The sequence below is a fragment of the Paenibacillus endoradicis genome (genome assembly GCF_024721975.1).
Genome location: NZ_JANQBB010000001.1, coordinates 1,211,100 through 1,268,770 on the forward strand (window position 1 = coordinate 1,211,100; position 57,671 = coordinate 1,268,770).

Genomic DNA, 57,671 nt, shown 5'->3' on the forward strand with positions numbered 1-57,671 from the left:
CGCGGTCACTGATCTTTTCTCACTTTATTCAACTAAAAAATCATCACATACTAATTCATATCAATTGATAATTCGCCTGTATTACGATTGACTAGGACGATTCGGCCGTCCACATGTTCACCACCAGGTGTATACAGCTTCAAGGTTGGTGTTGTACCGCTATTAGTCAATACTTTCAAATCATGAGGGGTAATGGAATGTCCGAACACTTCTCGTCTAATGATGACCGTGCAACCAGATCGATAATGAGAACAACCATAATCTTTGCGTCCCATAAACAACTGACCACCACAGCCTGCTCTTGGACACGGTGCAATTAACTGTAAGCCATTCGTTGCACTCGCACTTTTGTCTGTAGTAGTTATAGTAGCATTCGCAACTGCATTGACCTGACTAGCTGCAGATAAAGCCCTAGAACGAGTTGTTTTTGTAGCATCTGGTTCTTTTACTGCTGTTTTTCTAGTACGAGGTTTAGCTTCTTTTCCATCAGCCTTAACATCATCCGTTTTCTTAGTGCTTCGTGTTCGTTTCGTAGCGGTGACTTCCTGCTTCTCGAATGAAGATTTCGCTACCATTGGTTGCACTCGCACTTTATCAACGATCATCGTAGCAAACTTCTTCACATTATTCATAAATTGCTCATTCGACGCATTTCCGCGAGCGATATCATTCAATCGCTTCTCCCACATGCCGGTCATTTCAGGAGAAGTTAGCAGCTCAACACCCGCACCGCGAATCAGTTCAATTGCGATTTTACCTTTATTCGCAATCGTTATCTTCTTACCGACCATCGTAATGTAGCCTACAGTTTTCAAACGTTCGATCGTGGAAGCACGAGTCGCCGGTGTGCCGAGTCCTGAATCTTTCATCGCCTCACGCATCTCATCATCTTCGATCTGCTTCCCTGCACTCTCCATCGCCCTAAGAAGCGTTCCTTCAGTAAATGACTTCGGTGGCTTCGTAGCTTTCTCTCTAGCTGTTGCAGATTTGCACAATACATCACCATCAGCATTCAACTCGAATGGCTGATCAAGTTCAGTCACTTCATCTTGTTCATCAGCATCTGCATTAACTTTCTTCCGCTTCGTTGCTGCTTCCTGATTGTGATCACTATAGATCACTTTCCATCCAAGTTCCAGCAACTGCTTCATATTACTTTTGAACAGATGCTGTTCCACTTTTGTTAGGACGGTATGTCCGGTATACCTTGCAGGTGGAAAGAATTGTGATAGAAATCTACGAACGACAAGATCATATAGCTTTTGTTCATCTGCTGATAGTGAAGTGGCCTTACGCACCGTAGGCATGATCGCATGGTGATCCTCTACTTTTGCAGGATTACAAATCGATTTATTACCAATATGTACGAGCGAGCGATCACTTTGTTGTACCCATTGACCGTAACTTGTACTTTGCAATGCAGTGAGCGCCTTGTGCATCTCTGGTATATTTTGTTCCGTAACATAGTTAGAATTCGTACGTGGATAAGTAATTACTTTGTGCTTTTCATATAGGCTTTGGGCAATATCTAGTGTTTTCTTAGCTGAGAAATTAAGCTTACTATTCGCCTCTCGTTGCAATAATGTTAGATCGTACAATCGGTGCGGGTACTCCTTAATTTCTTTCGCTTCATAAGACTCGATAATGCCATGCTTCCCTTTAACATCTGATACAATTGCGTCAGCTTTTTCTTTCTCCGTAATCCGGTCACCTTGCCAAAGCCCTTTATAGTTCGTTTCCTCTTGTTGGAACTGTGCTTCAACATCAAAAAACGTTAACGAATCAAATTTCGCTATTTCTGCTTCACGATCATAGATTAATGCTAATACTGGTGTCTGAACTCTGCCAACAGACATCAATTCATTATGCTTTGTTGTGAACGCTCTAGTACCATTCATACCAATGAGCCAATCCGCTTCACTTCGAGCAGATGCTGCTAACGTAAGATTATAGTACTCAGATTCCGAACGTAACTCTTGAAATCCTTTGCGAATCGTTTCAGCTGTTAGATCAGAAATCCATAAGCGCTGGACAGGATGATTCAACTTCAAATAACGTTGAATGAGCGAGAAGATATATTGCCCTTCTCGCCCTGCATCACAAGCATTGACAATATGATCACAGCGTTGTGCTAGCTCTTTTATGACTTTCAATTGATCGGCAGTACGCTTATTAGCTATTAATTTGAATTGCTCAGGGATAATTGGTAAATGAGAAATATTCCATTTTTTATATCGATCATCATAAGCGTCTGGCTCTGCTAATCCAACTAAATGACCAATCGCCCAAGATATAATATACGTATCACCTTCTAAGTAACTACGCATATTTTTTGCTTTCGGCTCAATGGCAGCAGCGATATTTCGACCCATATCTGGTTTTTCGGCTATAATTAATGTCTTCATAATAACTCCTTCATGATTCATTCACTAATAATTAATGGTGTTAATCATTAATATAATTAATCATGGTAGTGAATAAGCTATTTACTCCAGTTGACCAATTCGGGTCTTCTGCATACTTACGATTAATCCAAACGATCGGATCAACATCTTTAGGGCGATCCTTACTTAAATTAACAAGAGTCCGCGCAGCAATAGCTGTAGAATCTACAATTGTCGTATTGTAATCTTCCCAACTATGAAACACATTAAAAGGATTATTAGCAATATCTGCTGCTCGATCATTGTCACGACTTACAAAGCCTTGTTCTTGACCTGTAATCGCAAACAATAGCACTGGATGGATATTGAATTGTTTAGCTGTATCCATAATAGCTGTATAGTATGGTTCATCAACTAGAATAGAATCCCGTCCATTCAAATATTGAATCAGTAACGACTCATCAAATGTTGTATATTGAAAGGGAGTTGGTAGTTCATTGTATGCTAATACTTCACTAGTCTCAATAGCACCACTTGGATTGGTTGCCACATTTGCAACTTGCTTGTCTTTCATATCCGTTGGTGAGAAATAGCTATACATACTAACTGCAACGATAAGTACAATACAAGCTAATCCATAGCGTATACTTTTTCGATGCTCGTTAATAAATTTCGTAACTTCATCCCAAAGTGACCATTTGTTTGTATCTGTTTCCGTTACTACGCCTTTTTCTGCTCTCCAATTACGAAGCAAATCCCAATCTTCGTTCGTTAACGGAGCTTGACTACAAGCGTTATCGATGTCTAATAGCGATACTGGACGTTTCTGTGGAATAACAACTTGCTCAATAAGCTTATTAGTAATCTGACGTTTCAATTCTGGATGATATGGCGGCAACTGACGCTCAATAATTTTCACAATGGCGTCAGCCACGATTTCAGCATGTTTCTCTTGGGGTAAATGTGCATATTTGTGTTTCACATAAAACCGTATGCGATCCACTGAATCAAGCGATAGAACACTACTTTGTTCCATAGACAACTTCATCCCCATTTCTCCAACAGATTTCCATATACTTTCGAGAACTAGATACGATATCCTTTATCTTAGTCCCGATTAAACACCTTGCTTTGTTATCAAAGCCTGCTTTTTGAACGACCTCTTACACAATCCTATTTTCTTACAACTTTTTCAATCAATCCTTGTATCTCATCTGATTCAATATAGTTGCGTACTTGCTCTTTTTCTGCGAAAGTCAGTTGATATTCACAATCACAACCAACATCTTGTGGAACCATTTGAGCAATAATGCCTTCATGAGAACAGATGACAAGAATATTAAAATCAATAAGATCTGTGGGAAGCGGCGCTCCCTCTAATACTACTGGAACGAGATTAATATCAACCCACTGCTGATCTCTTTTCTCAATATGTATATCAAAGCTAATAAATTTCAACTCTTCTATCTGATCTAGTCCGTACTTAATCACGTAATAATCTCCTTATTGAACACAATATAATCATATTTTATCATAAATAAGCTCTGTATGGACAAGTACTTCGCGATCACACAACATATTAATCTGATCTTGCATTTCGTAAGAGTCAGACATTCTCTTTATTGTATTGGACCATTTGAACCAATACCTCGTGAACTACACAAAAAAAAGCGAGGAAAAGTCATCCCTCGCTTTGCAATCATCATTTAAAATCATTTAACATCATTTAACATCATTTAATGTCATTAAACATTATTAAACATCTCTGAACATTATTCAAATAATTCAGGATAAAATCCCTTAGCTAACGTCTCAACTGTATACGCCATTCTGTCTCCGGGTAACACACTCTCCAAAGAGATCGTTACAAATCTCTTTTCTTTGACAGCATCTAATTGTGAAAGGACAGGATCGCTATGAATTTCGAGCAATTTCTGTTCAAGCGCAGGCACATCATAATCATGAATTAATATAACATCTGGCTGTCTTGCCAATATTTCTTCATAACTTACTGTAGACCATTGCTTATCAGTAATATCATCAAAAATGTTTTTACCACCAGCAAGTTCAATTAATAACGTCTCGAAATTTGTACCTGTAGCAGTAAACACACCATTACCACCACTATCGTATACTAGAACTTTAACTGGCTCTTGGTCGGCAACGACTTCGTTAACTTGCAACATTCTTGCTTCTTGATCTTTAATAAACGCTTCTGCAGCATCCTCAATTTCGAATATTTTTCCGATATCTCGAATTTCTTGATACATTTGATCAAGTGTAGTCGCACTATTCACATATGTGGTCATACCATACTCTTCAAGTTCACTAATATCAACCGCTTCTTCACCAAATTCCCAGTCAATACCATACACAAAGTCGGCTCCACTTGTAAGCACTGCTTCTCTAGTAGCAGGACCATACGTTAGTTCTGGGATTTCAGCATACTGCTCTTCATATGCAGGTAGCGCCCCTCTACTATGATTGTCCAGGCTGTTACCAATAATATATTGAGATAAGCCTAGAGCTATAAACAATTCTGTCGTATTAGGTCCTAGCGTTAGTACTTTTGTAGGTCTTTGAGTAATTGTTAATTCTCTCCCGTAATTATCAATGGTGAATGGCGTATACTTATCTTGTACGTCAGCGGTCTCATTTACATTTGAACCATTATTAACTTCCGACTTATTCCCTGTGCAACCTACCAATGTTCCAACTATAACGATAGAACTTAACATTAATGCAATACTTCTAAGCCTCATTCTCTTATCCCCTTTTCTCTATATACTTGCTGGCAAATATGTGATGTTAACTTTTTGGGTTAACGGATGAACGATAATATGGGTTCGAATGCCAAATACTTCACCTAATAGTTCGGTAGTTAACACTTCTTCTGGAGTTCCTGAAGTGAAGATCTCTCCATCTTTCATTACATAGATACGATCACAATACAGCGCTGCAAGATTTAAATCATGTATCGCAGAAACCACTGTTAACTTCAATCCTTTAATAAGGTCGAACATTTGCAATTGATATTGGATATCCAAATGATTCGTTGGCTCATCTAACATAAGAAAATTAGTTTGTTGCGCAAGAACTCGTGCAATAATAACACGTTGTTTCTCGCCACCGGATAAATTCAGATAATTAGTCTTTGCTAGATGACTAAGACCAACATTATGTAAAGCTTCCTCTACAATTTTTTGGTCTTCTTTCGTATCTACATCAAATAGTTTCTTATAAGGGCTTCTACCCATAGCAACAATTTCATCAACATTGAAGTCAAACGGTATCGCATGCTCTTGTCCGACTACACCAATTTTTTGTGCTATTTTTTTTGCGTTTAACATTTTATAATCGTCACCATCAAGTAATATCGTCCCTGTATCCGGCTTCAAAGCTCGATATAAATTTTTCAAAAGTGTCGATTTACCACTCCCATTGGGTCCAACGATTCCAACAAATTCGCCTTCAGCGACATGAATAGAAATATTATCTATAATAGCCTGATCACTGTAACTATAGCTTAATTGCTCAACCTGTAGTCTCATTTCATCCTCCTACAAACTCAATTCGTCAACGGATAGACACACTATAATCATTTACGACTCAAAAACATATTCTACGCTTTTGAATTTTTCTTTAATAACCAAATAAAGAATGGACCGCCGATTAGCGCAGTTAATATACCTAGAGGTAATTCACCAGGTGCAATGACGATTCTAGCAACAACATCTGTCCACACAACTAATATCCCACCAATAAACGCACTTATTGGTAGCACTTTTCTGTGATCTGAACCAACTAGTAACCGTGCAATATGCGGCACCATTAATCCGACAAACCCGATTGATCCACTAACTGCTATCGTCGTACCTGCTAATAGTGATGCCACCAATATTAATACCTTTTGCATTACACGCACATCATATCCTAAAGTACCCGCAGTTTCGTCTCCAAGTAATAACGCATTTAACGAACGATAGTTAATCATTAGAATAACGACACATACCAACATCGTTACAAATGGTAAAGTTAAATAGCCCCAACGTGCTCCTGCCAAGCTACCAGACAACCAAAACGTTGCATTATGTATACCAAGTGCATTAGGTGCACTAAGCGTAATGACATTTTTTATAGCATCCATAATCATCGCAAGTGCAACGCCCGAAAGTAATAGTTGAGTAATGTTAATTCTCCCTTTTACTCTAGAAATCGTATATACTATAATAATCGTTATGGCTGAACCAAGGAATGCACTGATCGGTAGAGCATAACTACCTAAAAATGCGAATACACCAAAAAGCATGCCAAGTGTTGCTGTTGCAGAAGCGCCTGAGGATACTCCCAATATAAAGGGATCTGCCAAATGATTTCGCACTAAAGCTTGCATTGCTACACCCGTAACGGCAAGTGAGGCACCTACAATCATCCCTAGCAGAACGCGTGGAAAACGCAATCCCCAAACGATGTTGTGCTCTAGTAATGTCCAGTTATCTGGAATAAAGTCTGTAAGATATGGCACTTTATTCATAAGAATGAGAAATACCGTTTTTGGGGCAACAGAGACCGGACCGATTCCAATTGCCAAAAATATTGATGCAAAAGCTACAATTATTAATATAATTATAATTAACCTAACATTTACAGTTTTTTTCTGTGCTCTAATACTACGATTTGAAGTAAGCTGACTTTCCGTCATTATGTAATTCCTTTCATTTTGCTTGATCTACTTAATTATTTAGAAAGAGGTAATCCTATGGACAACAACAAATTAACTCGTTTCGGTGTTTCAATGGATGAGAAATTGCTTCAAAAATTCGATGTACTTGTCGAACAGAGAAGTTATCAAAATCGTTCAGAAGCGATTCGTGATCTTGTTAGAGAAGCAATCCTGCAACAAACTTATTCTGATAATAGTGAATACGTAGCAGGAACAATACTATTATTTTATGCTCATCATCAGAATGGATTAGTCAATGAGATGATGAGTATTCAACATGACTACCATGATCAAATCTTAACGACAACTCATCTTCATATCGATCATAATAATTGTTTAGAAGTTATCGTTGTCAAGGGGTTAGCACATCAATTAAAGCAATTAAGCGATCAATTAATTGCCCTAAAGGGTGTTTTTTACGGAAAGTTAACCGTGTCACCATTAAGTTAATTCGTGTTACTGCCATGTAGATTTTATCATATCATTATGTAAATTACTACTGAAATCTCATGTACTTACTATCTAATGTATAATTATATAACCCTACATAATCGTTAATAAGTATTGTCATCATTTCAAAAACGACCCGTAATATCCTAAAGGATATTACGGGTCGTTCTTAGATATACCCACACAAAAAAACAGTAAAGAGTTATTGCACTAACTCTTTACTGTTGTATATTGATATTTTTAAGTGCAAGTTCAAAAAGCAGGCATTCATCTTCGATGCCGAAATATAATTCCTGTAATACTTCGTTATCAAAGTCTACTTTTTGTACTTCCTCTTTAAGGTAGCATTGAACTTCCCATTAGGTATTTATCTACTTCTTTGGCAACTTGACGACCTTCGTTAATCGCCCAAACGACAAGACTTTGTCCACGACGAACATCTCCTGCAGCAAATACTTTATCGATATTCGTTCTGTAATCACCATAACGAGCTTTGATATTAGAACGACTGTCTGTTGCAAGTGTTAACTCATCAATGATTGTCGCTTCAGGACCTTCAAAACCAATCGCTATTAGCGCAATATCTACTGGCCATACTTGCTCTGTTCCTTCAAGTTCTTTGTATATTTTTTTACCTGTCTCATCGATATAGCGCTCTATTTTTACAGTGTGAAGTTCTTTCAAGTTACCTTGCTCGTCTCCAACGAATTTTTTCGTAAGAACAGAGAATTGACGCGGATCTTCACCGAATCTAGCTTTTGCTTCCTCGTGTGCATAATCTAACGTATACACATTAGGGAATTGTGGCCAAGGGTTTTTCGAAGCATCACGTTGTTGTGGTGCTTTCGCTACAGTACCAAATTGGACAATAGATTCACAACCATGTCGAAGTGCAGTAGCTACACAGTCGGTACCTGTGTCACCGCCACCAATAACAACAACATTTTTTCCTTTAGCAGAAATATAGTTACCATCTTCTAGATTAGAATCTAGATAACTTTTGATTGTGCTATTCAAATATTCCATTGCAGGGTAAATCCCTTTAAGCTCAGACCCTTCAATTGTTACGCTTCTTGCTTTTGTAGCACCTAGTGCAAGAACAACCGCATCAAATTGATTCAAAAGCTCAGCAGCAGGAATGTCTTTACCAATTTCTGTGTTCGTAACGAAATGAATACCCTCGTCTTTCAATATAGTAACACGTCGATCTACAACATGTTTTTCAAGTTTCATAGTTGGGATACCATATGTTAATAAACCACCAATACGATCATCACGTTCGAATACAGTTACCGTGTGGCCAGCTTTATTCAATTGAGCTGCAGTAGCTAATCCAGCAGGACCAGAACCAACAACTGCTACCTTCTTACCAGTACGGACTTTAGGCGGTTGTGCAACAACCCAGCCTTCCTCGAAACCACGTTCAATAATCGCTTCTTCAATGGTCTTAATAGTTACTGCATCGCCGATCAAACCAACTGTACAAGAGCCTTCACAAGGAGCAGGACATACACGTCCAGTAAATTCCGGGAAGTTATTCGTTTTGTGTAAACGGTTCAAAGCTTCTTTCCACTGACCACGATATACAAGGTTGTTCCATTCCGGAATTAAGTTGTTAACCGGGCATCCAGATACGGTATTACCAATCTCTATTCCTGTATGACAATATGGTGTACCGCAATCCATGCAGCGAGCACCTTGCGTTTGTAGTTGTTGTTCTGGCATATGTTTATGAAACTCTTTCCAGTCATTCACACGTTTCAGTGGATCACGATCTGTAGGCACTTCTCTTTGATAGTCCAAAAATCCAGTTGGCATTGACATGATAGCGTTCCCCCAATATCCCAAAGCCCTTACCTTTACAACGATAATTAGTTTAGGCATGGATATATTTATTAATCCTCTAGTGAGGTAGTGTATATTAATTCGTTACACTAATGCTATCATTTTTAGCTTGTTTTTCGTAATGGACTATCACCATAATCATTTGCACTATTTGTATGAATTTACATAAACAAAGAACTAACCTTTATTTGCACTATTTCACACGATTATAAGTGTAAATTGTAAAATCATAGTCGTTTTTCTCATCTTTCAGTACAGTTTCGGTATGAATCAGTTCAAATTCGTTCTCATCAAAGCATGGGAAAAATGCATCTGCATTTGTAATTTCTACATCAACTTTAGTAATATACATCGTATCTATATATGGCATAAAGAGTTTATAAATTTCTGCTCCTCCAGTAATCATCAATTCTTCATTCCCGTATTTTTCAATCGTTTCTTCTACAGAGTGAACAATCTCACAACCTTCAATGACAAGCCCCTGCTGTCTTGATAGTACAATATTTGTACGATTGGGCAGCGGCTTGCCCAAAGATTCAAACGTTTTACGACCCATTAACACTGGTTTATGTAAAGTTGTTCTCTTAAAATGAGCAAGTTCTGCTGGTAAATGCCATAACATTTTATTATTTAACCCAATTGCATTATTCTGACTTGTAGCAACAATTAAACTTAAAGACATATTATTCTCTCCTCATGTATCAGCTATTTCTTATATATTATACGACATCTGATGGAACTCTGCCTATTATGCATCTACAGTGATCACAATCGTATTACGGAATGGTTTCTATTCAAAAAACCATCATTAATCGCTACGTATGACCCGTCGCATAATGATGGCTTTCTATAGTTGTATATATTTCTCTAATTAATCTTAAATAAGCTTTAGTTCCACTACACCGCTACAGGTGCTTTAATTGTAGGGTGTGGATCGTAACCGACAACTTGCATATCGGATAATTCAAAATCAAAGATTGACTGTTTGTCTTTATTCAATTGCAAAGTTGGTAAAGCTCTTGGTTCACGAGAAAGTTGAGTCTCGATTTGATCCAGATGATTCACATAGATATGAGCATCACCTAATGTATGAATAAAGTCACCCACCTCAAGACCACATTCATGGGCAATTAGATGAGTTAGAAGCGCATAGCTAGCGATATTGAACGGAATTCCTAGGAAAATATCAGCACTACGCTGATATAATTGACAACTTAACTTACCATTTGATACATAGAATTGAAACATCGTATGACAAGGTGGCAAAGCCATTGTTGGAACATCTTCAGGATTCCAAGCAGAAATAATTAATCTTCTAGAATCGGGGTTTGTTTTGATCGTTGCAATAATGTCGGATAACTGATCAATCACATCACCTAGTGTAGTTTTCCACTCACGCCATTGCTTACCATATACATTTCCAAGATCGCCGTATTTCTCAGCAAACTGATCATCTTCTAGTACTTGTTGTTTGAAATAAGTTAACTGTTCCTCGTATTGTGCCGCAAACTGCTCGTCCGCTAGCGCACGATGGGCAAAGTTGGTCATATCAGGTCCAGTATACTCATCGGATTCAATCCAACGTTTGAACGCCCATTCATTCCATATATTATTGTTATTTTCTAATAAATAACGAATATTGCTATCACCTTTAATAAACCATAGTAGTTCACTCGCAACAAGCTTGAAAGGAACGCGCTTCGTCGTTAGCAATGGAAAGCCTTCACTTAATGGGAATCTCATCTGATAACCAAATAAAGATATCGTTCCAGTGCCCGTACGATCTTCTTTCTTCTCGCCCTTTTCTAATACATCTTTTAATAGCTGCAAATAAGCTTGCTCGCTAGATACCATTCCACTCACTCCTAAAACTTTTCATTAACTTACATAATAACTTCATAGAAATGATAAGTCACATTATAAGCATTCGCCAAACTTTTTATTAACCTCTGAATCTTATTTCATTTCAATGAAAAGACGTATTCTTATTATTATAACATTATAGGAATACCATCCTCAAACTAAATTTGTTATTCATGTGTAATTTCATTATCCTTATTTTCACGTATCAGAAACTTATAATAGATAGCTTTTTTTCTTTAGTATACAGTTACCCTTTAAGTTTACAAATGTACATATATGAATGTTATAACAGTATAAAAAGAGCCGGCATATTATATGCCAACTCAAGTGTTCGTTTTTTTCCATATACTACTAATTTATTTATCCATTTTTACTTCAGAAATTATATAGCGTCCATATATGCTAACAACTTTCCAATTGAATTATTGACATTATTCTATATAACCCAATCAAAAATAAGCTCCTGTTTAAATTCCTGTGGTGCACGGCCTCGTATAATAAGCTCAGGATTTTTCACTGTAACTCTTGCTCCCTCAGGTACTGATTTGGAAATAAAAACATTACTTCCAATGACAACACCCTTCTCTATTACCGTATCCCCACCTAATATAGAAGCGCCAGAGTAAACTGTAACATCATCTTGTAAGGTTGGATGTCGCTTCACACCATGTAAAGCTTGCCCGCCTCTTGTAGATAACGCTCCCAAAGTAACGCCGTGATAAATTTTCACACGATTTCCGATAACTGTTGTTTCTCCAATGACAACACCAGTTCCATGATCGATAAAAAAGGAATGTCCAATTTGAGCCGCAGCATGAATGTCTATTCCTGTTACACTATGTGCATACTCTACCATCATTCTAGGAATTAATGGTACAGCTAATTTATGTAGTTCATGCGCCATACGATATATACCAACAGCAAATAAACCAGGATAAGAAAAAATAATCTCGCTTGTATTGCTAGCCGAAGGATCTCCCTCAAAGGTTGCTTGGATATCTGTAGTCATAATTTGCCTAATCTGAGGAACTCGACTTAAAAATTGTGTAATGATATGCTCTGTCTTATCTGCAATGGAATCAAGTAGCGCAGGATCGTCATGTCCATTCGCAAAACGGAGTACTTTACTTATCTGATCATATAGTTTCTCATGCATCTGAATGAGCAAATCACCGATATGATATTCTAACGTAGTATCCTGAATATTTTGCCGGCCAAAATAACCAGGAAATAGTAGTTCTCTCATTAACCCAATAACTTCAATAATTCGGTTACGATTGGGCAGCAACGAGGGATCAATTGCTGCATTAATGGGATGATCACGATAGCTCGCTGCAATATTGGCTACTAATTGATTAATATTACTGTGAAAACCGCCATTCAATTGAATTCCCCCTTATTGATCTAATTCTTCATTGCTAATCTCACTACAATTTCAGCGAGGAGATCAAGTTCCTCACAAGTATTATAGAATGCAAGTGAAGGTCTAACTGTACTTTCAACACCAAAACGACGTAAAATTGGTTGTGCACAGTGATGTCCAGAACGAACGGCGATCCCGTCTTCGCTAAGCGCTTTTCCTACCTCAGCAGTCGTATAACCATCCAGTGTGAATGACAGTACCCCAGCCTTTTGCTCTGCGGTTCCGATGATACGTAGTCCTGGGATGCGAGAAAGTGCCTCTGTACCATACTGCAGTAAAAATTGCTCGTATTGATGAATCCGCTCGAGACCTATCGATTCTACATAGTCAATAGCAGCACCAAGGCCCACAGCATCTGCAATATTGCCGGTTCCAGCTTCAAATTTAGCTGGTGCTGGATGAATGAGCGTTTTCTCAAAGGTAACATCTTGAATCATGTTACCCCCACCTTGATAAGGTCTCATCTCCTCTAGCACCTCTGGCTTACCATACAAAACGCCAATACCAGTCGGTCCAAACACCTTATGTCCAGAAAACACATATAAATCGCAATCAAGTGCCTTAACATCCACTTTCATATGTGAAACGGCTTGTGCGCCATCTACAAGTACCTTCGCGCCATGCATATGTGCCATCCGGATCATTTCTGCCGCTGGTGTAACTGTACCGAGTGCATTGGAAACCTGTGTCAATGAAACGAGTTTTGTCTTATTACTTAATAGCTTCTCATATTCACTTAAAATAATTTGTCCCTGACCATCTACTGGAGCTACTCTAAGCTTAGCCCCCGTCTCTGCACAGACCATTTGCCAAGGGACAATATTTGCATGATGTTCAAGCCATGTAATCAATATTTCGTCGCCCTGCTTTAATAACGGTTTGGCATAGCTGTTTGCAACTAGATTGATAGCTTCTGTAGCACCTCTTACAAATACAATTTCCGAAGAATTGGCGGCATTCAAAAATTTAGCTACTTTATTTCTCGCACCTTCATATGCATCTGTAGAGCGCGCAGCAAGTTCATGTGCAGCTCTATGGATATTAGAGTTTTCATGCTGATAATAATAGCTAATACGATCAATGACCTGCTTAGGCTTATGTGTCGTTGCAGCATTATCAAGCCACACGAGAGGTTTACCGTTAACCGTCTCTTTAAGAATCGGAAAATCCTTTCTAATGGCATGTACATTAAAGCCGCCATGTGCTAGAGAGATAGCATTTTGTTCATACGAAGCAGGCAATATTACTGGCTCAAATACATGATCAAATTGTGGCAGGACCGAATGAAGCTTCTGCTGTCCTTCCAAATAATTATGAATGCCCGAGGCTTTAGGAGTATTGGGTTGAGATGGAAGAACAACCGCATGAGGTGTTTCAATATGTAAGGTATCAATCGCTGCCTTGAATTCCTGCTCACTCAAAATCCCTCTGCTATGTCCTATAGCAGAAGCAGAGTCTTGGGGAAAGGGCTGTGCACTAGATAGTTCTGGTCCATCGAATTCTGTGAAGTAATTTCCTGCCATTGACGCTATCACAGAGGGATCTGGAAAACCACTAGGTATATTATTCATAGTCATAGTAGTTACCAACATCGACATCCTCTAATACAGCTATTGCATCATCCGCTAAAATAGCAGCAGAGCAATATAAAGAAAGAAGATATGAGCCGACTCCATTTTGATCGATACCCCTAAAACGAACAGATAAGCCTCTAGATTGTTCTCCGGGCAAGCCTGCCTGATACAAGCCTATAATTCCCTGTTTACTCTCTCCTGTTCGAACAAGTAAAATATTTGTTTTCCCACCTAGACCCTTCGGATTTTTATGTCCATCTACGAACAGTTTGTCAGTCGGAATAATAGGAATTCCTCTCCATGTTAGAAAATGAGCTCCGAATAATTGAATCGTTTGAGGTGGCACTCCTCTTCTTGTACATTCTCTGCCAATTGCTGCAATAGCACGTGGATGAGCAAGGAAATAGGACGGTTCCTTCCATACTTTGGAGATCAATTCGTCCAAATCATCTGGAGTTGGAGGACCATTGCGAGTTTGAATGCGCTGTGAATCGGCCGCGTTTTTCAATAAACCATAATCATCACTATTAATTAATTGACTCTCTTGGCGTTCTTTAATACTTTCAATTGCTAGACGTAGTTGCTCTTGTACTTGATCAAATGGAGTACTATACAAATCTGCTACTCTAGTATTTACATTAATAACTGTAGAAATAGCATTCAGTAGATATTCTCTTGGCTCAGCTTCGTAATCAACAAATCCTTGTGGTATATCATTTGAATCAGATGAGCTGCATAATACATCAAGCGGAGTATCGCCTTCTTTAACCTTATTAAGTCTATATATTCCCGTCTCAAGACCTTTCCAATCAAACAGTTTTGTTAAAAATCTTGGAGTAATCGCTTCAAATTGCGGTGCCGATTTAGTTACATTCGCCAACTGATATGCTGCCTTAGAACTTAAAAATGGAGTACCTTCTTTAACTTGATCAACCATGTAAAATGCCTCCTAGAATATTATTTCATTCAAATTAAATTTTTGATCCTATTAATACCGAGCAATTTTTTGATCAATATCAGTAGCCCAGCTATTAATTCCGTCCTTTAAGTTCAAAAGCTTACCACTGTAGCCAGCATCTAATAAAGCATGTATTGCTAGTTTGCTTCTCTCACCTATTTTGCAAACTACAACTGTATCTTTATTCGGATCAAGCTCATCTTTACGTCTAACAACTTGACCAAATGGTATTGCCTTAGTTTCTGGAAGCTTACCCATAGCTAGCTCATGAGGCTCTCGTATATCGATAATTTGCAGCTCATCGCCTTGATCTAGTCTTACTTTCAGTTCCTTTGCCGTAATATAATGAATCTTTTGTTTCTCATCATTATGCGGTTTTAAACCACAAAAATCCTCATAATCTATTAATGAAGTTATACTTGGATGCTCTCCGCATATCGGACAATTTGGATCCTTTGTAAGTTTTAGCTCACGAAACTTCATAGACCATGCATCGAATAACAACAACCGATTCACAAGTGTTTCTCCAACACCAAGCAATTGCTTAATCGTCTCATTAGCTTGGATACAACCTATAATGCCTGGAAGTACACCAAGTATTCCCCCTTCAGAGCAAGAAGGAACTAATCCTGGTGGTGGTGGCTCAGGATAAAGACATCGATAACACGCGCCTTCCTGTGCATAAAATACGCTTGCCTGTCCCTCGAAACGAAAGACAGAACCGTATATAGCAGGTTTTCCCAAAAGTACACAGGCATCATTTACAAGATATCGTGTAGGAAAATTATCTGTCCCATCAGCAATAACATCATAGTTTTTGAATAGTTCAAGAGCATTGCTGCTAGACAGCTTTTCCTCATAAGCTACAACTTTAACATGTGGATTTATACTTTTGATGCGATCCTTTGCCGAAGCGATTTTGGGTCTTCCAATATCCTTAGTACCATGAATGATTTGTCGTTGCAAGTTCGTTTCGTCTACAAAGTCATAGTCTACAATTCCAATTGTACCTACGCCTGCAGCTGCTAAATACATAGCAAGAGGTGCACCTAAGCCACCGGTACCAATCAATAAGACTGAGCTGTTTTTCAGTTTTCGCTGTCCAATCTCTCCTACTTCTGGAAGAATAAGATGACGACTATACCTTGAAACTTCACCTCTAGTAAGTTCAGGAAGCTCCTTAGTAACCGTTGGAACTTCCTCTTCTGTCTCAGTTCCACCTGCAATAGATGGAACAAGCATAACTGTATCACCACTACCTAGTTCAGTTTGCAGACCTTGCTTTTGTCGAATATCATCTTCATTCACATAGATATTAACGTAACTACGGAGCTTTCCTTCTGCTGTGAAAAGATGTCTTTGCAAATCAGCATAGCTTTCGGTTAGCACTCTCAGTGCTTGCTCTACTGTACTGGCTTCAACTAAAATCTTCGATTGATCGTTGGTAAAGTTACGAAGTGCTGTTGGTATGAATACTTCAACCGACATCTTAATTCTCCTCTCTAATAGTTTCTGGTTGAAACGCGGTTCGATCTGACAGCAGCTCCCACGATGTTAGCTCGTTAGATTCCCCTTTGATAACTGAAACAATTAAATATGAATAAGTTGGCCATGCATGCTCTTGATCAAAACTTGATGGTATAGCTGGATGATCTGGATGAGAGTGATAAAAGCCAAGAACATCTAATCCGAGCTTTTGGGCATGCAGCTCACTTTTCAGCATAGAATCCGCAGATATTAAAAAACGATTATGCTTTGCTTCATCTTCTCTTTCATTGATAATAGGTTGCAAATGCTTCACAATTTTCTCTCCTGATGAACGCAGCTCTCCAATAACTACACCACAACATTCATAAGGATAATCTTCTTGTCCATGTTGATAGATAGCAGAGATGTGCTCAGTAGACATTACGATCACGTGAATTACCCCCTCTCCCAAATGTCCTCACTCAAATATCTCATTCCACTATCACAAAGAATCGTTACAATTACTGAGCCTGATGGTGCTGTCTCAGCTACTTTAAGTGCCGCTTTAACATTCCCTCCAGCACTAATTCCAACAAATAAACCTTCATTACGAGCTAATCTTAATGAAGTATCAATAGCATCATCCGTATCAATTTCAATTACGTCATCTGCTAGATCAGCATCATAAATACCAGGCTTCAATGTAGTATCCATATGCTTCATACCTTCCAGTCCATGAATTGGAGAGTCAGGTTGCATGGCAATAGCTTGCAGACTAGGATTCAATTCCTTTAATTTTCTTGATGTACCAATAAATGTTCCTGACGTGCCCATTCCTGCAACGAAGTGTGTCACACACTTGTTACTTTGCTCCCATATTTCTATTGCAGTAGTATGATAATGTATTAGCCAATTTTCTTGATTATTATATTGATCAGGATAGAAGTAACGTTCTGGATGTTCTTCTGCGATTTGCTTTGCCATAAGCTGTGCACCATCTGAGCCTTCTAATGGGTCACTTTCTATAATCGTAGCTCCATAGGCTCGTAATATTTGCTTTCGTTCCTGATTAGCATTTGCAGGTAAGCATAGCGTTACCTGATATCCAAGCGCAGCACCAATCATCGCATAAGCTATTCCAGTATTGCCACTTGTTCCATCAATAATTGATTTTCCTTTTATAAGTTCTCCTGTTCTAATACCAGAATTAATCATTGCCTTAGCTGCTCGATCCTTTACTGAGCCGCTTGGATTTAGATGCTCTGCTTTCGCTAACACCTGCACTCCTCTTTCTTGTAATGCAATGTTTATGTTATTAAGACGGATTAACGGAGTTTGACCAATCGATTGAATAATAAGCTTTTGCTCTGTCACTCTATCACTCCTTAGTTGTCTTTCTTCGACATCACTACATATTACTTTGAGAGATAAAAACAAAAATGGTCTTTGAATAATAACGGGCGCTTCACCGTTATTATTCAAAGACCATTGGATTATCCAGTAGGCTTTCACATATTCAAATATAATCACACTATATCACATCAACCAAACACAGTAAACCATATATTGTAATTTTAAACTTTATAAGTATTTAATGCAATTAATCTACTTTTCATTTTCGAGTTGTTCACAATGCGTAACAATCTATTATTTATTATTATTTTACAACCTATATTCCTTCTTGTTGGACCCCATTCTTTTGTTCCAGCTTACGTTTTTTACGTAATGCGTGACGCTCAGGAGCATCATTAAACAATTGTTTTTCAAAATCAGTTTGTGGCTCTAATTCAGGAACAGCGACTGGACGCCCATTATCGCCAAGTGCTACAAACGTAAAAAATGCGTTAACGGTACGTTTTTTTTCTCCAGTAAATAAATTTTCTGCTGTAACTGTTACGTAAATTTCCATCGAGCTACGGTGTGTCCATGATACGAAAGCTTTCACCTCAATAACTTCACCAATCATGATCGGCGCTAGAAAATCGATACTATCCATGGAAGCTGTAACTGATCTTGTACGCGCATGTCTCATCGCTGCAATCGCCGCAGCTTTATCCATATATTCCATCAATCGTCCACCGAACATCGTATCATAGTGGTTCGTATCGGACGGAAATATAAGTTGTGTCATAAGTGTAAACGAATCCGCAGGTGTCTTTTTACCCAAATCCATGGTAGTCCCTCATTTCTTTTGCAACTGTATTGAAGTTCACAATGTTGACATCGTGATCACGAGCCAATATTTTGAACAACCTATGAAAAAGGTTCCAAGTAACATATATGATCATATGTCACTTGAAACCTTAATGAGCACAATAATCTGTCGTCAAACTAATTATTGTATATTATTTTTTTGCAATTGCATGGATTGGATGTCCTAGAAGCATTTCAGCTGCATCAAGAACGATTTCACCAAGTGTTGGGTGAGCATGGATTGTAAGAGCGATGTCTTCAATTGTAGCGCCCATCTCGATTCCTAGAGCAAGCTCAGCAATCAAGTTTGAAGCTTCAAGACCAACGATTTGAGCACCTAGCAATAGGCCAGTCTCAGCATCACCGATAAGTTTAACGAAACCTTCTGTTGCATTTAAGCTCATTGCACGACCATTAACGCCATAGTTGAATTTACCAACTTTAACATTAAGACCTTGTGCTTTTGCTTCGCCTTCGCTAATACCTACGCTACCGATTTCTGGATCAGAGAAGCAAACTGCTGGGATACATTTGTAATCAACAGCGCTAGCAAGACCAGACATATGTTCAGCAGCGATACGACCTTCATACATTGCTTTGTGAGCAAGTGCAAGACCAGGAACGATATCACCAATCGCATAGATATGAGGAATATTAGTACGACCGTACTCATCAACTTCAATTAGACCACGATCAGTCATTTTTACATCGATTAGATCTAGACCTAGTTCACCGTCAGTATTAGGACGACGACCAACAGTTACTAGAAGATAATCAGCAGTAATTGACTCTTCTTTATCACCAACAGAATATGTTACTGTTACATCATTTTCTGTTTGAGTTGCAGCTTTAGCTTGAGCACCAGTAATGATGTTCGCACCTTTACCTTTGAATTTCTTAGCAACAACTGCAGAAACATCTTTATCAAATCCTGGAAGGATTGAATCAGAACCTTCGATAACTGTTACTTGAGTACCATAGTTAGAGTACATTTGGCTAAGCTCGATACCGATATAGCCTCCACCAATAACTACGATGCTTTTAGGAATTTCAGGAAGTTTAAGCGCTCCAGTAGAAGAAACGATACGTCCACCATAAGGGAAAGCTTTAAGTTCGATTGGACGGGATCCAGTCGCAATAATACAGTTTTTGAAACGGTAACGAGGAGCTTCTTGATCGTTAAATACACGAGCTTCGTTTTGGTTAATGAACATTACTTCGCCGTTGAAATATTCAACTTTGTTTGCTTTAAGCAATGCAGCTACGCCGCCAGTAAGTTTATTAACGATGCCGTCTTTGAAACTCTGAACTTGTGCCCAATCTACTTTAGCTTCGCCAACCTCGATACCGAAAGTTGAAGCGTGGCTAACGTTCTCATATTGATGAGAAGCTGAGATTAGAGCTTTAGAAGGAATACATCCAACGTTCAGACATACACCACCAACAGTTCCTTTATCTACACAAAGTACTTTGTGTCCAAGTTGTGCAGCACGAATAGCGGCTACATAACCACCAGGACCAGCACCAATGACTAATGTGTCAATATCTAATGAAGCGTCACCTACTACCATCTCTTACACCTCCATAATGAATAGCTCAGGCTGTGCCAAAAGCTTTTTAATGTGGTTCATGAAGTTTTGAGCAGTTGCACCATCAATTAGACGGTGGTCAAAGCTTAGAGAAAGAGCCATAACTGGAGCTGCTACTAGTTCGCCATTACGTACAATAGCTTTTTCAGAGATACGACCTGTACCAAGAATAGCAACTTCTGGGAAGTTGATAACTGGAGTGAAGAACATACCGCCAGCAGAACCAATGTTAGAAATTGTAATTGTGCTACCACGTAATTCGTTAGCAGCAAGTTTACCTTCACGACCTTTAACAGCTAGATCACGAATGTTGTCTGCAATTGCAAACAAGTTTTTACGATCAGCATCTTCAACAACTGGAACGATTAGACCGTTCTCAGTATCAGTAGCGATACCTACGTTATAGAATTTACGGTAAACGATCTCTTGATTAACTTCATCAAGTGTAGAGTTCATAATTGGGAACTCACGACAAGCAGATACAAGAGCTTTTACGATAAATGGAAGATAAGTTAGTTTAGAACCTTTTTTCTCTGCGTAAGGTTTGTATTTCGTACGTAGAGCAACAAGTTCAGTAACGTCAACTTCATCCATAATTGTTACGTGAGGAGCAGTATATACTGATTTGGACATAGCGCCAGCGATAACTTTACGAATACCTTTGAATGGTACGCGTTCTTCTGGACGATATGCACTACCAGTAACAACTGGTGCTGCAGCTTTTGCTTCAGCTGCCGGAGCCACTGCTGTTTCAGTTGCTGGAGTTGCTACTGGAGCACCACCGAATCCTGAAACATCTTCGCGAGTGATACGGCCATTTTTGCCAGTACCAGCTACTTGTTTAATATCTACACCTTGCTCACGAGCGAATTTACGAGTGCTTGGAGTTGCAAGAACTGATGCATTATCAGATACTGCTGGAGCTGCTGCTGCTGCAGGAGTCGCTGCCGCTACTGGAGCTGGAGCTTCTTCTTTTGCTTCTTCAGCTGCGCCGCCAAGACCTTCAGGAATTTCACCTTCAGCTTCGATAATAGCTACAACTTCGCCAACTTTGCGAGTTTCGCCATCTTTCATCAATACTTCTAGTACTTTACCGTTAACAGGACATGGAACTTCAACGATAGCTTTATCATTTTGAACTTCCATAATGATATCGTCGTCAGTTACTGCTTGACCTACAGTAATTAGTACTTTAACAATTTCGCCTTCATGTAAACCTTCACCTAGCTCTGGAAATCGGTACTCGAATTTAGCCACGGAAATTTACCTCCTTGTTGCTTAGCCTGCCTTGCTGACAGGCTTAAGCTTTTATATCAAATTCATTATGTCAATTAGATTAGAAATTTAGTACTTTGTTCACTGCCGCAATAACACGAGCAGGACTTGGAAGCCATTGATCTTCGATTTGTGCATAAGGATACACTGTATCAGGACCAGCTACACGAAGTACAGGTGCTTCAAGGTGTAGAATTGCGTGCTCATTCACTTGTGCAATAATTTCCGCTGCTGCTCCAGAAGTTTTTTGAGCTTCTTGAACAATAATACAACGGTTAGTTTTTTGAATTGAAGCCACGATTGTATCAATATCTAAAGGCATAAGTGTACGTAGATCGATAACTTCTACTTTCACGCCTTGTTTTTCAAGCTCATCAGCAGCTTTTTGAGCTGTATGAACCATCATACCGTAAGCAAGGATCGTTACATCAGAACCTTCACGAACTACATTTGCTTTACCGATTTCGATTGTATATTCACCTTCAGGAACTTCATCACGGAATGCGCGATATAAGTTAAGATGTTCCATGAAGAATACTGGATCATTATCACGGATAGCAGAGATCATAAGACCTTTTGCATCGTAAGGATTTGAAGGAATAACTACTTTGATACCAGGAGTCTGGATCGCAAGACCTTCAAGAGAATCTGTATGAAGCTCAGCAGCTTTTACTCCACCACCGAAAGGTGTACGGAATACGATTGGTGAGTTATAACGTCCACCAGAACGGTAACGCATACGCGCTGCTTGAACGAACATTTGGTCAAGTGCTTCATAGATGAAACCAACGAATTGGATTTCCGCTACCGGACGGAAGCCTTGAATACCCATACCAACTGCCATACCAGCAATTGCAGATTCAGCAAGTGGAGTATCGAATACTCTATCCTCACCAAATTCTTTTTGTAAACCTTCAGTTACACGGAATACACCGCCAACATGACCTACATCTTCACCAAAGAGTACAACGTTAGGATCACGTGTAAGTTCTACGCGCATCGCATCGCGAATTGCTTCTAACATATTCATTTGTGCCATGGTCGATTTATCCTCCCTATTACTCGAAATCAGCTTTTTGAGCTTCCAAGTGTTGCGGTGTGTGCTCAAACATAGAATCAATAAGTCCAGCAACTGTCATTTTCTCAGTTTGCTCTGCTTTTTTGATGTTCTCAGTTACAGCTGCTTTAGCTTCTTCTTTTACGCGAAGCGTATCTTCTTCTGTCCAAAGACCTTTTTTCTCAAGGAATTTACCGAAGCGAGTAAGTGGATCTTTAAGCGCCCATTCTGCTTCCTCATCCTTAGTACGATATTTAGTCGTATCATCTGCAAGAGAATGCGGACGGAAACGATAAGTTAGTAATTCAAGTAAAGTTGCACCTTCACCATCACGGCCACGCTTAGCAGCATCTTGAACTGCTTTAATAACAGCAAGAACGTCCATACCATCAACTTGTTGACCAACGATACCTGCAGCAATAGCTTTATGAGCTACAGAAAGAGCTGCTGTTTGCTTAGCATAAGGTGTAGTAATTGCATAGCCGTTATTTTGCACAACGAAAATTGTCGGAAGTTTGAAAGCACCTGCGAAGTTCATTGCTTCGTAGAAGTCACCTTCAGATGAACCGCCGTCACCCGTGTACGTAATAGCAACATTTTTTTGATTTTTCTTTTTGAATGCCATTGCTACGCCCATTGCATGAAGCACTTGTGCACCAATAATAATTTGAGGCATTAATACGTTTACGCCTTCAGGAATTTGACCACCATGTTGATGACCACGAGAATACAAGAAAGCTTGATAAAGTGGAAGACCGTGCCATACGATTTGTGGCATATCACGGTAACCAGGAGCTACAAAATCATCTTTATTAAGTGCATATTCACTACCAATCATGGATGCTTCTTGACCAGAAACTGGTGCATAGAAACCAAGACGACCTTGACGTCCTAAGTTAATAGCACGCTCGTCCCAAGTACGAGTGAATACCATGCGATACATAACTTCTTTCAATTGCTCATCAGTAAGATCCGGCATATATTCCGGATTAGCAACTTCACCATCTAATGTTAGTACAAATAGTGGTGCAACTGGCTCTGATTGAACTTCATATGGCAATTTGCTCATGGAGAACGCTCACCTCATCTTAAAATATTTGAAAATTGTGTGTCTCTGTTATAGAATTATTATAACCCTGTTTAATGTTGATGGTCAAAGCAAAAAAGCAAAAAGTCGCTAATTTTAGCGAATTCTCATCATTTACTCATCAAATTGTATATATAACAGATTAATATTTTGACTATAACAGTATAATACAAAAGCCATATTTTGCTTTCATTTTACAGGTTACCTTTTATTTTCCCTATAATCTAATTTTCCATACTACAATTCAAAGGAGATTTTTAGTAATGACAGACGCTCGCTATCTCAAGCGTACGATCTTGAAAAGTACAGTAACAAGCAATATTTTACCTGAAGGAAGCCGCAACTTAAGAATTTACTTACCTCCAGGCTATAATGAAATACTTAGTTATCCGGTTATCTATTGTCAGGATGGTGAAGATTTCTTCAACTTCGGTAGAATCGCTACTACCGCTCAGGAGCTAATCCTCGACGAAGGGATAGAACCATTCATCATTGTCGGTGTCGATGTTGATAAATCTGTTAGAACATCTGAATATTCACCCGATGGATTGAAACATCAAGCTTATGTTGATTTCTTTGTCGAAGAATTGCTTCCTTATATTGAAGAACATTATCCGGTTCGCACTACGCCAGAAGAACGAGTATTAGCAGGTGATTCACTCGGTGGTACAGTATCATTACACATTGCATTACAGAATCCTGATTTATTTACAAAAGTAATGTCAATGTCAGGTGCTTTCTATGGCGCTTCGCAAAATATTGTTGCTACACTTGGTGATCTCGAATGGTTAGATATTTTCATGATTGTAGGATTACAAGAAGAAGCATATGAAACGGATACTGGAGTATATAACTTCGTGCAATTGAATCGTGAGATGAAACATCTATTAGAAGAAAGAGATGCTAAAATCTTTTACGAAGAAAAAGATGGTCGTCATCAATGGGGTTTTTGGCAGAAAGAAGTGCCAGCAGCCATACGCTACTTCATACCGGAAGGCTAAACAGAGGTAGTTCAACAAGCAAACTTTGATAACGATGAATAAGCTAACGTAGCATATTCGACATTGAATATGCAGTGAACTTGGGAAGTCCGGTACGCGTGTACCAATGACGTACCCTTGCGTTTCCTCCTTCCTCAAGTAGCGCTCCATCTTCTCGGTTCTGAAAGCCCGCTTTTTGAACTTTCATTGGAAGAGGTAGTTCAACAAGCAGACTTTGATAACGATGAGTAAGCTAACGTAGCATATATAAAAAGGAGTATAACAGCATGAGAAAACATCTCAACTGTTATACTCCTTGTTTGTTGTTAGATATGTAAAGTTCTTCAGACTCTCTCTAACTACTATCAGTCTTACTTCCACTCACTTTTAATATCTTCTAGCAACTTTCTACAACCCTCATCAATTAATTCATACACATATTCAAAATTACCAGTGTAGTAGGGATCAGGAACTTCTGTAACTTCCGCTCCGTCGACTAAAGACATAAACGTAATTACTTTACCTTTAGCACCATCAGCCTTTGCAGCATTGAAGACAGCCTGTACATCCTTCAAGTTTTGATCATCCATACAAACGATATATTGAAAATCCACCTCGTCTGAACCAGTAATTTGACGAGCTTTCATACCTGTATATGAAATTTGCTTATTGTCTAACAACGTTCTAGTTCCTTCGTGCGGTTGTTTGCCAATATGCCAATCCCCTGTTCCAGCAGAGTCAACCTCGATCACATCAGCTAATTTCTCTTCCATAACGAAATGGCGCATCACCGCTTCAGCCATCGGTGATCTGCATATATTTCCAAGACATACGAATAATACCTTTGTTTTTCTAGTCATGTTAGTTCCTCTTTTCTTTTCAATGCTTCTATATATAATAGCGAAAAGTATCCCAACGAACAACCTCATTTAGAAGAATCATTACATACTGATCTTACGAAAGTGCAAATCTGTTGTAACACATGACATTTATGATCTATTCCTTTATATTATTAAGTAGTATGAACTATCCTATAAAATGAAGGCTCAATAAGTAGGCTTTCGCAAATCGAGAAGATGGTACACTACGAAGCGTACCATCGTTATTATAGTCTGCTTTTTGAACTACCTATAGAAAGGAAATCAATATGCAATCACAGATCAGTATCATTTGTAGTGGTGGTCAGCTTGGTGAATGGGCACTACCCTACATAAACCAAGAGCATTATCTTATTGGAGCAGATCGCGGCGCACAATTTCTATTAGACAATGGATTCACTCCTAATATCTCAATTGGTGATTTTGATTCCGTAACAAAGGAACAATATCACATCATTCAACAAAAAAGCAAAGAAATACTAAGTTTCGATGCCATTGATAAAGATTATACGGATACTGAACTTTCATTTCTACACGCGATCGAACGTGGCAGCACCGAAATAATATTACTAGGTGGTCTTGGCACGAGATTCGATCATTCACTAGGAAATATTCAGTTGTTATCATTAGCGCTTCAAAAAGACATTAAAGCGTGCTTAATTGATGCTCACAATCGCATTCAGCTCATGCAAGACTCATTACACGTTATACGCGATCATTATCATTATGTATCTCTATTGCCTTACTCCGAAGTCGTCACAGGTATAACGCTCGAAGGGTTCAAATACCCACTTCATGACGCAACAATTAAAAAGGGTGAATCGATCGGAGTTAGTAATGAGCTTATAGATAGTGAAGGAACTATTCATATATCATCAGGACAATTACTAGTTATACAATCGAATGATTAATAAAAGTAATAAAAAGGCGTTAACACTCTCTTGAGGTTAACGCCTTTTTATTGCTTTTATACTATTTGTCTCGTGGAAGGTGCATACGCTATTGCTTCCATCTCGATACGAAACGACCCTAATGAGCTCCCAACTGTGATCCTTGTCGGATATGGCGCTTTAATCATTTGCGAATAAACTTCATTATAAATTGATTGCTCATTCATATCTGCAAGATGAGTGGCCACTCTCACAATATGATCTAACGTTAATCCACAACTTACTAGTACCGCTTCAATATTATTAATACATTGTCTCGTTTCTGCTGCTATATCCCCAAGTGGTACTAATGATTGCGGATCTACACCAACTTGACCGGATATAAATACATAATCTCCAGTGCGCACTGCATGGGAGAAAGGCAGTGGGAATTGTGGGGCGGCATCACTTTGATAAACTTGCGACATTATCGTTCCTCCATTCATATACAATTTATTATTGCTTTACTTCTACAGATAGTTGCGCTCGTCTACTATGATAATTGGTAACTTGTTGAAATGCTGAGCCAACCTTAAGTAATTGATCCTCTCGATTCCACGCGGCAACCAATTGAACACCGACTGGAACACCTCGCTGCTCATCAAAACCAGCAGGAATCGTCATCGCTGGTAAGCCTGCATTCGTAAACGGACCATTAAATCTAGGATTGCCCGTCTTATAACCAGCTTTCGGGAGATGAACCGTTGCTGGAGTTAACAATACGTCTATAGAATCAAACAACTCCATCATTTGTTGCCGGAACAATGTACGAATACGTTGAGCCCGAATATAATCTACTGCTTTCATCTCATGACCTAACTCTAATTGTTCTCGCATGTTTGGCCCATAACTTAGACGTTTGTCTTCATAATGTTCAGCATGATACTCTGCACCTTCTGCTCTCATAACCATCTTATGAGCCGCATCAGCAACCTCTATCATTTCTGGTATTTTCACTTTGACTACATCCATCCCTAACGATAGTAATACGTTAACCGCTTCATCAAATGCTTGTTGAATTTCAATATCTTCCGCAATAAAGTACGAATCTGGAATACCAATGGTCATACCAGCGGCACTCTTCTTATTAAGATCAGAATAAGTTACTGTTTCTTCATTAATTGAATGTGGATCTCGATAATCACTGCCACATATTGCTTCTAATACGAGCGCTTGATCTTCTACCGTTCTAGTAAAAGCACCAATATGATCAAGACTCCAACTAGCAATATATACTCCGTGACGACTTACCCTTCCGAAAGTAGGCTTCATACACGTTAATCCATTGTAGGACGCTGGTCTAATAAGCGAGCCATATGTTTGCGTTCCAAGAGAGAATGAGCTCATTGATGCTGAAACTGCTGCTGCAGAACCCGAACTTGAGCCTCCAGGTGTAAGCTTAAGATTCCAAGGGTTACGAGTTGGTGGCTCACCGCCTTGATAGGCAAATTCAGTCGTTGTCGTCTTGCCAATAACAATTGCACCCGCAGCAGATAATCTTTGAACAACGGCAGCATCTTCCGCTGGGATAAAATCAGGAAATACATTTGAACCACCAGTCGTTCTAATCCCTGCGGTCCATATAATATCTTTCACACCATAAGGAATTCCATGAAGTGGTCCAAGGTAGTTTCCTCTCATTATTTCAGTTTCTGCTATCTTGGCATGATGAACGGCTTGATCGAGCGTTAACGTTACAAATGCTTGCACATATGGCTCTCTATCTTCGATTGATTGAATATAACTTTGAATCAACTCTACTGGCGATAACTCCTTACTTCTAATACGTGAGGCTTGCTCAGCTATTGTTAGCGATTGTAGTTGATTGTCTGTCATAACTTTTCACCTCTTGATATAACTGATTTGGTCCAATGAGAGGTGATAAGCAGAAGTTTCTCAACTTCCGCAAATCAGCAATGAAACTCAGTTGCTCCTCTTCCGTTATAAAACCTGTTGTATATTTTTGATGCTCTTCTTCAATAAATGAAATATAGCATTGTTGCAAATTCATTATGATCCCCCCATGTTCCTCTATGGCATAAAGCTTGTATCTACCATATCTTCATAGTTAACATCAACTTTCAAATTACCTATGAACTTTTGCATATCAATTGCATTTTGAAAAGCAGAAGGCGTCAAGTCACCGTCATGTGGATATACTTCACTATCGATCATCCGCTGAACTGCACCTTCAACAACAGATGGATCCAACGTTGGAAACTCTTGTTTAGCAATTTCTTTTGTTTCATCTGCATTTTCATGAATAAAGTCTAACGCTTTTTCGATGGATGCTACGAAACGTTTTACTAGTTCAGGCTGTTCAGCCAATACTTTAGGAGAACTATTAATTGTTGCAAATGCAAAATCAGGATAATCTTTCGTAAAGTCATATACAATTTCTAACCCTTGAGCGATCCCTTGATCAAGTTGCGGCTCATACACTACCGCTATATCAGCTTTCCCTGCTAGAATTGCGCCTAACTCTGAACCATTTTGTACTTCAGTTATCGTTACATCATTTTTAATATCAATACCGTTATCGGCAAATAATTTACGAAGAAGACTGTTTGAGCTTGTTGGAGCAATACCCGTAACAATGGTTTTCCCAATGAAATCTTCAGGCTTTGACAAACCAGAACCGTCTTTTGCAACTGCCCATACTGGCGCACTACCAGACACGATACTTAAAGAAACAGCTTCCCCACCATTAGAGCGAGCAAATGCAACATGCTCTGGTCCATGGAACGAGAATGTGGATTCTCCAGACATAACGGATGCTAATGCTGCTGGACCACTACCTGCCGCTAAAATTGTTTCTAATTCAATACCATTCTCCGCCAAAAACCCTTTTTCATTAGCAACATAGAGTGGTAAGTACAATAAATTGTGATATACCTCTGAAACAGTAATTTTGTCTGTAATGACTGATTCAGTAGCATCGGCACCATTGTTAGTGACATTCGTATTCGTGCTTGTTCCTTGATTATTACCATTATTCGTTCCACAAGCTGATAAAACCACCATAACTACCATTATTAATGTAACAAATTTTAATTTTCTCATGATTTCTCTCCTCCAATTGTGTATTAAAAGTAAGTTAACTATCGATTATTACACGCCATTAGCGCGTGGAGTTGAATCAGTACTCTCATTCCAAGGTAATAGCTTTCTTTCCAAGAAGCCTACACATGTATACAAGAAGATCGCTACTAACATTAGTGTGAAAATCCCTACCCATACTGCAGGAAGATTGAATAAATTTCCTTGAACGAAAATCATATGACCTAATCCTTTATCTGATGAAATGAATTCTCCACCCACTACGGATACAAGTGCTAATCCAATATTGATGCGGAAAGCGGAGATGATCCATGGCAATGACGCTGGTACAATAATTTTCATAAAAATTTGATGTTTCTTCGCACCGAATGATTTCATCAAATTAATCTGAGAACTATCGATTCCTAAAGTCGCTTGATAAGCGGATAATAGAGCAACAATGAACGTTGCAACTGTTGCAAGAATAATTTTCGAAGTAACACCTGACCCGAACCAAATAATGATAAGTGGTGCTAGCGCCAACTTAGGTACTCCGTTTAATGCCACAATGAAAGGATCAATGATTTGTGCAACACGTTTGGAAAACCATAATGCAAGGCCACATAACGATCCAAGAAAACTACCAACTAAAAAGCCAATCACTGTTGCACGAACTGTTGCAAAAATATCAATCCATAAGTCACCAGATTTAGCAAGGAAAATAGCTGAATCAAAGATTTCCAGTGGTGAACCTAGTAGAAATGAGTTAACCCATTTCATTTGTACAATTACTTCCCAGATGGTTAACACAACACCGATAATTAACATACGCCATCCAAAATTGTTAATCGTTGTTTTCATTCGCGCCGCTTGCATTGGATTAAGGCGGAAAGGAGTTAGAACTGATGATTGCTGTTTTCCAGCTGAGTTCGTAGTATTTGACATTAGATCGCACTCCCCATTTGAATGTCTAATTCTGACCAGATCGATTCAAAATACTGCTTGAAGGCATCATCGCTTCTAGCTTTCATAGCTGAACCATATTTACTAGCTAATCCTATCTCATATATCTTCTTCACATAGGTTGGACGATTACTCATGACGAATACTCGATCAGAAACTGAGATTGCTTCTTCAATGTCATGAGTAATCAACACCCCTGTCTTACCTTCATTTTTCAATATAGATAATATTTCATCTTCGAGAATTAATCTCGTTTGATAATCTAATGCGGAGAATGGCTCATCTAGCAATATGATTTCTGGTTCTGTTACTAATGTTCGAATTAATGCAACGCGCTGTCTCATTCCGCCAGATAACATGGAAGGATAGGATTTCGCAAAACTATCTAGGTTATATCTTTCGAGATAGGTCATCGCTAGCTCAACTCGATCTTTTTTATTCAACCCTTTAACCTCTAGCCCCAAAGTAACATTGTCTAAAATCGTGCGCCAAGGTAGCAACAAATCTCGTTGCATCATATAACCGACATGTCCAGTTGTTGCTTGTACATTAACTCCACCAACTAATATTTGACCTGCAGATGGTTCTAGTAACCCTGCAATGATGTTAAAAATTGTACTTTTACCACATCCACTTGGACCAACAATACTAACGAATTCTTGCTTACGCACCTCCATTGAAATACCTGCAAGTACTTTTACTAATTCCCCTTCGTTATTCATGAAGTTTTTTCTCACATCTTCAAGCTGAATAGCAATTTCCGAATTGAAACCACTGTCAATGTTAGATATATTATCATTCCCCATATTGTTCGCCCGCCTTTCGCAATTCATGTTAGTTAATGTGACATACTTCTTATGTCCTTATCGTACAAAATCTTGAAGGTAATGTCATTGTTCAAAATAACTAATGTTTTAAAAATCATTTGTTCATTTCATACTAAAAGTGCGGGTTTTCATGTAATATGCCATCAATTTCACAAGCAATTCTAAATTTCAGACTTTCATTAGCGTCTTTCAGAAGCCTACCAGTCAACCGTTCGTACTTTTCTAATCGATAAATAACTGTATTTCTATGGACGAAAAGTGACTTAGCTGTGTCATGTATTTGACAGTTATTCTCATAATAACTTTTAACAGTATGAAAAATCTCAATATTTTGCTCCGTAAGTCGTCCTTTGAAAGCTTCATCGTAGAATTTACGTAATTCATGTTCGGGAATTAAACGTAACACTCGACTAATTTCCATCTCCTCATAAACCTTCACAACACGTTGCTTATTAATACTTAATTGTGCATGTAATGTATCAAACGCTTCACGATACGAAGTTGACAAATCTAGCACTCGATTTACTAGACTACCTACCCCAATAGAGAAACTAAGTCCTTCGTTGCTATCCAATTGTTGAATAATGCTGTGAAGCTTATCTATGAGATTTAAGTCATCTTGCTCTTCAGAGTTTTCATAAAGTAGGACGGTAAACCATTCATTTTTAGTAAATAACGTAGTCAAGTAACCTTGCAGTTGAAATTGTTGCTTAATAAGCTCATATTGATCTTCTCTTTCTCCAATAAAAGGATCATGTTGTTCATAATTACGCTTACTGCCTATGAGCCCAGCATGATCAAGCGCTATGACTAACATGCGACCAGTAAATTGTTGAGATAATCCATACTTACTGCCGCGACGCAATACTTCTTGTTCATTAGATATATATCCATCAATAAGATCAGAGAAAAACTCATTCTTATATCGTCTCGAACGTTCCTTCACAGCCTGTTTTTTGACTATCTCAAGCCCAAGCACATGAGCAGCTTGTTCTGCTGCAAGCAAACTCAGATTAGAGATTGCTTTTTTTTCAGAGAAAATAAAAAGCGTAGCTTCGTGACGATGTGCCCAGATTGGAAATATTTCTACGAACTGAAAAAACTGTCCGATCTTGCCGAGTAGTGCAAGTGAAACCTTACTTTCCATCGGTTCTGATTTCTTAAGTTCCGTTATGAAGCTTGAAGCAAACGAAGCTAATACAGCCGAACTTGATGAATTGACTTCATGTTTCACTTGACCTTTCATATCAACTAAAAGAACCGGTTGAGATATATCATGCGAGAGTGTCTCTATAATTCTCGATTGTCCGTTATTATGTAAGATCATGTCTGAAAAATGTTTGTGTATATTCAGTGCATAATGAAGTTCTTCATTTTTACTTTCAAGCATAAATGCAATCGATTTCTGAAAAGTCTCGCCTAACGTATATTGGCTAGAGGATAACTCGATGAGCGGAAAATTCAATTCGTTAGCTTTATTAATTGCTTCTTGTGAGATTTCAAAGAAGAAGCGTTTCGTTTTGATCGCTAGTCCTGCTACACCCTTATGATTCATACTTACAATGAAATCAATAATACTATTAGGTCGTTGCTTCAATATGTAGCCGTTTGTTAATAACAAATCACCCTCTTGCAAGAAGGTTACGATATCGGGTGCATCCATAATATTGATTGCTTTTACTTCCCTTGAGTAAAGTCCTTGTTTACCTGCAATGATTTCAGCCTGAGAAAAGGCTTCTATATTAAGTAATTGATGTAATAACAACTTAAACACCTCCTGTATGAGAGGAAATGTATCACAAAATGCACAAAAAAGTATTGGAAATTAGACAATTCGTCTATATAGCACAAATATTTGCGCAGTAACAACAAAGAACCGATCAAGCTATAATAGCTTAATCGGTTCTTTGAGTCGTGCGTATTGTACATGTTCAGGTAAACTGTAACGATCTCTAGTATCGATATCATGCGATAAATGAGTTAGTCTCACTTGCTTGGGTTTCCATAAAGATATGCAATCTAATATTTCAGTTACATCGTATAATGAGCGAGTTTTCATAGGGAATGGTTCCTTATAAAAACTTGTTCCAATAATCAGAAGATCGAGATTGAACAATGGTATCTGTTGTTCTTCCGTCAAATCAATCGAGTCCGGACAATATACCCAATTTATACCTTCTTGTTGATGATGGAAGCGGAATCCATAGGAATACCCATTATGACCATGATTCACACGCCATATCGAGATATGCCATTCTTCAAATGTATAACCATCATCAAGAGCAATAAATTTTACCTTGCTAACAATCCACGGGAAACGTTCTTTAATTGCATCTAACACTTCTGCAGCTGCATAGAGATATGCCGGCAAATCAACATAGCGACATTGGTCATACCATTGTGGCAATCCACCAATATGATCGAAATGGGCATGTGTAATGAGCATATGTTGCACAAAACGTTCGTTAGCCTGTTCCATCTGCACATACCAATCTGGCCCACAATCTATCCATAACGGTGCATGATTGTTCAGATACAATTGGACGCTTGGACGCAATCTACGATTTACTCGTTCTACTGTCCTAGCTTCATTACATACTTTGCACTCACAATAAAGCCTTGGCACACCATGAGCATCACTTGTTCCACGAAAAAAAATATCCATTATAGAGGGTATAACTCCAATTCTTTAGTCAACCGCAACTTCGACACCATAGATAACCACTGTTCTGGTTTATTAGGCAATGCGGCATAGTAACCTTCCAAGAAAGTAGCAACAAGCTCAGCAGGTATTGACTCTCTCGTTTCATCTGTTGGTAAGAAACATAAATCGAGTTCAGATACAGCCTGACCTTCATGATCCCAAGAAGGATGTACATATGGCAAATTAATGCGCTTGTATCCAATATGCGATAGCACTTCTCGACGAACAATCGGATTCATAGGAGATACGCCACCAAACTCATGAATTTGCGCACGGAATGGATCATATACCTCCGCAAACATCCCTAGCGATTCTGTATATGAGTCCGCAGCTAACTTTTTCAAATCTTCTTCTCTGTTGCGTAGTAAGAAGCGTCCAATTCCGAGATTGGCTTCACCAATAATAGTAAAATCAGTCATCGCCACTTGTAAGTTAGAATAATAACGATACTCTGTAGAACCTACCACTTTACCATCATAAATAGCAATATATACATGAATACTCGGATCTTCAAGCGGCTCTCTCCACAAATCAAAAGCGAGAACTTCTTCCGGTGGAAAAATCGTCCCTAGTAATTGATGAAGAGCGGGGAAATAAGGATCTTCGATCGAAGTAATACGATGATAAATCAACATTATCATTCACTCCTAAACTTATAATTTTGCTAAAAATGGATTACGCCATTCCATAAGCACTGCATTATTACAGGACTGCTTATCGTCCAAGTAGTGATGAGTTACACCTATAGGAACCCGACCACATCTCAGCAGGAAACTAATTACAGGATCATTGAGTTCACCTGCAATGACTTGATCAACATATTGTTCAGGTGTCAAAGCTTCTTTATGCTTATAGTAACCTGGCATACGACTACCGCCTAGCAATGAAATCAACCCTAATTGCACAACCGTTTCGCACATTGATTGCACAAGCCATTTACCAATCCCAGCTTTGCGATACGCTGGAATTACACAAATATCTGCAACGTATAACGTATCACCTTGCGCATTGTGATTTCGAATATATCCGTCATCAGTAATAATAGACCACTCATGTTGATGTTCATATTCTTGCTTCTCGACAATAAGGCAGGTCATAGAACCAACAATAACACCATTTACTTCGGCACATAATGCACCATCAGTAAATAGAGTCGTATGTAACATTAATTGCTCTTTATTCCACCATAATTCCTCTGGATAAGGCGGAGGGAAACTTTGCCTTTGAACATCGATTAAAGCATCAAAATCTGTTTCCACATAATTACGTATTATCATTCGCTCTGGCTTACCATTTTGCAGAACATATAGCTCTTTATACAAAAAATCCCCTCCAAGTCTATATCCAAGTAATGACAACACCTATAATTAGGTCAATTAAAGCAGAAATAGTATGAGGTGCTAGGTCCAATCCGTATATAGATCCGTACGACGATCTCGCCATGTCGTAACTGAACCACGCTCTCGAACCTCTTGTAGTAAACTTAGATCAAGGTCTCCAACAACGAGCATATCGTCGTTAATGACACCTTCTGAAATAATACCAGCAGGTGGGAATGGAATATCATTAGGGGCAAGAATTGCAGCTTGACCATAATTCGCACGCATGAAATCTACATTACGAAGCGCACCGACTGTACCTGTCGTAACAATATATATTTGATTTTCTATCGTACGAGCATGACAGCAATAGCGAACACGATGGAATCCATGCCGATCATCGGTACAAGAAGGACAAAAGATGACATCCGCTCCTTTTGCTCTTGCGATCCGAACAATTTCAGGGAATTCAATATCGTAGCAGGTAAGCATAGCGATCTTTCCAAATGGTGTATCGTAAACATTTACACCGTCCCCGGCACTCATTGACCATTCATCGACTTCTGTTGGTGTTAGATGAATTTTATGTTGCACATGCACTTCGCCTTCAGGAGTGAAATAGTGTGCACCATTGCGCAATGAGCCATCTTCCATCTTAATCACATGCGTGCCACCGATAATATGCATATTGTAATCGGCTGCGAGCTTTTTGAATAACTGAATATATGAGGTCGTAAAACTAGGCAATTGGTTAATAGACATTGCTTGCCCATGCTCATCAACTATCGATAATAATTGTGTCGTCATAAATTCAGGGAACAGCAACATTTGCACTCCATACTCAGTAGCATTGCGAACATAATGAGTTACTTGATGAGCAAACTGCTCAAAATGTTGAATGTCAGCTAATTTATATTGAACAGCACCAACGCGAAATTTCACATCACACCTCCTAAAAACGTATCGTACAGACAGGAATAACCTCTATGCATTGATAAGTTACTTCCGCTGTTTGAATTGTAATGTAATCGTAGTTCCAATATTATGCAGACTAAACACTTCTACTTTACCTTCATGCAGATCAATAATCCGTTTGGCGATAGCAAGTCCTAGACCTACACCACCAGTAGTTCTTGCCCTTGCACCATCAACTCGATAGAATCGTTCGAACAGATGAGGGATTTCATTCTCTGGAATTCCAATCCCTTTGTCCTTCACTTCAATCCGCACGATTCCTTTATTATGTGAAATTGAAATATCTATTGGATCTTTAGAGTATTTAATCGCGTTATCAATAAGAATAACAAGAAGTTGTTGGATCTTATCTTTGTCGCCGACCATTTTCACATTATGAGACAATGCTTTTACGCGAATCGATCGTTGGAATGTCGTTTCCATCATGGTTGCAATTTCATCGACAACTGGAATGACATCAAACGTGTCTAAAGACAGCCAATCCTCTTGTTCAGCTTCAGCAAGAGTTAGCATTGATTTCGTTAATGTCTGTAGTCTTGTTGTCTCTCTCGCTATCGCGTCAATCGCCTCACTTCGAACATTCTCATCATCAGCACCCCAACGTTTCAATATATTCGCATAACTTGAAATGACGGTTAATGGCGTTTTTAATTCATGAGAAGCATCCGCAACGAAAAATTTCTGTCGCTCATAAGTACGATCAAGCCGATCGATCATCTGATTAAATGCCCGTATTAATTGTTGTAACTCTGCAGATTCTTCTCGCTCCCCGAGTTCAATCTTTCGGAGCTTACCACTTCGATCTATTTCACGCATCGTCGTAACCATCTGAGAAATCGGCTCTGTTAAGCGCGAAGTAAACCAATATGTACCAAAGATTGCGAACAATATCGCACCACCACTTGTTACACTGAGAGCTGCAATTAGAATTTGCAAATAGTCGTCTAATTCATCTAGAATTCGACTTACTTCCATCATCGCAATAACATTACCATCTTCAAAAAGAGGGATGCGCGAATAGATAATACGCTCACCACTTTTTGTATACATGCCAGAATTTCGATATGAGCTATATTCTGCAGGTAATTCTAATAATAATGCATTTGATCCAGTAATATTAACAACACGATTATTAGGACTAATAATTCGTATCATCTCATTTGCATTGTAATATTCATTAAGTAGATCCGCGGTATTCAATCCCCTACCACTTTGAATTCGAGGATTTTCGAGGATGAGCTTCACCTTGTTAGAGATGATCTCCTCCTCGCTTTCCGTCGTGATTTTGATTACATAGTAGTATACAAAAATATTAAAAAATATGAGAATAAGGATCAGCCAAAATATTGTGAATAATGTAAACCTTTTGCGTAAAGTCATCAATCTGGCTCCTTGATCATATATCCTACACCACGAACTGTGTGAATTAGCTTATATCGATATCCTTTATCGAGTTTTTGACGCAAATAACGAATATATACATCTACTAAATTAGTCTCACCAATGAAATCATATCCCCAAACTTCTGATAAGATTTCTTCACGCGATTTCTCTTCGTTAACATGTTCAACTAAAAATACGAGTAATTCAAATTCTCGCGGCGTTAACTCAATCATATTTTCTTTACGAGTTACTTTACGAGTTCTCAATTCAATCGTCAAATCTCCTAAAGTAATAATATCTGAACCTTCTACGTCTTTAGGTTTCTGTTGGAATATGCGTAAAATATTACGTACTCTAGCTAACAATTCTTCAACTGCAAATGGTTTTGTAATATAATCATTGGCTCCATGTTCAAAACCACTAACTTTATCGGGTACAGTATCTCTAGCTGTTAACAATATAATAGGAATAAGATTGCCAGATTGTCTTACTTGTCTTAAAACTTCTATGCCGCTCATCTTAGGTAGCATCACATCTAGTAAGACGAGTTGGTATTCGTCAGTATTAATCATCTCATAACCTTGCTTACCATCACTAGCAAGACCGACTTCATATCCTTCATGTTCAAGTTCTAATTGTAGAATGCGAGCTATCCCCGCTTCATCTTCTACTACTAATATTTTATCATTCATTACTTGCACCACCTTATATTCTAGGTACTTTCATCATAAAGGAAGGAAGGTCAAAATTGCAAGCTAGTCTATACGTTGAAACGTCGAATTCAACGTATTAATTAATGGCATTAATTTTTTTCGTAGTTTATTTATTGCTCCAGATTTATTAGTAAGCCAACGCTGACTCCACATCGCACTATACATGTCTTGGGCTGATAACAATGAAATAGAGTAGATTTCTCTACCATTATTGAGAGCGTTCCATGATTTGCGACCACTAAAATTAGTGTCTTTATTATTAATCCATGTATAAGGTATATTAAAATCTTCTAATGTAATAAGTAGATGCTGGATATTGCGAAAATTTCGCTCATTACTCATAATGATGGTTGGATCACTTACTAGAATGACAAAATCTAACCTGTCACTTATGTGATTCATTTGTTCAGCACTCCATCCACTTGAGTAGTCAATAAATTGGTAATCGACTGAACTATCAGCATTAATTATTTTTTCAAATGTCATCTCGGCTTGGGAAATACTATTCGCTACCCTGCTTCTAAATACATAGTGCTCAATATGATCAATAGTCACTACTTTATAATATTGTTCCACCTCGTCTAAAACTCCATTTGACTCCAACATAACCTTTTGAAAAACTGGAATACTTTCAAGGCAAGTCGAATATCCACAATACTCCACATATTTCACTCGGTTGTTTAACCCATAATGCTGGGCCATTAACAAAGCAATTGTTGTTGCGCCAGCTTGTGAATTAAGTGAAAATACGCCTATTGTCTTTATCCTTTTCGTTTTGAATAGTAGCTTCTCCGATGTATAAGAAGATGCCACTGGTACAAGCTGTAACAATTGCGCTCTTACTTCAGACGCTTGAAATATTCGATATTGTGGATTCGGTTGTAAGCATTGCAATACTAGATGACGAATAGCTTTTGGAATATGTGACATTTCACGCTTGATTGTATATTCTATTTGTTGCAAATCATACTGATTAGCAATTTGTTTCCCACCCGTACACAAATAGTAGAGAATACAGCCATAACTGTACAAATCACTTCTTTCATCAGTTGGTAATCCTTTCATCTGTTCAGGCGCAGCAAATCCAGGGGTTCCGAATGCCATCGTTTGATGAAAGGAGCCACTCCGATGTAATTTACTTATACCAAAATCAATTAATTTTATTTGTCCAATGCTAGAAACCATAACATTAGATGGTTTTATGTCACGATGAATGATGGGTGGTTTTTGTTCATGTAAATATTGAATAGCTTCAATCAATTGAATACTCATTGATAATAACAAATCTAGAGATAATGCCATCTTTTGTTCCAAACAAAACCGTTCAAGATGTTGACCTTCAATCCATTCCATAACAATGATTTCATCGTGGTATTCATTAGCTTGAAAATGATCATAGATCGTCGGTAAACCTTGATGATGTAGTAAAGTTAATAACTTAGCCTCTGAATCTCTTGGATTGGAAATCGTAACAGAGGCAGTGTCATTAATTAGCTCTTGTTTTAATACTTTCATCGCCCTTACCACACCTTCTAATCTCAGATCACGCACCTTATATAACTGCCCCATCCCTCCTTCAGTAACATAATCGACTACTACATAACGTTCCGCTATAACTGTCCCTGCTGTTAATTGTCTCATTGTCGTTCCCTCCTTTTAATGGTTTGTAATCAAAGTCCGCTATTTGTACTTCCTTATCTTCCAATGAAGGTTCAAAAAGCGGGCTTTCAGAATCGAGAAGATGGAGTGCTACTTGAGGAAGGAGGAAACGCAAGTGTACATGTTTCGTACACGCGTACCGGACTTCCCAAATTCGCTTCATATTCGATGTCGAGTAGGCTTCGTTAGCTTACTCATCGTTATCAAAGTCCGCTTTTTGAACTTCATCTAAATAGAAAAAAGAGCATTCCACTGCCTTTTGGCAGTAGAATGCTCCTCTACTTCAAACATTTTTATTCAATTATGCGATAAATATCGTTATTACTTAACCATTCTTTTGAATAAGCAATGTGATTTCATCACGGTTATGGAAAAGCTGTTTTGCTTGTAGTACCGTATAACCCGAACCTAATCTTTCTTTAACTTCTCGAATACTTTGCATCACTTTTTTGTTCATCAGTTTTAACGTAATGACACCATATGAATAAGGTTTTAATGCTGGACGTAGGCCAAGCACTAATTTACTCATTAGTAATGGATTCCAACTCATATCACATACAATGAGATCAAAGCTTGATTTCGGAAGTTTTACATCTGAGGCATTCATTTTCAGATGTGTTAAAGCAGGATGACGGCTAACTTTCTCATCTAATACCGCTGGATCAATGGCTGTAACTTTCAATCCTCGTTCTAGCAGGAGACTGCTCCAGCCTCCTGGAGCTGCACCAACATCGATCGCTTGTTTAAACAATGATAGATCAAGTCCAAACACTTGCTCGGCTTCAAGTAACTTAAATTTAGCACGAGAGGCTTGTCCTTCTTCACGTTGGAAACGGATCGCACCACCTGGCCAATCCGAACGAAGTTCCTCAACTGTACCAAAGCCAACATATAAATGAGTGTGATGAGCAAAAATCGTAATAATTAGATCTGGATTTTGCAATACTAGCTGCCCACCCACTTCTACAATGGCTTCTTCCATCGCACTTTTAATCTCTGACTTCGTATTTACAAGTAAACTTTCACGGCTTGTACGAATATGAATCGAAATTTTCTTGTCTGCAACGGATGAGTCAATATAAGAAATCATTTCAACAAGTTGATTAACATCGGAAGCTTGTCCAGTTAAGACGAACTCACGATCAATCGGTTGAACATGTCTTAAAAAAATAAGTTCAGATGTGGACAACAGTTGTTGTACCTCATCGCTTTCCATTGGAATATCGAATAAAAATACTTCACCAGGTATTAGCTGTATGAAATTGATGGATGTAAATAGTCTACGCAGTTCTTCCATAGCGTATGGTGAAAAATTTTGATTGGATGTACCGATCCACTTACTCATCTTTTGCCTCTTTCATCATTCAATTAGATTTTTTGTTATGTCATCAATAACTTGTTGAGGCATTGGTTTACCGAAAAGTTCAACGTCAGCTGGTATTGATTCCTTCAAAGCATAATACATTTGTTCCCTGCCAAACATACTTGAAGTGTGCAAATAAATCGTCTTAGGAAATTTACGAGTGGAAATAATATGTTGAACGACTTCATATCCTGTCGGTTGATTCCAGCCAAGATCAAAGTCCAAAGATAATATATCGATTTCTTCCATATCAATTAACATTTTACACTCTGCCGCATCTTTTGCAAGTACAAAACCTATTGGACATATGCGGAAATCATCTAAATAGACATGAATCATATGATAGTCTCCTTTATTATGTGTCCAAGAGTTGTACTGTTTTTATGAATTAGCTCATTCATTATTGCTGGCAGTGTGGACACACATAACTTTTTTGTTTCGCTACAACAATGTGTTGAATCGGTTCTGAGCAGACAGTACAAGGCTCACCTTCGCGATGATATACTTGTAACTTGTCATTATAGCTGCCTGTAAATGAGTCGTGAGCATACAAAGCTTGCTCCTTAGATCCCCCATCAGCAATGGCATTTTTCAATACCGTTTGCATAGCTGTAAATAATGCTTCGCCTTCAACTGCAGTTAAAGTATTAGCTTTACGATTAGGTTTTAGACGAGCTTCAAACAAGATTTCATCACTATAGATTGCTCCAATTCCCGTCATTAATGAAGCGTCAAGTAATAGAGTTTTCAAGTAGTTACGTTTTTTTCCTAATACAAGTTGCAAGGCACTCAGTGTGAAACGTTTGTCCAGTGGGTCTGGGCCACATATTTTCAATTGATCATCTACTTCGCGAACCGTAAGCAATTGAATAGCTTCGTCTGCAAGATCATAGAAAGCTACGTACCTATTATTAAAGTACAATACCAAATGAGCACCAGATTTCATTGATTCGCCAGCTTCACCACCGTAAAAGCGACTACTTTCATGCAAGTAAATCATTAGTCGTTTACCTGTATCAAGATGTAAGATCAGATGACCTGCTCGGCGTTCTACAAACCATATCGTTGCATGCACTAATGCATCTGATAATCTCGTTTTTTTACCTACTAACGCTTTACTATTAACAACGATTTTAGTTATTGGAGCTCCTGCATATTTTTCAGCTAATACTGCGCGTATAACATCTAATTCTGGCAATTCATACATGCTTAAAATCCTCCCTATCATGTTCCAAGAACATTACAACTTATCTATTCTAATCATTAATCAAGATTCAAATATAGCTTATTCATTCGTCAGAAATTGTTGAAAATCTTGTATCGTTTCAAAAATATACTCAGCATCACAACCAGCCTGCTCTGTATAGTATGACTTATTGTTCGCATTCGTTAATCCTGTATATAATAACACTGTCCCACACCCAGAATTAACGCCAGCTGCGATGTCAGTAGACATATTATCACCAACTACTAATGCTTCATGTGCCTCTACACCCAATTGAGAAAGTGCAAATTGTACTAGTATGCTCGAGGGTTTTCCTATAACAATAGGCTGCTTGCCAGATGAAGCTTGTAACATAGCGCCAATTGATCCCGCTCCAGGAATTAAGCCTCCATTTGCAGGTAATAATAAATCTGGATTAGTCATAATAGACGTAGCACCTGCACGAATGAGAGTAATCGCTTTAGTAGCCTTCTCATAATTAAATGACTTATCTATTCCTTGTACGACATAATCTGGATTTTCATCTGTAATTTCAATTCCAGCATCTACTAACGCAGTACGTAATCCATGCTCACCAATCATAAAAACTTTAGGTGGGTTTGGACTATGTTGCTCAGTAATATAATGTGCAGTAGCTTGAGCAGAGGTGCATATATGTTCAGCTTTTGCAAAAATACCCATCGCATTCAACCGATCGGCCACTTGCTCGCTAGTAGCCGAAGAGTTATTCGTAACAAAACGATATAGCCATTTATGCTCTTGCAAATACGTTATTAATTGACTAGCGCCCTTTATTGGCGAATCTCCGTGATACATCGTACCATCTAGATCAATTAGTAGTGCTTTATACTTGTTATGCATAGTGGTCATTTCATCATTCTCCTATTGTATGAGAACATCTCGCAGATGTTATTCAATTTAAACTCTAACATGTCTTATTCTAATATATCAATATTCAAGATAACATAATAATTCATTTCTTTACAGAGAAAAAAAGCTAATGGGAGGAAAATCCTCGCATTAGCTCTAATTAACTACGTTATTATCCCTTGTTTCTTCTCTAACCTAGTGATTCTTTTTCTAATCGCTAAAGTTTGTTGTTGTTCACTACGCTGTTTACGTCGACTAAAATTCACATATTTCAAAGATGCCTCTAAAGCTATAGTGGCATAATGATAAGCTTTATCAAATTGCTTCGTTTTATGCTCATAGTACATTGAAAGTTCAATCGCAGCATCAATCTCATCTCGTTGTGGAAACTGACCAATATGATTGACCATACGATGCCATAATGAAAGTGAGCGCTCCATATTATGTTGCTTTTTATCGCGCATCGCTAGTAGCATTAACGTATTTGAGGCCGTAGTCGGTACATGTACTGCCATAGTGTACAATTGTTCAGAGTATGTTGTGAGACCCATCTTCTCTAGCCATAGCCCTGTACGAACCATTTCTTCCGGCTCAGACGGTTGTTGAACATATTGAGTAATCTCTTTATCACTTAACAAATGAGCAAACCTTGTTGCAAGCGATACTAGTGATAACATATCAATTTCATTATGAAGAAATACACCTGCTAATATCGTTGGATTACCATCTGACAAATATTCGAAATATAGTCTTGGAGCTTCCGACCCCGGCACATCTTCCACTCGTGAAATTCCTAAGCGCATTTCCTCAATATGACTAAGTTTGCAAGATTCTAATGTATTTCGCCATAAGCTTCGTGATGGGTGTAACAAATCAATATGCAACGGATTCCATATTACTTGCCGCATGCCGTTAATGACATAGCGACTATGTACTAATGGCCAGTCAAAACTTTTACCGTTGTAAGTTATTAGATGGGTATAGCTTTTCGTTAGATGATGTAAATGCGCAAGCATTGCTCTTTCTTCTGCTGGATGGCGAATCAATGCTTGCTGAACAATAAGTGTCTCATGTTCCCAGAAGGCAAGTCCAATCATAAACGGTATGTTGCCTGTGCCAACACCAAGCCCAGTTGTCTCCAGATCTAGAAATAGAATTTTCTCTGCATCAACTTGTTGCTCTGGGAAAAAGGCTTGAAGATGATGAGCAACTTGCGACCATTCGCTCAATTGGTGCATGCCATGATAATGACCACTTGCATATCGATGTGTGCGCATTAGAAATTCACCATGTTCATTGCTCATTAAGTGTACATCTAGCTCTTTCCATTGTTCTGCGTATGGTTCTTTCACTTGCATTAATTGCTTATCGACAGATTGAACAACAGTATCACTATGTGACTGTTCAGCAATCTCACTTTGCGACTGCTCCACTTTGTTTATACCTTGCAATCGTTGTAATCGTGATTTTAAACTACTCATCCAAGCCCCTCCTCTCAGCACTTTGATCACATCATATATCTAATAATTGCAATGCAGCTTGTTTACCAATAATACCTACTTCTTCAATTGGACCGACACATGCTGGACAACCACTCACACACTGACATTGGGTAATTAACTGCTGAGCATTGTGAATAAGCGAACTATGAATCTCATAAAGCCGCTTACTAAGGCCTATTCCACCAGGATATCTATCATAGAAGAAGATCGTCGGTTTACCAGTATGCAATGCTTTCACTTGAGGAACGACTCGAATATCGAAAGGATCACACATAAGATAGAGCGGAGCTATATTAGATAATACATTAGCAAGACCTAATAAAGCTGATTGAACCTGTTCCTTCGTCATACTTGCTAATCGCTCTTCCGAGAAAGTAAACCAGTAACTTGCCGTGTGCATCTCTTCTTCTGGCAGATGTATAGGTCCTGAGCCTATGTTCTCATGAGTTAACAAACGTATTTTTTTGAAAATAGTTGGCTGCGCATTAACCGTTACTTCACCATAACATTGCTCTAGTTCACCAGTCACTTTCTGTTGGTCGATATGAAGTACTTTCAGCTCAACTGCAAGATTTGCGTCTGTATAATAATCGACATCTACTTCACGAACATATGCTTTTTTCTCTTCATAATCCAAATTTTCAACTTGATATTGAATTCCTTCGTGAATATAAATAGCTTCTTCATGAATTAATGTCGGTGCACTGAAACGGTCAACTTCTCCGATCACTTTATTTTGATTACTTATATCAATAATTATAAAGTTCTCTCCCGCTGCTGAACGAAGTGATATATTGTGTGCTGGAAATGATTGTGCCATCCAGAACCATCTGTCAGCTGAATAATGTACCACCTTCTCTTCGGTTAGAAATTCTAGCATATCCTCTAAAGATTCCTTACCAAATTGTTCACCGCGCTGGAATGGTAATTCATAGGCAGCACATTTAATATGATCAATTAGAATTAATAAATTATCTGGATCGATCAGCGCTTGTTCAGGCGGCCTGTTAAAGAAATAATCAGGATTTTGAACCATATATTGATCAAGTGGATTACTACTAGCGACAAGAAAAGTAACCGATACCTCATTTCGTCTACCAGCCCGACCAGATTGCTGCCATGTACTAGCAATCGTACCAGGATATCCATTCAATACACACGCTTGAAGTTGCCCAATATCAATGCCTAGTTCGAGCGCATTCGTACTTACAACAGCTTTAATTTCTCCAGATCGCAAACCTCTTTCAATCTCTCGACGAAGTTTTGGAAGGTAGCCACCGCGATATCCTCTAATAGTATGATCATTCACTTTATGATCTGTTAGCTCTTGTAAATACGTTAGTAGCAACTCTACACGAACACGACTTCTAGCAAATACGATCGTTTGTAGACCCTGCTTAATTAACATGCTTGCTAATTTCTTCGTTTCAAGTACGCTACTTCTCCGTATTCCAAGCTGCTCATTGACAACAGGTGGATTGTAGAAGATAAAGTGCTTCTCCCCCGAAGGTGCACCGTTCACGTCGACAACATGAACAGGTCTACCAATAAGGCGAGAAGCATGTTCCCCAGGATTATCTATTGTCGCAGAAGCTAATAGAAATTGAGGATTCGAACCATAAAACTTACAAATGCGTAACAATCTGCGAATTACATTTGCAACATGAGATCCAAATACACCTCGATAAGCATGTACCTCATCAATGACGATATATTTTAAGTTTTCGAATAGTTTTACCCATTTCGTATGATGCGGTAATATAGCGGAATGCAGCATATCCGGATTCGTAACGACAATATGTCCGCTATTACGAATAGCTGTTCGCGCACTAGGTGGTGTATCACCATCATATGTATTACATTTCAATTCACAATCCATGAGATCGGCAAATTGTTGGAGTTCAGCTACCTGGTCTTGCGCTAAAGCTTTCGTTGGAAACATATATAAAGCTCTTGAATTAGGATTGTGTACGATTTCTTGTAAGACAGGAAGGTTATAGCATAAAGTTTTACCCGATGCTGTTGGCGTTACTGTCACAACATCATTTCCGCGAGCAGAAGCTTCAAACGCATCTCGTTGATGCGTATATAATTCAGTCATCCCTTTACTTTGCAAAGCTTTATAAAGTTCTGGATGTAAATCTAGTGGTAAACTAACAGAATGTGCATCCCTTGGTGGAATCACACGCCATTCAGTAACATTTTTCATAATTTCAGTTTGATCTTTTAAGCTTTTAAGCCATTCGTGCATATCCTTTGCTTTACCTGTCCACTCGTTCATCCGATTACTCCTTACTTTTGCGATAACTATTATCCATTGCATCTATATCATTCGTATAATCTATAATAATTGTTATAATACAAATTTAGTTTACAGAATATACGTTCGTAATACAATGGTAAAATTGTATTGCAAACAATACAGCGATTCTATTCTATGATATACAAAAAACGTCGCTAATACAGATTATAGATCTGTATTAGCGACGTTACCATTACTGCTAAACTTATATATTTAAGCTTTATCTACATTGAAGTATTGTGCTTCAGGATGCGCAAATACCATAGCTGATACCGATGCTTCAGGCTCCATCATAAATCCTTCAGTTAGTTCTACTCCAATATCTTCAGGTTTCATTAATTCAAATAATGGACCTTGATCCTCAAGATTTGGACAAGCAGGATAACCAAACGATACTCGAATCCCTTGATAACGCGCACCAAAACGTTTCTTCATCGTCATCTCAGGTGGATCTGGATAACCCCAGACATCACGCATAATATGATGCAGTTTCTCAGCAAGACCTTCTGCTGTCTCCAGGGCACATGCTTGCACGGCATGTGATTTCAAATACTCTCCGTTATCTTTAAAGTCAGTAGATATTTTTGAAATCCCTTTACCTGCTGTAACTACGAGGAATCCTACATAATCCATAATGCCACTTTCAACAGATTTCAAATAGTCTGCAAGACATAGATAAGGCTCCACTTGTTGTCGAGGGAAGGTAAACCGCTTAATTTCTTTACTATGATCTTCAGGATCATAAATAATAATATCGTTTCCTGAGCCTTGTGCAGGGAAGAAACGATACATACCATTCGCTTCTAAGAAGCCTTCCTCCATACCAAGCGCATATAGACCATCTACCGTCGCTTTTAATTGAGTTGTTCTCTCATCCCCAGCTTCAAGCAACTTATCTACTTGACCTTTTACACCTAGATGATGTCCTAGCAACATTTGCATATTGACATAAGGCAGCAATTGACTAAGTGGAATATTGCGCAAAATATGACGATCTGTATCTGGTGGAATGAAAACAGGTGCATCTTGAGAAATATTAGACTTCACCGCTCTAGTCATTGCGGGTAGTTTCTTGTCCGTTTCTACTTCATTAGCTAACTGTTCGCGAATTTGTACAAATTCTTCCTCGATTACAGCACGTGTATCTGTTGTTGTTAACTTATTAGCGATATCAAGTCCATCCATCGCATCTTTGGCATACAGGACAAGGCCGTCATATTCAGGCAATATGCGTGTTCTAGTGAACTTACGAGTTAACGCTGCGCCACCAACTAAAATCGGTGCATCAATACCCGCTGCACGTAAATCTTGAGCCGTAATAATCATTTGTTGTGCAGATTTTACTAATAAACCAGACAAACCTATCGCGTCAACTTTTTCTTCACGATATGCTTCAATAATTCGATCAGGCGGTACTTTAATACCAAGATTTATAATTTTATAGCCATTATTAGATAGTATGATTTCAACAAGGTTTTTACCGATATCATGCACATCGCCTTTTACAGTTGCAAGTATAATTTTACCCTTAGTCGAAGAGTCAGCTTTCTCCATAAATTGTTCTAGATGCGTAACGGAGGCTTTCATTACTTCAGCACTTTGTAATACTTCTGCAACAATAAGTTCATTGTTATTGAATAATCGACCAACTTCAGCCATACCTGCCATAAGAGGTCCATTAATAATATCAAGTGGAGTATATTTCTCGCGAGCTAACTCGAGATCAACAATTAGCCCCTCTTTAGTTCCCTCAATAATATATGAACCTAGACGCTCCTCTAATGATAGATTAGAAAGCTTTTCTACTTTTTCAACTTTCTTATGACGGAATGCTGCTACGAATGCCGCTAAAGTCTGGTCAGTTGTATTATAAATTAGCTGTTCAGCTAGTTCACGTTCTTCCGCAGAAATAGATGCATATCGCTCTAGTTTCTCCGTGTTAACAATAGCATAATCAAGTCCTGATTTCGTAGCATGATATAAGTAAACAGAGTTCAACACTTCGCGACCAGCATCAGGCAATCCGAATGAGATATTACTAAGTCCAAGAATAGTTTTCGTACGAGGATATTTCTCCTTAATCATCCGAATCCCTTCCAAAGTCTCAACAGCTGACCCAATGTATTGAGGATCACCAGATCCAACAGGGAACATATTAGGGTCAAAAATAATATCTTCTTCATTTACACCATATTTGTTTACTAATAGATCATAAGCACGATCCGCAACTTCTAATTTCGCTTCACGTGTTACAGCCTGTCCGCGCTCGTCAATAAGAATCATAACTACAGCTGCACCATAGCGATGTATTAATGGCACAATCTTTTCAAATTTAATCTCACCATCTTCAAGGTTAATGGAGTTAATAATCGCTTTGCCTTGTGAGTACTTCAGACCTAATTCAATAATATGATCGTAAGTTGAATCGATCATAATTGGAGCTTTAATCTTCTTCATCACTTGTGGTAAGAAGTTATGAACAGCATACTCTTCATCAATATCCGTATCTTGTAAATTGATATCAATGACATGCGCTCCATTTTTCACCTGTGCACGAGCAATTTCAGATGCTTCATCAAATTTTTCTTCTTTGATTAGTCGTTTGAATTTGCGTGAACCTGAGATATTGGTACGCTCACCAATCATAATTGGGCGATTATCTTCTTCTATGAAGACAGTATCGATTCCAGAAACAGCATCGGCATGATTACCGGTTTGTGGACGAGGGTCATAGTTAGCAAGGACATTAGACATCGCTTCGATATGAGCTGGAGTAGTACCACAGCACCCACCTGCAATATTTAACCACCCTTGCTTCGCAAAGTCTTCGATTTTACGAGCTAATGATACTGGAGTCTCATGGTATTGCCCATTTTCATCTGGCAAGCCAGCGTTCGGATAACATGATACTGCAGTACGAGCAATATCACTTAAAGAACGAATATGATCACGCATAAATTCTGGGCCAGTTGCACAGTTCAAGCCTATGGAAACGGGTTTCAAGTGCTCTAATGATATATAGAACGACTCAATACTTTGTCCTGCCAAAGTTGTACCCATCGGTTCAATTGTTCCTGAGATCATAATAGGTAAAGTAATGCCTGTAGATTCAAAAGCTTTTCTAATACCGATGCTACCTGCTTTAACGTTTAGAGTATCTTGAGATGTCTCTAGTAATATTGCATCAACTTGACCTTCAATAAGCGCAACAGTTTGTTCATAGTAACTATCTACTAGTGCATCAAATGTTACGCCTCCCGTTACAGAAAGTGTTTTCGTTGTTGGACCTAATGCACCAGCCACAAAACGAGGTTTTTCTGGCGTGCTATATTTGATTGCAGCATCTTTTGCTAGCTTTGCTGCTGCTAAATTTATTTCTCTCGCTTTATCTTGAATATCATATTCAGCAAGTACAACACTTGTCGCGCCAAATGTATTCGTTTCAAGGATGTCTGCACCAGCAGCTAAATATTGTTCGTGAATAGTCTGAATAACATCTGGTCTAGTCAAGACAAGCATCTCATTACATCCATCTAATTCAGCGCCGCCAAAGTCATCTTCGTGTAAATCAGCTTGCTGAATCATCGTACCCATTGCACCATCTAATATAAGAATTCTTTTATGAAGTTCTTCTTGAAGTCTGCTAATTGCCAATTATATACACCCTTCCCAAAATCACTAACACAAATTTTATCAGATATTCACAAAAGTTGAAAGGTAAATAATCGACAACTACTATATTATCATTTATAATTATACGTATAAGAAATTAATTCCTATTGGAAAAGGTGGAATAACATAATGGCTGAGATAAGAATTCGAAATACAGACGAACGTATTCAAGGAGAAGCAAACGTAAGTGCATTCCTTGAAAATCAAGGCGTAATCTATGAACATTGGGATGTATCCAAACTTCGTTCAGGACTACAGGAAAAGTTTGATCTAACTGATGAAGAGAAACAAGAAATTCTTACAACATTTGATGATGAAATTCGTGAGATCGCTGCTCGTCGCGGTTACTTAACTTGGGATGTAATTACATTATCTGAAGGTACTCCTAATCTTGAAGATTTACTTAAAAAGTTCGAGAACGTTCATACTCATACTGAAGATGAAGTTCGTGCGATTACTGCTGGTAAAGGTATTTTCATTATTAAAGGAACTGACGAAGTTGGATACTTTGATGTTGAACTTGAAGCTGGTGATTTAATTTCTGTTCCTGAGAATATTCCTCACTTCTTCACATTGATGGACAACAAAAAAATCGTTGCCGTTCGTCTATTCATTGAAACTGAAGGTTGGATTGCTCACCCTCACGAAGATCCTGCTTTCCAAAAATAATATTATATTCATTTAAGCTGGTTCTGCCATCAGGCAGGCCAGCTTTTTATTGTTAATCCCTCATTACTAGCAGTTATCCCAACTCTTTCAGTTTTCTTAGATGAATTCATAGCACCCCAACAATATTGTAATCTTCCTCAATTGCACATCAATCATTTTCATGGATCTCATTAGTCAAACTTTAGATCTTAATCTAACTCTGTTTTGAGTACTGAACTAACCACAAGATAGGGTTCAAACTTAATTTAATAACACCATCACATATCGATAGTTCCAAATTATAGAAACATTTCATTACTTTTATCCGTTTAATAGAATGTAATCTGTATGATCATTCCTGGATTTATATTATTAACCATTCCACCAGATCAGAGTTTTGCGTACTCATGTGCCAATAATACAGAACCAAAACAGCTATATAAAGAGAATGACGCTGTATTCATAGGAAAAGTTGTAGAACATTGGTACGAGGATGTTGGTTCAATTTATAAGAAAAGCAGAGTAACTTTTGAAGTCTCTTCAACTTTAAAAGGTGACGAACTGCACAACATTACTGTGGTAACTTCTGCTGGAACAGTGTTGACTGAAGGTACTGAATTTGTTGTATATGCTTATGAAACTTCTAAAAATAATTATTTATATAAATATGTACCCGATGAATTCGCGACAGATAGTATTTGTGGTGGAACAAAATTATTATCAGAGGCTTCGTACGATCTGAAGCAAATAAATGAACTACAAAAAAATAAAAAAATAGCTTCTATGTTGCTAATATGTGCTATCATTCTAATGGCAACAGCTATAATCATTTATATTAGAAAACGAAGTAAAAGTTGAAATCTAAATACAAATTACATACTAAAAAGCATCTGACCTACACAGTTGTGCAGATCAGATGCTTTTTGTATAAGTAATTAAGCTAATATTTCAAACAAGTCATTTAAGCTAGTAATAGTATGTGTAGGAATAATATCATCATTGCGGTCTACCCCATGGCGATTAATCCATACAGAAGTCATTCCAACTGTATTTGCACCAAGAATATCTGTTGTTAATTTATCACCAACCATGATGCAATCGTCAACTTCTAGTCCAAGTCGACTAAGTGCATGATTGAAAATTGATGCTCTTGGCTTTCCTTCACCAAACTCACCAGAGATGATAATATGATCAAAGTAAGGAACAAGTTGCGGTACTCCTGCAAGTTTTTCGCGTTGTAGATCAGGTGAACCATTCGTTAGAAGTAACAATTTATATTGATCTTTAAGTTGGTCTAGTACAGCAAATGTCTCATCATAGACAATTGGACGACTGCGACGTTCTGCAGGGAACATTTCGCCTAATTTCTTTCCTAGCTCTGCATTGTTAATACCCAGTGCGGCTAAACCCTTCGTCCAAGAATCAGTTCGATATGAAGGAACAAATTGTTGAAGTTGACGGAATTCTGCTTGTTCGCCTTCTTCAAATCGCGCCCAAAGACCTTCAAAAGGATTAATACCTATCATTTTAGTGAATGGAAAAGCTTCAAATGCTTCATAAATAGCTCGAGCTTCTGTGCGAACTGCTTCTTCTAGTGCCTCTGGATTAACTCCAGTTTCTGCTTGTGCATATTCACAAGTAATACGAAATGCTTCCTTCACACTACGGTCATCCCACAATAATGTATCATCCAAATCAAAAAGTATTGCCTTCTTCACGCTTGATTCTCCCCTTTAAATGATTATGCTTTCACTCTAATGAATCTAGAAGTATGTTTTTGTAATAAACAGCTACAGCCATTAAAACTATTCTGTAAATGTAATATTATGTTTCTCTGCAAATTTTTTCAATTCAACTGAAATATCTTGCAATGGGAAACGATTGAAAAGTCTAGAGTAAGTCCAGCTGCTTCCATGGTTAGGAACGATAATAACATATCCACTTTGAATTTTGATTTCTTTGATGGCAGCTGCAAATAATTGCTTGTCCCCCATCATTCTGCGAGACTGAACATAGTCTTTACCAATCGTAAGATACGGTTTACGGAAATAGAACAGTGAAGCAAGTAAGAAGTAACTTACAATCGTTAGCCAGTACATCGTATCGAATTTGAAATTCGGATCCATTAACATAAGGAAATTATACATACCAATAAAAAGTACAAGTACTACTGGTAAAATATAATTTCTTCCTGTAAAACGAATTTCATTTTTCTTCTCAACATTCATAACTAACTTTCCAGTGCCTGCTTTTTTCCGTGCCTTATTAACTATAGCCGTATTTTTACGAACTTTTCTTTCCCAAGAACGTGACAATATGAATCCCCCTCAGAACTATTTAGATGATACTTAATTTAATAATGTTTTATTGTCATCTTGATCTTCAGCATCTACAAACTCAATATTATCAAGTTGTTGTCTCATATTAGATCTAAAGTTGATAAGATATTTTTTACGTAATTCATCACGTTCCTTTGTCTCATCAGCTGTTAAACCTTCTGCCTTATTTTTACGAGATAGCTCATTAATACGAGCAATTAACTTCTCCATATCCATCTCTTCCACTCCCTTCTAGCTAGCAATAACATAATGTTGACATGAAAATCTAAGAGATGCAACATCACACAGTTGTTAATATTAGAACAACAATTTCATTATAACAAAAAAGCCTGTACAGTTGCATCTCCTATCGATGAACTTTACAGACTTATATATCAATTCTTTATATTGAAGGTAATATTAATTGTTGACCAGGCGTAATGGTAGAACTATCTAACTGATTACGATCCTTAATAAGATAAACAATGTAACCAATATCCGAGGCATCACTATAATGAAATTTTGCAATGTCCCAAAGTGTATCGCCAGCTCCGACAGCTATAATAGACTCACCATCCAAAGGTAATTTGCCAGGCGTAGTCGATGCAGTCGCACTGAATAAGAACAAACTCATTACAATTAGAGTCACTAGAGTAAGTGTAATTGTTACTTTACCTCTTATTGATACTTTAGCTATAGAATTACGAACAGCTTGCTTATGTAATTTCATCTCATTATTGTTTTTACTTGAACTTATATAGCTGCGATATGCATATGGATTATACGTTGACATTAAAATCATCCCCCAAACATTTGTTCTGCTTTTAGAATACACGAACAGACGTTCCGTGTCAACGAATTACAACAAAAAATACGAACGTATATTCTCGAGAACTTATGTTTGTGCGAACTCGAGTTCTATGTTATAATTTCCCTAATAAAGTATGGAGTTGATCTAATGAAACAATTATCTAAGCGACAGCTATCTATATTAGATTTTATTAAGCAAGAAGTTAAAGATAAAGGTTATCCACCTTCTGTTCGCGAAATTGCAGAAGCAGTTGGATTGTTATCAAGCTCTACTGTACATGGTCATTTGGATCGACTAGAAAAAAAAGGTTTTATTCGTCGTGACCCGTCGAAACCTCGTGCCATTGAAATTTTGGATCAAGATATGATTGAAGAAGATAGCAACATCATTCCTTTCCCTGTTAAACATATTCCTGTTATAGGTAAAGTTACCGCAGGTATTCCGATTACAGCTACTGAGAATATTGAAGATTACTTGCCGCTATCTACTAACTTTGTTGGTGATAGCAATGTATTTATTCTTAATGTTATCGGTGAGAGTATGATTGAAGCTGGTATACATAATGGTGATTTAGTTATTGTAAGACAACAACAAACGGCTAACAATGGAGATATTGTTGTAGCAATGACTGAGGATGATGAGGCTACTGTCAAAACATTCTATCGTGAAAAAGATCATATTAGATTGCAACCAGAAAATTCATCTATGGAGCCAATACGTTTACAAAACGTAACTATTCTTGGTAAAGTAATAGGGTTATTCCGTGATATGCATTGATTGTCTTATTCTCTTATTTTAATTAAGAATATATTGATAGACCATCAGCTACAATTTAACTGATGGTCTATTTTAATTTAACTAATTTAATAGAGTACTATACTATCTAAGAAGACTATGAAAAGTTTTAGCCTTTGCTTCCGATGTAACTTTTCATTAAGGAATGTGCTAACTAAGAAGACTATGAAAAGTTTTAGGAGTGAGTGATTTGAAGAAATGGTTAATATTACGTACATTTGTGTTCGTATTAATACTATCAGCTTGTAGTACTGATATTACTTCACCAATATTCGAAACCGATAAGAGCATAACAATACCTACTACTAGTCCGGCAGTTATAACACAAACAGATCCAGATGAATATGACTACATACTTGAATTCCCTAGTGATAGTTATCCTGAAACAGCCCTTCACATCTATAGTGCAATCGAAAATGGTCATTCGGATGTGTGTACCATTGCCCGTGATGGAGCAGATGCCAATCGTAAAAAGTCTTTAGCCGGGATTGATACTAAAGAAGGTTATGATCGCGATGAATGGCCTATGGCAATGTGTGCTGAAGGTGGAGAAGGTGCTAACGTAGCTTATATCAGTCCAAGCGACAATAGAGGTGCTGGAAGTTGGGTTGGTCATCAACTGTCAGCTTATGATAATGGCGACAAAGTATTATTTATTGTTGAAAAACCGAAAAATCTATTTGGAAAAACACCTTCTAATGATCTCAACATCGATGAAGACGTTACACCCATAACTAACCCAGGCAAACAAGATTCTACGACTACAAATAATAACTCAACTAATGAGTCATCAAGCATTGTATATAAAAATTGTACGGAAGTACGTGAGGCTGGTGCAGCCCCTCTCTCAAAAGGTGACCCTGGTTACTCTAAGAAATTAGATCGTGATGGGGATGGCATTGCTTGTGAATTATAATCTAGTAAAATCGAATGTAGAAAACCATTAAATTACAGATTAGAGAGTGTTGTGTCTTTATGGCATAGCACTCTCTTTCTTTATTAAGATATATAATAAATTTCTTTTAAAAACCTTATAAAATGTTAAACTTTTTCCCTATCTCACACGTTTAAAGTATACACAATACAACAGACCGAAAATTAGCTCATTCAAACTAAACGAAAGAGTATTACTTGCTTCTGTGTGTTTTTACGAAAGGTGTGAAGTCATGTACATCCCTGCTCAGTCAACGTCCACAAGAAAGACCGCAATCCAACAAAAGAAAAAAAAGAAACGACGGCAAATTCTAGCACTAATTGTATTCATCGCATTAATCATTCCATTTTTCCATTATCCAGCTAAAGCAATCCAGCATTTTGTATCACCATTATTCACAGGTTCATCAGCAGTATTAGATTCTGATCATTCACAGCAAATTACTGATAATGTCCCGAATAAGAAGCCAGAATCGAATGACTCTGATTTACCTACTGTGCAAGACCCAGATAAAAATAATAAAGATGATGATAATCTTGGGAATGGCGTACCAACCACTCCAACACATACAGCACCACCCGAAACCATACCTGAACATATAGATACACCGGAGACAACGCCTGAGACCTCAAAAACACCTGAAGTTAAACCTGACACTACATTTCCAGTAGAGACAGAACAACCTGCTGTTACGGAGCCAGAAACTACCATCCCTCCGGGTCAAGGTACTGAACATGAACCTAGCGATAAGAAATATGTAGCACTTACGTTTGACGATGGACCTGATACCAAGTATACACCTGCTATTTTAGATATATTAAAACAATACAATGTAAAAGCTACTTTCTTTGTTGTAGGAACTCAAGTTGAAAAACACGGCTCCGTTCTTCAAAGGATACTTGATGAAGGACACTCAATAGGCAACCATTCTTATAATCATGCTAATTTGACTAAACTTTCTAATAAAGAAATTG

Annotated in this window: 54 protein-coding genes and 1 pseudogene (1 of these 55 only partly in view); 9 read left to right on the plus strand and 46 right to left on the minus strand. The window is 38.1% G+C overall.

Annotation, left to right across the window (positions count from 1 at the left end; all coding sequences use genetic code 11):
* Positions 1-50 precede the first annotated feature (50 nt).
* From NV377_RS05680 to NV377_RS05705, 6 genes are all read right to left on the minus strand, one after another.
* Entirely contained in the window at positions 51-2,405 is a 2,355-nt protein-coding gene (locus NV377_RS05680; RefSeq protein WP_258200181.1) for a DNA topoisomerase 3, read from the minus strand.
* A 40-nt stretch (positions 2,406-2,445) separates the two neighbouring features.
* Positions 2,446-3,432 (minus strand): hypothetical protein, encoded by a 987-nt coding sequence (locus tag NV377_RS05685; RefSeq protein ID WP_258200182.1) that lies wholly within the window; start codon positions 3,430-3,432, stop codon positions 2,446-2,448.
* Positions 3,433-3,557: 125 nt separating this feature from the next.
* A complete protein-coding gene (locus tag NV377_RS05690; RefSeq protein WP_258200183.1) occupies positions 3,558-3,875 on the minus strand; it encodes a hypothetical protein in 318 nt (105 codons plus the stop codon).
* A 281-nt stretch (positions 3,876-4,156) separates the two neighbouring features.
* Positions 4,157-5,146 (minus strand): ABC transporter substrate-binding protein, encoded by a 990-nt coding sequence (locus tag NV377_RS05695; RefSeq protein WP_258200184.1) that lies wholly within the window; start codon positions 5,144-5,146, stop codon positions 4,157-4,159.
* A gap of 18 nt (positions 5,147-5,164) precedes the next feature.
* On the minus strand, positions 5,165-5,935 hold the full coding sequence (locus tag NV377_RS05700) for a heme ABC transporter ATP-binding protein (RefSeq protein ID WP_258200185.1): 771 nt from the start codon (positions 5,933-5,935) through the stop codon (positions 5,165-5,167).
* Positions 5,936-6,006: 71 nt separating this feature from the next.
* Entirely contained in the window at positions 6,007-7,086 is a 1,080-nt protein-coding gene (locus NV377_RS05705) for a FecCD family ABC transporter permease (RefSeq protein ID WP_258200186.1), read from the minus strand.
* A 57-nt stretch (positions 7,087-7,143) separates the two neighbouring features.
* Here NV377_RS05705 and nikR point away from each other — a divergent pair, with 57 nt between their 5' ends.
* The gene (gene nikR / locus NV377_RS05710) at positions 7,144-7,557 is read left to right on the plus strand and encodes a nickel-responsive transcriptional regulator NikR (protein WP_258200187.1); all 414 of its coding nucleotides are present in this window, start codon (positions 7,144-7,146) and stop codon (positions 7,555-7,557) included.
* Between the two features lie 336 nt (positions 7,558-7,893).
* Here nikR and NV377_RS05715 read toward each other — a convergent pair whose 3' ends face one another.
* From NV377_RS05715 to pdhA, 14 genes are all read right to left on the minus strand, one after another.
* Positions 7,894-9,381 carry a glutamate synthase subunit beta gene (locus NV377_RS05715; RefSeq protein WP_258200188.1) on the minus strand — a complete coding sequence of 496 codons (1,488 nt, stop codon included), beginning with the start codon at positions 9,379-9,381 and terminating at the stop codon, positions 7,894-7,896.
* 214 nt (positions 9,382-9,595) lie between these two features.
* Positions 9,596-10,084 carry a dihydrofolate reductase gene (locus NV377_RS05720; protein WP_258200189.1) on the minus strand — a complete coding sequence of 163 codons (489 nt, stop codon included), beginning with the start codon at positions 10,082-10,084 and terminating at the stop codon, positions 9,596-9,598.
* Positions 10,085-10,299: 215 nt separating this feature from the next.
* Positions 10,300-11,256, minus strand: a complete 957-nt coding sequence (locus NV377_RS05725; protein ID WP_258200190.1) for a thymidylate synthase — start codon at positions 11,254-11,256, stop codon at positions 10,300-10,302.
* Between the two features lie 445 nt (positions 11,257-11,701).
* Entirely contained in the window at positions 11,702-12,649 is a 948-nt protein-coding gene (locus tag NV377_RS05730) for a serine O-acetyltransferase (protein ID WP_258200191.1), read from the minus strand.
* Positions 12,650-12,669: 20 nt separating this feature from the next.
* A complete protein-coding gene (locus tag NV377_RS05735) occupies positions 12,670-14,280 on the minus strand; it encodes a family 2A encapsulin nanocompartment cargo protein cysteine desulfurase (RefSeq protein ID WP_308860054.1) in 1,611 nt (536 codons plus the stop codon).
* Positions 14,252-15,199, minus strand: a complete 948-nt coding sequence (locus NV377_RS05740) for a family 2A encapsulin nanocompartment shell protein (protein ID WP_258200192.1) — start codon at positions 15,197-15,199, stop codon at positions 14,252-14,254. The genes NV377_RS05735 and NV377_RS05740 overlap by 29 nt, the downstream gene beginning before the upstream one ends.
* A 51-nt stretch (positions 15,200-15,250) precedes the next feature.
* Positions 15,251-16,708 (minus strand): molybdopterin-synthase adenylyltransferase MoeB, encoded by a 1,458-nt coding sequence (gene moeB, locus NV377_RS05745; RefSeq protein ID WP_258200193.1) that lies wholly within the window; start codon positions 16,706-16,708, stop codon positions 15,251-15,253.
* Between the two features lies 1 nt (position 16,709).
* Entirely contained in the window at positions 16,710-17,129 is a 420-nt protein-coding gene (locus tag NV377_RS05750; RefSeq protein ID WP_258200380.1) for a M67 family metallopeptidase, read from the minus strand.
* A gap of 14 nt (positions 17,130-17,143) precedes the next feature.
* A complete protein-coding gene (locus NV377_RS05755; RefSeq protein ID WP_258200194.1) occupies positions 17,144-18,061 on the minus strand; it encodes a PLP-dependent cysteine synthase family protein in 918 nt (305 codons plus the stop codon).
* Between the two features lie 295 nt (positions 18,062-18,356).
* A complete protein-coding gene (locus NV377_RS05760) occupies positions 18,357-18,860 on the minus strand; it encodes an acyl-CoA thioesterase (protein WP_258200195.1) in 504 nt (167 codons plus the stop codon).
* Positions 18,861-19,032: 172 nt separating this feature from the next.
* Positions 19,033-20,451, minus strand: coding sequence for a dihydrolipoyl dehydrogenase (lpdA, locus tag NV377_RS05765; RefSeq protein ID WP_258200196.1), 1,419 nt, complete (start codon positions 20,449-20,451; stop codon positions 19,033-19,035).
* A 3-nt stretch (positions 20,452-20,454) separates the two neighbouring features.
* Positions 20,455-21,726 (minus strand): dihydrolipoamide acetyltransferase family protein, encoded by a 1,272-nt coding sequence (locus NV377_RS05770; RefSeq protein WP_258200197.1) that lies wholly within the window; start codon positions 21,724-21,726, stop codon positions 20,455-20,457.
* A gap of 79 nt (positions 21,727-21,805) precedes the next feature.
* On the minus strand, positions 21,806-22,783 hold the full coding sequence (locus NV377_RS05775; protein ID WP_258200198.1) for an alpha-ketoacid dehydrogenase subunit beta: 978 nt from the start codon (positions 22,781-22,783) through the stop codon (positions 21,806-21,808).
* A gap of 19 nt (positions 22,784-22,802) precedes the next feature.
* Positions 22,803-23,870, minus strand: coding sequence for a pyruvate dehydrogenase (acetyl-transferring) E1 component subunit alpha (pdhA, locus tag NV377_RS05780; protein ID WP_258200199.1), 1,068 nt, complete (start codon positions 23,868-23,870; stop codon positions 22,803-22,805).
* A gap of 281 nt (positions 23,871-24,151) precedes the next feature.
* On the opposite strand from pdhA, the gene NV377_RS05785 reads away from it, so the two are divergent.
* Complete coding sequence (locus tag NV377_RS05785) at positions 24,152-24,889, plus strand: alpha/beta hydrolase (protein ID WP_258200200.1); 738 nt, start codon at positions 24,152-24,154, stop codon at positions 24,887-24,889.
* Between the two features lie 350 nt (positions 24,890-25,239).
* Here the strand turns inward: NV377_RS05785 and NV377_RS05790 are convergent, their stop codons facing one another.
* The gene (locus NV377_RS05790) at positions 25,240-25,728 is read right to left on the minus strand and encodes a low molecular weight protein-tyrosine-phosphatase (protein ID WP_258200201.1); all 489 of its coding nucleotides are present in this window, start codon (positions 25,726-25,728) and stop codon (positions 25,240-25,242) included.
* A 287-nt stretch (positions 25,729-26,015) separates the two neighbouring features.
* Between NV377_RS05790 and NV377_RS05795 the strand changes: the two genes are divergently transcribed.
* Positions 26,016-26,657: a thiamine diphosphokinase gene (locus NV377_RS05795; protein WP_258200202.1), complete on the plus strand. Its 642-nt coding sequence runs from the start codon at positions 26,016-26,018 to the stop codon at positions 26,655-26,657.
* A gap of 56 nt (positions 26,658-26,713) precedes the next feature.
* On the opposite strand, the gene NV377_RS05800 is transcribed toward NV377_RS05795, so the two are convergent.
* The 21 genes from NV377_RS05800 to metH form a co-directional block, all read right to left on the minus strand.
* Positions 26,714-27,103, minus strand: coding sequence for a RidA family protein (locus NV377_RS05800; protein WP_258200203.1), 390 nt, complete (start codon positions 27,101-27,103; stop codon positions 26,714-26,716).
* Between the two features lie 28 nt (positions 27,104-27,131).
* The gene (locus NV377_RS05805) at positions 27,132-28,511 is read right to left on the minus strand and encodes an amidase (RefSeq protein WP_258200204.1); all 1,380 of its coding nucleotides are present in this window, start codon (positions 28,509-28,511) and stop codon (positions 27,132-27,134) included.
* The gene (locus tag NV377_RS05810) at positions 28,474-28,686 is read right to left on the minus strand and encodes a hypothetical protein (protein WP_258200205.1); all 213 of its coding nucleotides are present in this window, start codon (positions 28,684-28,686) and stop codon (positions 28,474-28,476) included. The genes NV377_RS05805 and NV377_RS05810 overlap by 38 nt, the downstream gene beginning before the upstream one ends.
* Before the next feature lie 20 nt (positions 28,687-28,706).
* On the minus strand, positions 28,707-29,738 hold the full coding sequence (locus NV377_RS05815) for an ABC transporter substrate-binding protein (protein ID WP_258200206.1): 1,032 nt from the start codon (positions 29,736-29,738) through the stop codon (positions 28,707-28,709).
* Between the two features lie 48 nt (positions 29,739-29,786).
* Positions 29,787-30,659 (minus strand): ABC transporter permease, encoded by an 873-nt coding sequence (locus NV377_RS05820; protein ID WP_258200207.1) that lies wholly within the window; start codon positions 30,657-30,659, stop codon positions 29,787-29,789.
* Positions 30,659-31,483, minus strand: a complete 825-nt coding sequence (locus NV377_RS05825; protein WP_258200208.1) for an ABC transporter ATP-binding protein — start codon at positions 31,481-31,483, stop codon at positions 30,659-30,661. The genes NV377_RS05820 and NV377_RS05825 overlap by 1 nt, the downstream gene beginning before the upstream one ends.
* 133 nt (positions 31,484-31,616) lie before the next feature.
* On the minus strand, positions 31,617-33,269 hold the full coding sequence (locus NV377_RS05830) for a PucR family transcriptional regulator (RefSeq protein WP_258200209.1): 1,653 nt from the start codon (positions 33,267-33,269) through the stop codon (positions 31,617-31,619).
* A 120-nt stretch (positions 33,270-33,389) separates the two neighbouring features.
* Positions 33,390-34,169 carry an MBL fold metallo-hydrolase gene (locus NV377_RS05835; RefSeq protein ID WP_258200210.1) on the minus strand — a complete coding sequence of 260 codons (780 nt, stop codon included), beginning with the start codon at positions 34,167-34,169 and terminating at the stop codon, positions 33,390-33,392.
* Entirely contained in the window at positions 34,169-34,849 is a 681-nt protein-coding gene (locus NV377_RS05840) for a GNAT family N-acetyltransferase (RefSeq protein ID WP_373425794.1), read from the minus strand. Before NV377_RS05840 ends, NV377_RS05835 begins: the two co-directional genes overlap by 1 nt.
* A gap of 12 nt (positions 34,850-34,861) precedes the next feature.
* Positions 34,862-35,530 carry a GNAT family N-acetyltransferase gene (locus tag NV377_RS05845; protein WP_258200211.1) on the minus strand — a complete coding sequence of 223 codons (669 nt, stop codon included), beginning with the start codon at positions 35,528-35,530 and terminating at the stop codon, positions 34,862-34,864.
* A gap of 78 nt (positions 35,531-35,608) precedes the next feature.
* The gene (locus tag NV377_RS05850) at positions 35,609-36,469 is read right to left on the minus strand and encodes a carbon-nitrogen hydrolase family protein (RefSeq protein WP_258200212.1); all 861 of its coding nucleotides are present in this window, start codon (positions 36,467-36,469) and stop codon (positions 35,609-35,611) included.
* 57 nt (positions 36,470-36,526) lie between these two features.
* A complete protein-coding gene (locus tag NV377_RS05855; protein WP_506737367.1) occupies positions 36,527-37,702 on the minus strand; it encodes a sensor histidine kinase in 1,176 nt (391 codons plus the stop codon).
* Positions 37,703-37,881: 179 nt separating this feature from the next.
* Entirely contained in the window at positions 37,882-38,577 is a 696-nt protein-coding gene (locus tag NV377_RS05860) for a response regulator transcription factor (RefSeq protein ID WP_258200214.1), read from the minus strand.
* A 63-nt stretch (positions 38,578-38,640) separates the two neighbouring features.
* Complete coding sequence (locus NV377_RS05865; RefSeq protein ID WP_258200215.1) at positions 38,641-40,239, minus strand: serine/threonine protein kinase; 1,599 nt, start codon at positions 40,237-40,239, stop codon at positions 38,641-38,643.
* Positions 40,240-40,582: 343 nt separating this feature from the next.
* Positions 40,583-41,602, minus strand: coding sequence for an SAM-dependent methyltransferase (locus NV377_RS05870; protein ID WP_258200216.1), 1,020 nt, complete (start codon positions 41,600-41,602; stop codon positions 40,583-40,585).
* 15 nt (positions 41,603-41,617) lie between these two features.
* Entirely contained in the window at positions 41,618-41,959 is a 342-nt protein-coding gene (locus NV377_RS05875) for a cyclic-phosphate processing receiver domain-containing protein (protein WP_258200217.1), read from the minus strand.
* A 61-nt stretch (positions 41,960-42,020) separates the two neighbouring features.
* The gene (locus tag NV377_RS05880) at positions 42,021-42,827 is read right to left on the minus strand and encodes an Fpg/Nei family DNA glycosylase (protein WP_258200218.1); all 807 of its coding nucleotides are present in this window, start codon (positions 42,825-42,827) and stop codon (positions 42,021-42,023) included.
* A 78-nt stretch (positions 42,828-42,905) separates the two neighbouring features.
* The gene (locus tag NV377_RS05885) at positions 42,906-43,715 is read right to left on the minus strand and encodes a TIGR01457 family HAD-type hydrolase (protein WP_258200219.1); all 810 of its coding nucleotides are present in this window, start codon (positions 43,713-43,715) and stop codon (positions 42,906-42,908) included.
* A 164-nt stretch (positions 43,716-43,879) separates the two neighbouring features.
* A complete protein-coding gene (locus NV377_RS05890) occupies positions 43,880-45,196 on the minus strand; it encodes a ribonuclease H-like domain-containing protein (RefSeq protein ID WP_258200220.1) in 1,317 nt (438 codons plus the stop codon).
* A 31-nt stretch (positions 45,197-45,227) separates the two neighbouring features.
* Positions 45,228-47,498: a DEAD/DEAH box helicase gene (locus NV377_RS05895; protein ID WP_308860055.1), complete on the minus strand. Its 2,271-nt coding sequence runs from the start codon at positions 47,496-47,498 to the stop codon at positions 45,228-45,230.
* Between the two features lie 234 nt (positions 47,499-47,732).
* Positions 47,733-51,113, minus strand: a complete 3,381-nt coding sequence (metH, locus tag NV377_RS05900; RefSeq protein ID WP_373425806.1) for a methionine synthase — start codon at positions 51,111-51,113, stop codon at positions 47,733-47,735.
* A gap of 207 nt (positions 51,114-51,320) precedes the next feature.
* Between metH and mtnD the strand changes: the two genes are divergently transcribed.
* On the plus strand, positions 51,321-51,860 hold the full coding sequence (gene mtnD, locus NV377_RS05905) for an acireductone dioxygenase (protein ID WP_258200222.1): 540 nt from the start codon (positions 51,321-51,323) through the stop codon (positions 51,858-51,860).
* 327 nt (positions 51,861-52,187) lie between these two features.
* The gene (locus NV377_RS05910) at positions 52,188-52,697 is read left to right on the plus strand and encodes a hypothetical protein (protein ID WP_258200223.1); all 510 of its coding nucleotides are present in this window, start codon (positions 52,188-52,190) and stop codon (positions 52,695-52,697) included.
* Between the two features lie 77 nt (positions 52,698-52,774).
* Here NV377_RS05910 and NV377_RS05915 read toward each other — a convergent pair whose 3' ends face one another.
* The 4 genes from NV377_RS05915 to NV377_RS05930 all read right to left on the minus strand — a co-directional run bounded on the left by NV377_RS05915 (position 52,775) and on the right by NV377_RS05930 (position 54,950).
* On the minus strand, positions 52,775-53,557 hold the full coding sequence (locus NV377_RS05915) for an HAD family hydrolase (RefSeq protein WP_258200224.1): 783 nt from the start codon (positions 53,555-53,557) through the stop codon (positions 52,775-52,777).
* Positions 53,558-53,644: 87 nt separating this feature from the next.
* Entirely contained in the window at positions 53,645-54,154 is a 510-nt protein-coding gene (locus NV377_RS05920; RefSeq protein ID WP_258200225.1) for a hypothetical protein, read from the minus strand.
* 33 nt (positions 54,155-54,187) lie between these two features.
* Positions 54,188-54,394: a DUF896 domain-containing protein gene (locus NV377_RS05925; RefSeq protein ID WP_258200226.1), complete on the minus strand. Its 207-nt coding sequence runs from the start codon at positions 54,392-54,394 to the stop codon at positions 54,188-54,190.
* A 166-nt stretch (positions 54,395-54,560) separates the two neighbouring features.
* A complete protein-coding gene (locus NV377_RS05930) occupies positions 54,561-54,950 on the minus strand; it encodes a LysM peptidoglycan-binding domain-containing protein (RefSeq protein ID WP_258200227.1) in 390 nt (129 codons plus the stop codon).
* A gap of 165 nt (positions 54,951-55,115) precedes the next feature.
* Here NV377_RS05930 and lexA point away from each other — a divergent pair, with 165 nt between their 5' ends.
* The 4 genes and pseudogenes from lexA to NV377_RS05950 all read left to right on the plus strand — a co-directional run.
* Positions 55,116-55,745 (plus strand): transcriptional repressor LexA, encoded by a 630-nt coding sequence (gene lexA, locus NV377_RS05935; protein ID WP_258200228.1) that lies wholly within the window; start codon positions 55,116-55,118, stop codon positions 55,743-55,745.
* Between the two features lie 313 nt (positions 55,746-56,058).
* Positions 56,059-56,427 (plus strand): annotated as a pseudogene (locus NV377_RS05940) (excalibur calcium-binding domain-containing protein); the annotation flags it as partial.
* A gap of 132 nt (positions 56,428-56,559) precedes the next feature.
* The gene (locus NV377_RS05945) at positions 56,560-56,679 is read left to right on the plus strand and encodes an excalibur calcium-binding domain-containing protein (RefSeq protein WP_258200383.1); all 120 of its coding nucleotides are present in this window, start codon (positions 56,560-56,562) and stop codon (positions 56,677-56,679) included.
* A gap of 250 nt (positions 56,680-56,929) precedes the next feature.
* A protein-coding gene (locus NV377_RS05950; RefSeq protein WP_258200229.1) for a polysaccharide deacetylase family protein crosses the window boundary here: on the plus strand, positions 56,930-57,671 show its 5' portion. 356 nt of this gene lie beyond the right edge of the window; only the first 742 of its 1,098 coding nucleotides appear in the window; its start codon is at positions 56,930-56,932; its stop codon lies beyond the right edge, outside the window.

Bases quoted from the DNA above. Each gene is read 5' to 3' on its own strand.
- NV377_RS05680 (WP_258200181.1), bottom strand. From the start codon at position 2,405: ATGAAGACATTAATTATAGCCGAAAAACCAGATATGGGTCGAAATATC.
- NV377_RS05685 (WP_258200182.1), bottom strand. From the start codon at position 3,432: ATGAAGTTGTCTATGGAACAAAGTAGTGTTCTATCGCTTGATTCAGTG.
- NV377_RS05695 (WP_258200184.1), bottom strand. From the start codon at position 5,146: ATGAGGCTTAGAAGTATTGCATTAATGTTAAGTTCTATCGTTATAGTT.
- NV377_RS05700 (WP_258200185.1), bottom strand. From the start codon at position 5,935: ATGAGACTACAGGTTGAGCAATTAAGCTATAGTTACAGTGATCAGGCT.
- NV377_RS05705 (WP_258200186.1), bottom strand. From the start codon at position 7,086: ATGACGGAAAGTCAGCTTACTTCAAATCGTAGTATTAGAGCACAGAAA.
- nikR (WP_258200187.1), top strand. From the start codon at position 7,144: ATGGACAACAACAAATTAACTCGTTTCGGTGTTTCAATGGATGAGAAA.
- NV377_RS05715 (WP_258200188.1), bottom strand. From the start codon at position 9,381: ATGTCAATGCCAACTGGATTTTTGGACTATCAAAGAGAAGTGCCTACA.
- NV377_RS05720 (WP_258200189.1), bottom strand. From the start codon at position 10,084: ATGTCTTTAAGTTTAATTGTTGCTACAAGTCAGAATAATGCAATTGGG.
- NV377_RS05725 (WP_258200190.1), bottom strand. From the start codon at position 11,256: ATGGTATCTAGCGAGCAAGCTTATTTGCAGCTATTAAAAGATGTATTA.
- NV377_RS05735 (WP_308860054.1), bottom strand. From the start codon at position 14,280: ATGTTGGTAACTACTATGACTATGAATAATATACCTAGTGGTTTTCCA.
- NV377_RS05740 (WP_258200192.1), bottom strand. From the start codon at position 15,199: ATGGTTGATCAAGTTAAAGAAGGTACTCCATTTTTAAGTTCTAAGGCA.
- moeB (WP_258200193.1), bottom strand. From the start codon at position 16,708: ATGTCGGTTGAAGTATTCATACCAACAGCACTTCGTAACTTTACCAAC.
- NV377_RS05750 (WP_258200380.1), bottom strand. From the start codon at position 17,129: ATGTCTACTGAGCACATCTCTGCTATCTATCAACATGGACAAGAAGAT.
- NV377_RS05760 (WP_258200195.1), bottom strand. From the start codon at position 18,860: ATGGATTTGGGTAAAAAGACACCTGCGGATTCGTTTACACTTATGACA.
- lpdA (WP_258200196.1), bottom strand. From the start codon at position 20,451: ATGGTAGTAGGTGACGCTTCATTAGATATTGACACATTAGTCATTGGT.
- NV377_RS05775 (WP_258200198.1), bottom strand. From the start codon at position 22,783: ATGGCACAAATGAATATGTTAGAAGCAATTCGCGATGCGATGCGCGTA.
- pdhA (WP_258200199.1), bottom strand. From the start codon at position 23,870: ATGAGCAAATTGCCATATGAAGTTCAATCAGAGCCAGTTGCACCACTA.
- NV377_RS05785 (WP_258200200.1), top strand. From the start codon at position 24,152: ATGACAGACGCTCGCTATCTCAAGCGTACGATCTTGAAAAGTACAGTA.
- NV377_RS05790 (WP_258200201.1), bottom strand. From the start codon at position 25,728: ATGACTAGAAAAACAAAGGTATTATTCGTATGTCTTGGAAATATATGC.
- NV377_RS05795 (WP_258200202.1), top strand. From the start codon at position 26,016: ATGCAATCACAGATCAGTATCATTTGTAGTGGTGGTCAGCTTGGTGAA.
- NV377_RS05800 (WP_258200203.1), bottom strand. From the start codon at position 27,103: ATGTCGCAAGTTTATCAAAGTGATGCCGCCCCACAATTCCCACTGCCT.
- NV377_RS05805 (WP_258200204.1), bottom strand. From the start codon at position 28,511: ATGACAGACAATCAACTACAATCGCTAACAATAGCTGAGCAAGCCTCA.
- NV377_RS05810 (WP_258200205.1), bottom strand. From the start codon at position 28,686: ATGAATTTGCAACAATGCTATATTTCATTTATTGAAGAAGAGCATCAA.
- NV377_RS05815 (WP_258200206.1), bottom strand. From the start codon at position 29,738: ATGAGAAAATTAAAATTTGTTACATTAATAATGGTAGTTATGGTGGTT.
- NV377_RS05820 (WP_258200207.1), bottom strand. From the start codon at position 30,659: ATGTCAAATACTACGAACTCAGCTGGAAAACAGCAATCATCAGTTCTA.
- NV377_RS05825 (WP_258200208.1), bottom strand. From the start codon at position 31,483: ATGGGGAATGATAATATATCTAACATTGACAGTGGTTTCAATTCGGAA.
- NV377_RS05835 (WP_258200210.1), bottom strand. From the start codon at position 34,169: ATGGATATTTTTTTTCGTGGAACAAGTGATGCTCATGGTGTGCCAAGG.
- NV377_RS05840 (WP_373425794.1), bottom strand. From the start codon at position 34,849: ATGATAATGTTGATTTATCATCGTATTACTTCGATCGAAGATCCTTAT.
- NV377_RS05860 (WP_258200214.1), bottom strand. From the start codon at position 38,577: ATGAATGATAAAATATTAGTAGTAGAAGATGAAGCGGGGATAGCTCGC.
- NV377_RS05865 (WP_258200215.1), bottom strand. From the start codon at position 40,239: ATGAGACAATTAACAGCAGGGACAGTTATAGCGGAACGTTATGTAGTA.
- NV377_RS05870 (WP_258200216.1), bottom strand. From the start codon at position 41,602: ATGAGTAAGTGGATCGGTACATCCAATCAAAATTTTTCACCATACGCT.
- NV377_RS05875 (WP_258200217.1), bottom strand. From the start codon at position 41,959: ATGATTCATGTCTATTTAGATGATTTCCGCATATGTCCAATAGGTTTT.
- NV377_RS05880 (WP_258200218.1), bottom strand. From the start codon at position 42,827: ATGTATGAATTGCCAGAATTAGATGTTATACGCGCAGTATTAGCTGAA.
- NV377_RS05885 (WP_258200219.1), bottom strand. From the start codon at position 43,715: ATGACCACTATGCATAACAAGTATAAAGCACTACTAATTGATCTAGAT.
- NV377_RS05890 (WP_258200220.1), bottom strand. From the start codon at position 45,196: ATGAGTAGTTTAAAATCACGATTACAACGATTGCAAGGTATAAACAAA.
- NV377_RS05895 (WP_308860055.1), bottom strand. From the start codon at position 47,498: ATGAACGAGTGGACAGGTAAAGCAAAGGATATGCACGAATGGCTTAAA.
- metH (WP_373425806.1), bottom strand. From the start codon at position 51,113: ATGGGTACGATGATTCAGCAAGCTGATTTACACGAAGATGACTTTGGC.
- mtnD (WP_258200222.1), top strand. From the start codon at position 51,321: ATGGCTGAGATAAGAATTCGAAATACAGACGAACGTATTCAAGGAGAA.
- NV377_RS05910 (WP_258200223.1), top strand. From the start codon at position 52,188: ATGATCATTCCTGGATTTATATTATTAACCATTCCACCAGATCAGAGT.
- NV377_RS05925 (WP_258200226.1), bottom strand. From the start codon at position 54,394: ATGGATATGGAGAAGTTAATTGCTCGTATTAATGAGCTATCTCGTAAA.
- NV377_RS05930 (WP_258200227.1), bottom strand. From the start codon at position 54,950: ATGTCAACGTATAATCCATATGCATATCGCAGCTATATAAGTTCAAGT.
- lexA (WP_258200228.1), top strand. From the start codon at position 55,116: ATGAAACAATTATCTAAGCGACAGCTATCTATATTAGATTTTATTAAG.